Raw genomic sequence first — 57671 nt, 5'->3', positions numbered from 1 at the left:
CCGAACTGCACAGCGATGCCGCCAACGCGCGCAAGGTCGGCCGGCGGTTCGCTCAGATCGCTCCGATCGTGGCGACCTTCCGCCAACTGACCACTGCGCGTGAGGATCTCGACACCGCACGCGAATTGGCCGCCGATGACGCATCGTTCGCCGACGAGATCACCGAGTTGGAAGCGCGCGTCGACGAGCTGGAGACCAAGCTCAGCGACATGCTGGCGCCGCGTGACCCGCACGACGCCGACGACGTGGTGCTCGAGGTCAAGTCCGGTGAGGGCGGGGAAGAGTCGGCGCTGTTCGCGGCCGACCTGGCCCGGATGTACGTCCGGTACGCCGAACGCCACGGCTGGACCGTGACGGTGTTGGACGAAACTCATTCGGACTTGGGCGGTTACAAGGATGCGACGCTGACGATCGCCAGCAAGGGCGACTCGCTGGATGGCGTGTGGTCGAAGCTGAAGTTCGAGGGCGGCGTGCACCGCGTGCAACGCGTGCCGGTCACGGAATCTCAGGGCCGCGTGCACACTTCGGCGGCTGGCGTACTGGTCTACCCCGAGCCCGAAGAAGTGGGCGAGGTGCAGATCGACGATTCGGATCTGCGGATCGACGTCTACCGGTCGTCCGGTAAGGGCGGTCAGGGCGTCAACACCACCGACTCGGCGGTGCGAATCACCCACCTGCCCACCGGAATTGTCGTCACCTGCCAGAACGAACGATCGCAGCTGCAGAACAAGGCCCGCGCGATGCTGGTGCTCGCGGCCCGGCTGCAGTCGCTGGCCGAGGAGCAGGCGCAGGCCGACGCGTCGGCCGACCGGGCCAGCCAGATCCGTACGGTGGACCGCAGCGAACGCATTCGGACATACAACTTTCCGGAGAACCGGATCGCCGACCACCGCATCAATTTCAAGGCGCACAACCTCGATCAGGTCCTCGACGGCGACCTGGATGCGCTCTTCGACGCCCTGGGCGCCGCCGACAAGCAAGCCCGGCTGCAGCAGGCATGATGCTGACCCGGCTGCGTTGCGCGATCGATTCGGCGACAACGCTGCTCGCGGAGGCCGGCATCGATTCGGCCCGTTACGACGCGGAGGAGTTGGCCGCGCATCTGGCCGGCACCGATCGGGGCCGGCTGGCGATGCTCGCGACGCCCGACGACGCGTTCTTCGACCACTACCGCGATTCGATCGCCGCTCGCTCGCGACGAATCCCGTTGCAGCACCTGACCGGGACGGCCGCGTTCGGCCCGTTGACGCTGACGGTCGGGCCCGGGGTGTTCGTCCCGCGGCCGGAGACCGAGTCGATGCTGGAATGGGCCGGTGCGCAACGACTTCCGGAGCCCACCGTGATCGTCGACCTGTGCACGGGCTCGGGCGCGCTGGCGCTCGGTCTGGCGCGGCGCTGGCCGACGGCCCGCGTGATCGGCGTCGACGACTCCGATACGGCCCTGGGCTACGCGCGCGCCAACGCCGCCGGCACGACCGTGCAGTTGCTGCACCACGACGTCACCGCGCCCGGGCTCCTGAGCGAACTCGACGGCCGGGTCGACCTGCTGGTGTCCAACCCGCCCTATGTGCCGGATGGTGCGGATCTGGAACCTGAAGTCCTCGACCACGATCCGTCGCACGCCGTGTTCGGCGGCCCCGACGGCATGGCCGTCATCGGACCCATCATCGAGGTGGCCGAACGACTGCTGCGCCCCGGCGGCCTGTTCGCCGTCGAGCACGACGACACCACGTCCGAGCGGACCGTCGAACTGATCAGTGCATCAACAGCTTTCGATGACATTGTGCCCCGGCGCGACCTCAGTGGACGCCCCCGATTCGTGACGGCCCGGCGGGCAGGCGGCCCGTCATGACCGAGACGATCGACTGCACCGATCCCGAACAGCGTTCGCGGGCAATCACATCGGCGGCCGCGGCTGTGAAAAACGGTGGCCTGGTGGTGCTTCCGACCGACACGGTCTACGGCGTGGGCGCCGATGCGTTCAACAGCGCCGCGGTGGCCGCACTGCTGGCCGCCAAGGGCCGCGGCCGCGACATGCCGGTCCCCGTGCTGGTCGGTTCATGGCACACCATCGACGGCCTGGCCATGACGGTGTCCACCTCGATGCGCGCTCTCGTGCGTGCGTTCTGGCCCGGCGCGCTGAGCCTGGTCGTCCGCCAGGCTCCGTCGGTGCAGTGGGATCTCGGCGACGCGCGCGGCACGGTGATGCTGAGGATGCCGTTGCATCCGGTCGCGATCGAACTGCTGCGCGAGGTCGGGCCGATGGCGGTCTCCAGCGCCAACATCTCCGGGCGTCCGCCAGCGGTCAACGCCGGTGACGCCCGCCAGCAGTTGGGTGACCTCGTCGACGTCTACCTCGACGGCGGACAGGCCGCTCAGCAGGCGGCGTCGACCATCCTCGACCTGACCGGTCCCGAGCCCCGCATCCTGCGATCCGGTCCGGTCAGCGCCGAGCGGATCGCCGAGGTGCTCGGCATCGCCGCCGAAAGTCTCACCGCCTGACCGACTCAGTGCGATCTCAGGGCGATTCAGTAAGGTTTTTCGGATGTTCAGCGGCGCCGACAACCTCGCCGGCGGTCTGCTGGCCCTGGCCGATCGCGGCGCCGGCGTTCCCTTGCGAGAACTCGCACTCGTCGGTCTGACGGCCGCGATCATCACCTACTTCGCCACCGGGCCGGTGCGGGTGCTCGCCACCCGGCTGGGCGCCGTCGCCTACCCGCGCGAGCGCGATGTACACGTCACGCCCACACCGCGGATGGGCGGCCTGGCGATGTACATCGGCGTCGTCGCCGCGGTCTTCCTGGCCTCGCAGCTGCCGGCGCTCACTCGCGGCTTCGTCTACTCGACCGGCATGCCCGCGGTGGTACTGGCGGGCGGTCTGATCATGGGCATCGGCCTGATCGACGACCGCTGGGGCCTCGACGCGCTGACGAAATTCGCCGGTCAGATCACCGCGGCCAGCGTGCTCGTCACGATGGGCGTCGCGTGGAGTGTCCTCTATATCCCGCTGGGTGGGGTCGGGACGATCGTGTTGGACCAGGTGTCGTCGATCCTGTTGACGCTCGCTCTGACCGTCTCGATCGTCAACGCGATGAACTTCGTCGACGGACTCGACGGGCTGGCCGCGGGGCTGGGCATCATCACCGCGCTGGCGATCTGCATGTTTTCGGTCGGGCTGCTCCGCGACCACGGCGGCGACGTGCTGTTCTACCCGCCCGCGGTGATCTCTGTGGTGCTGGCCGGAGCGTGTCTGGGTTTCCTGCCGCACAACTTCCATCCGGCCAAGATCTTCATGGGTGACTCCGGTTCGATGCTGATCGGTCTCATGCTCGCGGCGGCGTCGACCACGGCCGCGGGACCCATCTCGCAGACCGCCTACGGCGCCCGCGATGTGTTTGCTCTGCTCTCGCCGTTCCTGTTGGTGGTGGCCGTGATGTTTGTGCCGATGCTCGATCTACTGCTGGCGATCGTGCGCCGGACGCGGGCCGGGCAAAGTGCGTTCAGCCCCGACAAGATGCATTTGCATCACCGGCTGCTGCAGATCGGACATTCGCATCGACGGGTGGTGCTGATCATCTATTTGTGGGTCGGCATTGTCGCTTTCGGTACGGCGAGCACGATCTTTTTCAACCCGCGCCATACCGCCGCCGTCATGTTGGGCGCGATGGCAATTGCGGTTTTTGCGACGCTGATTCCGCTCTTCCGACGCGGTGACAACGTCTACGACGAAGAGTAGTAGAGTCCTTCCCGATGTGGTACGGTGCTGGTAGAACCCGAATTAACCTCGCGGGTTGCCGGCCACCGGTAGACGGAGTTCGCTCCGCTCCTGCCGACTAACGACCGACAAAGGGGAGCGGTCCCTTGGGTACTGCGAGTGCGATGAAAGCGCTCCGATACGCTCAACGGGCCACGCAACGAGCAACAAGGCAACTCCCCCCGAACGAGGACTGAGGTGCTGCAGTGACTACACCAGCGCAGGACGCGCCGTTGGTGTTCCCCTCCGTTGCGTTTCGGCCTTTTCGCCTCTTCGCCATCTCGCTGGTACTGACCGCTGCTGCAGTCGCGATCGCGGCGTCGCTCGGCTCCGTGAAAGTCGGTGTCTTCTTCGGTGTGGGCTTGATGTTGGGTTTGCTCAACGCGCTCGGCGTGCAGCGCTCGGTGACAGCGATCACCGCGGACGCGCACCCGCTGAAGAAGAAGATGGCGCTCAATTCGGCGACGCGCTTGTTCGTGATCACGGCGATCGGACTGGCGATCGCTTTTGTTTTCCGGCCCGCTGGGTTGGGTGTGGTGTTCGGGCTCGCGCTCTTCCAGGTGCTGCTCGTGCTGTCGACGGCTATGCCGGTTTGGAAAAAGCTGCGGGAGGGCACTGCCGACGTGATTGAAGGGACGGGAAACAGCGATGACTGAGGCGTTTCTGGCCGAGGGCGCGATCGAGGTCGGCCATCACGAAACCGCCAACTGGTTTGGGTTGACGGTCAACGTCGACACCATCACGTCGTCCGCGATCGCCGCCGTCATCGTCATCGGGCTGGCGTTCTTCCTCAAGGCCAAAGTCACCTCGACCGGCGTTCCGGGCGGCGTGCAGTTGTTCTTCGAGGCGATCACCGTCCAGATGCGCAACCAGATCGAGAGCGCGATCGGCATGCGCATCGCGCCCTTCGTATTGCCGCTCGCCGTCACGCTTTTCATCTACATCCTGATCTCGAACTGGCTGTCGGTGTTGCCGCTGCAGTACACCGATCACGAGGGCAAGGCCACCGAGCTGCTGTCGTCGGCGGCGGCCGACATCAACTACGTGCTGGCGCTGGCCCTCTTCGTGTTCGTCTGCTACCACGTGGCGGGCATCTGGCGCCGGGGTGTCATCGGGCACCCGGTCGCGGTCCTGAAGGGCCACGTCGCGATCCTCGCGCCGATCAACGTGGTCGAGGAACTCGCCAAGCCGATCTCGTTGTCGCTCCGACTCTTTGGCAACATCTTCGCCGGCGGCATCCTGGTCGGGCTGATCGCGTTGTTTCCGCCCTACATCATGTGGGCGCCCAACGCGGTCTGGAAGACCTTCGACATGTTCGTCGGCGCGATCCAGGCGTTCATCTTCGCGCTGCTGACGATCCTGTACTTCAGTCAAGCGATGGAGCTCGAAGACGAACACCACTAGAACCACTCACGCAGTACAGCTACAGACCTGGTAGATAGCTACCAAATATCAAGGAGGATAAGCAATGAACCCACAAATCGCTATGGGCGCCCTCATCGGCGGCGGACTCATCATGGCCGGTGGCGCGATCGGCGCCGGTATCGGTGACGGTGTTGCCGGTAACGCGCTGATCTCCGGCATCGCCCGCCAGCCCGAGGCACAGGGCCGACTGTTCACGCCGTTCTTCATCACGGTGGGTCTGGTCGAGGCCGCCTACTTCATCAACCTGGCCTTCATGGCGCTGTTCGTCTTCGCCACCCCGGTCAAGTAATCCGTCGAGATGGGTGACATGAGTGTTGTAGCTCTGTCTGCGAGCAGCCAGGCAGAGGGCAACTTCCTCGTGCCTAACGGCACCTTCTTCGTCGAGTTGGCGATCTTCTTGATCGTGCTCGGTGTGATCGGCGCCTTCGTGGTTCCGCCGATCTCGAAGGTGCTCAAAGAGCGCGACAACATGGTCACCAAGACGGCTGCTGACAACAAGAAATCGGCCGAGCAATTCGCTGCTGCCCAAGAGGATTACGAGAAGGCGTTGTCCGCCGCTCGGGTCACGGCATCAGCGGCTCGCGACGAGGCTCGGGCAGAGGGCCGCAAGGTCGTCGAGGAGAAGCGTGGGCAGGCCGAGGAGCAGGTTTCCTCGACGCTGCAGGACGCATCCGAGCAACTCAAGCGGGAAGGTGATGCCGTGGCTGCGGATCTTCGCGGGCGGGTGGAGAACATCTCCACCACACTGGCGAGCCGCATCCTCGGCGTCGAAATCACCACCTCGGTCTCAGCGGCCTCCGCAACCGGTTCGGAGCGATAAGCGCGACATGTCAACATTCATCGGGCAACTCATCGGGTTCGCCGTCATCGTCTTGATCATCGTGCGGTACGTCGTGCCGCCGGTGCGCAAGCTGATGGCGGACCAGCAGAGCGCCGTTCGTCAGCAGCTAGCCGACTCCTCGGCGGCCGCCGACCGGCTGGCGGAGGCCAACCGGGCGCACGCCAAGGCGAAGGAAGACGCTCACGCGGAGGCGCAGCGGCTGACCGAGGAAGCGCAGGACGATGCGAAGCGCATCGGCGAGCAACTGCGCGCCCAGGCCGACAACGACGCGGAGCGGATCAAACAGCAGGGCACCAAACAGGTCGAGCTGTTGCGTTCACAGTTGGTCCGTCAGCTGCGCCAGGACATCGGTGCCGAATCCGTCCGCCGCGCAGGCGAACTCGTCCGCGGTTACGTCGCCGATCCGGGCCAGCAGTCCGCGACCGTCGACCGCTTCCTGGACGAGCTCAGCGACATGGCGACCTCCACCGCCGACATCCAGTACCCGGTCGCGAACAAGATGCGGTCGGCCAGCCGACAGGCGCTGTCGGGTCTGCTGAAGAAATTCGACGGCATCGCCGACGGCCTGGACGACAAGGGATTGTCGACGCTTGCCGACGATCTGACGTCCGTTGCGGCGCTGCTGATTCGGGAGAGCGTGGTCACCCGTTACCTGACCCAGCCCGCCGAGGACGCGTCACCGCGCGTGCGGCTCGTCGAGCGGCTGGTGTCGGGCAAGGTCGGCCAGCCCGCCCTCGATGTGCTGAAAGAGGCGGTGGCCGAACGCTGGTCGGCCGAGGGCGACCTCGTCGACGCCGTCGAATTGGCGGCACGGCAGGCCTCGTTGATCCGTGCCGAAAAGGCCGGGCAGGTCGACGAAGTCGAGGATCAGCTGTTCCGGTTCTCGCGCATTCTGGACGCCCAGCCGCGTCTCGGCATTTTGCTGGGCAACTACGAGGTGGCGGCCGACGCGCGAGTCAAGTTGCTGCGCAACGTACTCGGTGGAAAAGGAACCGGAGCCAACGAGATCACGACCGACTTGCTCAGCAAGACAGTCCAATTGCTCCGCGGGCAGCCTGCCGAGGTGGCCGTGCAAAGCCTGGCCGAAGTGGCGGTGGCCCGCCGCGGCGAAGTCGTCGCACAGGTCAGCGCAGCGGCCGAACTCAGCGAGGCCCAGCACAAGCGCCTCACCGAGGTGCTGAGCCGGATCTACGGCCACCCGGTCACGGCGCAGATTTCCATCGACCCCGAGGTGCTTGGCGGGCTCGCGATCTCGGTCGGCGACGAGATCATCGACGGAACGCTCTCGTCCCGCATTGAGGCCGCCCAGTCCCAGTTGCCCGACTGACCCCATACCGACGAAACACCATCGACAAGCAGGAAGAACGAAAAGCCATGGCAGAGTTGACTATCTCGGCTGACGACATTCAGGGTGCGATCGAGGAGTACGTGAGCTCCTTCACCTCCGACACCACCAAAGAAGAGGTGGGCACCGTTGTGGATGCCGGTGACGGCATCGCACACGTCGAAGGTCTGCCGTCGGTGATGACCCAGGAACTCCTCGAGTTCCACGGGGGTGTCCTCGGCGTCGCGCTCAACCTCGACGAGCACAGCGTCGGCGCGGTCATCCTGGGTGACTTCGAGAAGCTCGAAGAGGGCCAGCAGGTCAAGCGCACCGGTGAGGTGCTCTCCGTGCCGGTCGGCGACGAGTTCCTCGGCCGCGTGGTCAACCCGCTGGGTGAGCCGATCGACGGCCAGGGCGACATCAAGCCGGAGACCCGCCGTGCCCTGGAGATCCAGGCCCCGTCGGTGGTGCAGCGCCAGAGCGTCTCGGAGCCGCTGCAGACCGGCATCAAGGCCATCGACGCCATGACGCCGATCGGCCGCGGCCAGCGCCAGCTGATCATCGGTGACCGCAAGACCGGCAAGACCGCGGTCTGCGTCGACACCATCCTGAACCAGCGGGAGAACTGGGAAACCGGCGACGAGAAGAAGCAGGTTCGCTGCGTCTATGTCGCGATCGGCCAGAAGGGCACCACGATCGCGTCGGTGCGTCGTGCGCTCGAAGAGGGCGGCGCGATGGACTACACGACCATCGTCGCGGCGCCGGCCTCCGACTCGGCTGGCTTCAAATGGCTTGCGCCGTACACCGGTTCGGCGATCGCGCAGCACTGGATGTACAGCGGCAAGCACGTGCTGATCATCTTCGACGACCTGAGCAAGCAGGCCGAGGCCTACCGCGCCATCTCGCTGCTGCTCCGTCGTCCGCCGGGTCGCGAGGCCTACCCGGGTGACGTCTTCTACCTGCACTCGCGGCTGCTCGAGCGTTGCGCCAAGCTGTCCGACGAGCTCGGCGGCGGCTCGCTGACCGGTCTGCCGGTGATCGAGACCAAGGCCAACGACATCTCGGCCTACATCCCGACCAACGTCATCTCGATCACCGACGGCCAGGTGTTCCTGGAGTCCGATCTGTTCAACCAGGGCGTGCGCCCGGCCATCAACGTTGGTGTGTCGGTGTCGCGTGTAGGTGGTGCCGCGCAGATCAAGGCGATGAAGGAAGTCGCCGGGTCGCTGCGTTTGGACCTGTCGCAGTTCCGCGAGCTGGAGTCGTTCGCGGCGTTCGCCTCGGACTTGGACGCGACATCGAAGGCACAGCTGGATCGTGGTGAGCGACTGGTGGAGCTGCTCAAGCAGCCGCAGTACCAGCCGTCGCCGGTCGAGGAGCAGGTCGTGTCGATCTTCCTCGGCACCGGTGGTCACCTCGACTCGGTTCCCGCCGAAGACGTACACCGCTTCGAGACCGAGCTTCTCGACCACCTCCGTGGCGGCAAGGACGGCGTCCTGTCCGACATCAAGGAGTCGCAGAAGCTCAGCGAAGAGACCGAGAAGAAGCTCGAAAGCGCGATCAACGACTTCAAGAAGGGCTTCTCCGCGACCGGCGGTGGCTCGGTCGTGCCGGACGAGCACGTCGAGGCGCTGGACGAAGACCAGGTGGAAAAGGAAGCGGTGCAGGTTCACAAGCCCGCACCGCCGGAGCAGAAGAAGTAATCGGAGATGGCTGCCACACTTCGCGAACTGCGGGGTCGCATTCGTTCCGCCGGGGCGATCAAGAAGATCACCAAGGCGCAGGAGATGATTGCGACGTCGCGCATCGGTAAGGCGCAGGCGCGGTTGAAAGAGGCCCGGCCCTACACCGAGGAGATCACTCGCGTCCTCACCACGCTTGCCTCGGAGGCGGCTCTGGACCACCCTTTGTTGGTCGAGAAGTCCTCGCCGAAACGGGTTGCCGTGCTGGTTGTTTCGTCGGACCGCGGTCTCTGCGGTGCGTACAACTCCGGCGCCTTCCGCAAGGCCGAGGAGCTGTTTTCGCGGCTGCGGGAAGACGGCAAGACGCCGGTGCTCTACACCGTCGGCCGTAAAGCCCAGGGCTACTTCAAGTTTCGTAACTGGGACATCAGCGAGTCGTGGACCGGCTTCTCGGAGCGGCCCAGCTACGAAAACGCGGCGGAGGTCGCCGACACGCTGGTGAGCGCCTTCATGGCCGGCGCCGGCGACAAGGACGAGGCGGCCGACGAGACCGCAGTCGACGAACTCCACATCGTCTACACCGAGTTCAAATCGATGATGTCGCAACAGGTCGGCGCGCACCGGATGGCCCCGATGGTCGTGGAATACGTCGAGGACAGCAACGAGCCGCACACCCTGTACTCGTTCGAGCCGGACGCGACGACGTTGTTCGACGCGCTGCTGCCGCGTTACGTGGCGACCCGCGTCTACACCGCCTTGCTCGAGTCGGCCGCATCGGAGTTGGCTTCTCGTCAGCGCGCGATGAAGTCGGCAAGCGACAACGCCGACGACCTGATCAAGTCGCTCACTCTCGAGGCGAACCGCGAACGTCAGGCTCAGATCACCCAGGAAATCAGCGAAATCGTCGGTGGCGCCAACGCGCTCGCCGACGCCAACTAGGCCCCATCAGGAAGCGAAGAAGGATATGGCTGCTAGCACTGACACCAACGGCCGCGTGGTTCGGATCACCGGACCCGTCGTCGACGTCGAATTCCCGCGCGGCTCGGTGCCGGAGTTGTTCAACGCCCTGCACGCGGACATCTCGTACAAGGATCTCGCGAAGACCCTGACTCTCGAGGTCGCTCAGCACCTCGGTGACAACCTGGTCCGGACGATCTCGATGCAGCCGACTGACGGACTGGTCCGTGGCGTCGAGGTGAGCGACACCGGCAAGGCGATCTCAGTTCCGGTGGGCGACGGCGTCAAGGGTCACGTGTTCAACGCCCTCGGCGACTGCCTCGACGAGCCGGGCTACGGAAAAGACTTCGACCACTGGGCGATTCACCGCAAGCCCCCGCCATTCGACGAGCTCGAGCCGCGCACCGAGATGCTCGAGACCGGCCTCAAGGTCGTCGACCTGCTGACGCCCTATGTGCGTGGTGGAAAGATCGCCCTGTTCGGCGGTGCCGGCGTGGGCAAGACGGTTCTGATCCAGGAGATGATCAACCGTATCGCCCGCAACTTCGGTGGTACTTCGGTTTTCGCCGGCGTCGGGGAGCGCACCCGTGAGGGCAACGACCTCTGGGTCGAGCTCGCGGACGCCGACGTGCTCAAGGACACCGCGCTGGTGTTCGGTCAGATGGACGAGCCGCCCGGCACTCGTATGCGAGTTGCCTTGTCGGCGTTGACGATGGCGGAGTTCTTCCGCGACGAGCAGGGCCAGGACGTGCTGCTGTTCATCGACAACATCTTCCGGTTCACCCAGGCCGGGTCCGAGGTTTCGACGCTGCTCGGTCGTATGCCGTCGGCCGTGGGTTACCAGCCCACGCTGGCCGACGAGATGGGTGAACTGCAGGAGCGGATCACCTCGACGCGAGGCAAGTCGATCACGTCGATGCAGGCCGTGTACGTGCCCGCCGACGACTACACCGACCCGGCGCCGGCGACGACGTTCGCCCACCTGGACGCCACCACCGAGCTGTCGCGAAACGTGTTCTCCAAGGGCATCTTCCCGGCGGTGGACCCGCTGGCATCCAGCTCGACCATCCTGGACCCCGCGATCGTCGGTGACGAGCACTACCGGGTTGCCCAGGAAGTCATCCGGATCCTGCAGCGCTACAAGGACCTTCAGGACATCATCGCGATTCTCGGTATCGACGAGCTCTCCGAGGAAGACAAGCAGCAGGTCAACCGGGCGCGCCGGATCGAGCGCTTCCTGTCGCAGAACATGATGGCGGCCGAGCAGTTCACCGGTCAGCCTGGTTCGACTGTTCCGCTGAAGGAGACCATCGAGGCGTTCGACCGCCTGGCCAAGGGCGACTTCGACCACATCCCCGAGCAGGCCTTCTTCCTGATCGGTGGCCTGGAGGACTTGGCCAAGAAGGCCGAAAGCTTCGGCGCCAAGCTGTGATGCGTTGCCGGCGAGCGAGTGTGAGCGTGGAAGGGCAGGTGTGACATGGCCGTGCTGAACGTGGAGATCGTTGCCGTCGACCGCAAGATCTGGTCGGGCGAGGCATCGTTCCTCTTCACGCGCACCACGGTGGGGGAGATCGGGATCCTGCCCAGTCACATCCCGCTGGTTGCGCAACTTGTCGACGACGCGATGGTTCGCGTCGAGCGTGAGGGCGAGGACGACCTTCGGGTCGCCATCGAAGGCGGCTTCCTGTCGGTGACCGAGGAGAGCGTCAGCATCCTCGCCGAGTCGGCACAGTTCGCGTCGGAGATCGACGAGGCTGCGGCGAAAGAGGATTCGCAGTCGGACGACGCTCGCACCGCTGCAAGGGGACGCGGCAGACTGCGTGCCGTCGGCGCGCTCGACTGACGGACCGCCGCGATGAGCACGCTCATGATTGTCATGGTCGTGCTCGTCGCTGTGTTGGGTCTTGCCGTTGTCGCACTGAGCTATCGGCTGTGGAAGCTGCGCCAGGGCGGTACGGCGGCGATCATGCGGGACATCCCTGCCGTCGGCGGACATGGCTGGCGGCACGGCGTAATCCGTTATCGCGGAAGCGATGCCGCGTTCTACCGGTTGTCCAGCGTGCGGCTGTGGCCGGACCGGCAACTCAACCGGCGCGGGGTCGAGGTGGTGTCGCGGCGTCCGCCGCGGGGCGACGAATTCGACATCATGACCGAAGAGATCATGGTGCTGGAACTGCGCGATACCGCGCAGGTTCGCAATGCCGGCTACGAAATAGCCTTGGACCGCGGCGCTTTGACGGCGTTTCAATCGTGGCTGGAGTCGCGGCCGTCGCCGCGTGCGCGCCGCCGTAGCGTCTGACGGCTAGTCGGCCCGCCCGCCGCCCGGCTGCCAGAGCACGTCCCCGTCGGGGTTGACCACCCGGCACAGGATGAACAGCAGGTCCGACAGTCGATTCAGGTACTTGGCGGGTAGCACGCTGACGTCGGTCGGGTGCTCCTCAATGGCGTCCCAGGCCGATCGTTCCGCGCGTCGCGCCACTGTGCGGGCAACATGCAGCAGAGCTGACAGGGGCGAACCACCGGGCAGCACAAAGGATTTCAGAGGCGTCAGGTTTGCGTTGAATTCATCGCACCAGGTTTCGAGGCGGTCGATGTAGTCCTGCGTGATGCGTAGCGGGGGATGTTCCGGGTTCTCGACCACCGGGGTCGAGAGGTCCGCTCCCGCGTCGAACAGGTCGTTTTGAATCTGGCGCAGCACGTCGGCGATCCGCTTTTCGGGAGAGCCCAGCGCGATCGCCGTGCCGATCGCGGCGTTGGCCTCGTCGCAGTCTGCGTACGCGACCAGTCGGGTGTCGTTCTTGGACACCCGCGAGAAGTCGCTCAAACCCGTCGTTCCGTCGTCGCCGGTTCGGGTATAGATGCGGGTCAGGTGCACAGCCATGCCAACGAACGTACCTAGCCGACTGACAGGGCGAAACCGCTTCACTAAACTATCCCGCGTGGCGGAGCGTTTCGTGGTGACCGGTGGCAGCCGGTTGTCGGGCGAAGTCGCCGTGGGCGGCGCCAAGAACAGCGTGCTCAAGCTGATGGCAGCCGCGCTGCTGGCCGAAGGCACCAGCACCATCACCAACTGCCCCGACATTCTCGACGTGCCGTTGATGGCCGAGGTTCTGCGGGGACTCGGCGCCAACGTCGAACTCGACGGCGCCACCGTCCGCATCACCTCGCCGGACGAACCCAAATACGACGCCGACTTCGCGGCGGTGCGCCAGTTCCGGGCCTCGGTGTGCGTTCTCGGCCCCCTGGTGGGGCGGTGCAAACGCGCCAAGGTCGCGCTTCCGGGCGGTGACGCCATCGGGTCGCGCCCGCTGGACATGCATCAGGCAGGGCTGCGCCTGCTCGGCGCGGTCTGCAACATCGAGCACGGCTGCGTCGTCGCGCATGCAGATTCGTTGCACGGTGCGGAGATTCAGCTCGAGTTCCCCTCGGTCGGAGCGACCGAGAACATCTTGATGGCCGCGGTCCTGGCCGAAGGCGTCACGACGATTCACAACGCCGCGCGCGAGCCCGACGTGGTGGACCTCTGCACGATGCTGAATCAGATGGGGGCACACGTCGAGGGCGCGGGCTCGCCGACGATGACGATCACCGGTGTCCCGCGGCTCTACCCGACCGAGCATCGCGTGATCGGCGACCGAATCGTGGCCGCAACGTGGGGCATCGCCGCGGCGATGACGCGCGGCGATGTCACCGTGACCGGCATCGACCCCGCGCACCTACAAGTGGTGCTGCACAAGCTGCACGATGCCGGCGCCACTGTCACCCAGACTCCGGACAGCTTCCGGATCACCCAGTACGAGCGGCCCAAAGCGGTCAACGTCGCGACGCTGCCGTTCCCCGGCTTCCCCACGGATCTACAGCCGATGGCGATCGCGATGGCTTCTATCGCTGACGGCACGTCGATGATCACCGAGAACGTGTTCGAGGCGCGGTTCCGATTCGTCGAGGAGATGATCCGCTTGGGCGCCGATGCACGCACCGACGGGCATCACGCCGTCGTGCGTGGTCTGCCGCAGCTGTCGAGCGCCCCGGTCTGGTCTTCGGACATCCGGGCGGGCGCCGGATTGGTGTTGGCCGGGCTGGTCGCGGACGGAGACACCGAGGTCCACGATGTTTTTCACATCGACCGCGGTTACCCACTCTTCGTAGAGAACCTGGCGAGTCTCGGCGCTGAAATCGAGAGGGTAGAGTAGGCCCGCAAGTACGGCGCACGCCTGCTGTAAAGCGGCAGATGGTGCAGTTTGACGGCGCTTTTGCGATGGAGTACAGTAGCAGGGTTGCCCGAAAACGGGTGTTGTTTGAGAACTCAATAGTGTGTTTGGTGGTTTTGTTTTTGTTGTTGTTTTTTGCCGTGCCCTCGTGTTTTTCCCGTTTGTGGGGGTGTGGTTTTTTGATGCCAGTTTTGGTGTCTTTTTGTTTGGATCAGGTTTTTCTGATTGAAAATGTGCCCTGCCTGTGGGTGGGGGGTTTTTGTTTGGAGAGTTTGATCCTGGCTCAGGACGAACGCTGGCGGCGTGCTTAACACATGCAAGTCGAACGGAAAGGCCCTTTCGGGGGTACTCGAGTGGCGAACGGGTGAGTAACACGTGGGTGATCTGCCCTGCACTTCGGGATAAGCTTGGGAAACTGGGTCTAATACCGGATAGGACTACGCACTGCATGGTGTGTGGTGGAAAGCTTTTGCGGTGTGGGATGGGCCCGCGGCCTATCAGCTTGTTGGTGGGGTGATGGCCTACCAAGGCGACGACGGGTAGCCGGCCTGAGAGGGTGTCCGGCCACACTGGGACTGAGATACGGCCCAGACTCCTACGGGAGGCAGCAGTGGGGAATATTGCACAATGGGCGCAAGCCTGATGCAGCGACGCCGCGTGGGGGATGACGGCCTTCGGGTTGTAAACCTCTTTCACCATCGGCGAAGCCGGGAGCTTTTGTTTCCGGTGACGGTAGGTGGAGAAGAAGCACCGGCCAACTACGTGCCAGCAGCCGCGGTAATACGTAGGGTGCGAGCGTTGTCCGGAATTACTGGGCGTAAAGAGCTCGTAGGTGGTTTGTCGCGTTGTCCGTGAAATTCCCTGGCTTAACTGGGGGCGTGCGGGCGATACGGGCAGACTGGAGTACTGCAGGGGAGACTGGAATTCCTGGTGTAGCGGTGGAATGCGCAGATATCAGGAGGAACACCGGTGGCGAAGGCGGGTCTCTGGGCAGTAACTGACGCTGAGGAGCGAAAGCGTGGGGAGCGAACAGGATTAGATACCCTGGTAGTCCACGCCGTAAACGGTGGGTACTAGGTGTGGGTTTCCTTCCTTGGGATCCGTGCCGTAGCTAACGCATTAAGTACCCCGCCTGGGGAGTACGGCCGCAAGGCTAAAACTCAAAGGAATTGACGGGGGCCCGCACAAGCGGCGGAGCATGTGGATTAATTCGATGCAACGCGAAGAACCTTACCTGGGTTTGACATGCACAGGACGCCGGTAGAGATATCGGTTCCCTTGTGGCCTGTGTGCAGGTGGTGCATGGCTGTCGTCAGCTCGTGTCGTGAGATGTTGGGTTAAGTCCCGCAACGAGCGCAACCCTTGTCTCATGTTGCCAGCGCGTTATGGCGGGGACTCGTGAGAGACTGCCGGGGTCAACTCGGAGGAAGGTGGGGATGACGTCAAGTCATCATGCCCCTTATGTCCAGGGCTTCACACATGCTACAATGGCCGGTACAAAGGGCTGCGATGCCGTGAGGCTTAGCGAATCCTTGAAAGCCGGTCTCAGTTCGGATCGGGGTCTGCAACTCGACCCCGTGAAGTCGGAGTCGCTAGTAATCGCAGATCAGCAACGCTGCGGTGAATACGTTCCCGGGCCTTGTACACACCGCCCGTCACGTCATGAAAGTCGGTAACACCCGAAGCCAGTGGCCTAACCCTTGTGGGGGGAGCTGTCGAAGGTGGGATCGGCGATTGGGACGAAGTCGTAACAAGGTAGCCGTACCGGAAGGTGCGGCTGGATCACCTCCTTTCTAAGGAGCACCACGAGATCTGGGCCGGCCCGCATCGTGCGGATCAGCCGGGTTCCAGACGATTCGATGGATGGCCTGTCACCTGTAGTGGGTGCAGGTCTGGTGCACAACAACAAAGTTTTCACTTCGGTGAAGGTCTCCCGGTGTCGGGAGGGCGGATCGCCAAGCACACTGTTGGGTCCTGAGGCAACACCTGCTGTTGTCCTTCGGTCGTTGGATCGAGGGGTGGGGTTGTCGCTCCATCTTGGTGGTGGGGTGTGGTGTTTGTTTATTGGATAGTGGTTGCGAGCATCTTTAGCAAAAAGCTGTTTTGTTTAGCGTTTTGTTGAGTGTGTTTTTTTGTGTTTGTAAGTGTTTAAGGGCACATGGTGGATGCCTTGGCATCAGGAGCCGATGAAGGACGTGGGAGGCTGCGATATGCCTCGGGGAGCTGCCAACCGAGCGTGGATCCGAGGATGTCCGAATGGGGAAACCCGGCACGAGTGATGTCGTGTCACCCGTATCTGAATACATAGGGTGCGGGAGGGAACGCGGGGAAGTGAAACATCTCAGTACCCGTAGGAAAAGAAAACAATAGTGATTCCGTGAGTAGTGGCGAGCGAAAGCGGAGGATGGCTAAACCGTGCGCATGTGATACCCGGCGGGGGTTGTGTGTGTGGTGTTGTGGGGTTTGTGTTCTCTGGTCCGCCGATCAGGGCTGCAGTAGTGGCGTGTTAGTCGAAGTGGCCTGGGATGGTCTGCCGTAGACGGTGAGAGCCCGGTAGGTGAAAACATGTCATCTGTAGTCACGAATACCCGAGTAGCAGCGGGCCCGTGGAATCTGCTGTGAATCTGCCGAGACCACTCGGTAAGCCTGAATACTTCCTGATGACCGATAGCGGATTAGTACCGTGAGGGAATGGTGAAAAGTACCCCGGGAGGGGAGTGAAAGAGTACCTGAAACCGTGTGCCTACAAGCCGTCAGAGCCTTCCCTTTTGGGTGGGGTGATGGCGTGCCTTTTGAAGAATGAGCCTGCGAGTCAGGGACATGTCGCGAGGTTAACCCGTGTGGGGTAGCCGCAGCGAAAGCGAGTCTGAATAGGGCGTATCCATCGTGAGGTGGTGTAGTGGTGTGTTCTGGACCCGAAGCGGAGTGATCTACCCATGGCCAGGGTGAAGCGCGGGTAAGACCGCGTGGAGGCCCGAACCCACTTAGGTTGAAGACTGAGGGGATGAGTTGTGGGTAGGGGTGAAAGGCCAATCAAACTCCGTGATAGCTGGTTCTCCCCGAAATGCATTTAGGTGCAGCGTTGCGTGTTTCTTACCGGAGGTAGAGCTACTGGATGGCCGATGGGCCCTACTAGGTTACTGACGTCAGCCAAACTCCGAATGCCGGTAAGGCAAAGCGTGGCAGTGAGACGGCGGGGGATAAGCTCCGTGCGTCGAGAGGGAAACAGCCCAGATCGCCGGCTAAGGCCCCTAAGCGTGTGCTAAGTGGAAAAGGATGTGCAGTCGCATAGACAACCAGGAGGTTGGCTTAGAAGCAGCCACCCTTGAAAGAGTGCGTAATAGCTCACTGGTCAAGTGATTGTGCGCCGATAATGTAGCGGGGCTCAAGCACACCGCCGAAGCCGCGGCAACAACTTTTGTTGTTGGGTAGGGGAGCGTCCTGCATCCAGTGAAGCCACCTAGTGATGGTGTGGTGGAGGGTGTGGGAGTGAGAATGCAGGCATGAGTAGCGATAAGGCAAGTGAGAACCTTGCCCGCCGAAAGACCAAGGGTTCCTGGGCCAGGCCAGTCCGCCCAGGGTGAGTCGGGACCTAAGGCGAGGCCGACAGGCGTAGTCGATGGACAACGGGTTGATATTCCCGTACCCGTGTGTGCGCGCCCATGACGAATCCATTCTGCTAACCGTCCAAAAGGCGGCATATCTGCGACCTTCGGGTCAATGAGTGTCGCCGGCTGCACGGGACCCGGATGGGTAGTAGTCAAGCGATGGGGTGACGCAGGAAGGTAGCCGTACCAGTCAGTGGTAATACTGGGGCAAGCCCGTAGGCAGTCAGATAGGTAAATCCGTCTGGCATATATGCCGAGAGGTGATGCATAACCGGATGAGGTGAATTCGGTGATCCTATGCTGCCGAGAAAAGCCTCTAGCGAGCTCACACACGGCCCGTACCCCAAACCAACACAGGTGGTCAGGTAGAGAATACCAAGGCGTACGAGAGAACTATGGTTAAGGAACTCGGCAAAATACCCCCGTAACTTCGGGAGAAGGGGGGCCCACACACCGTCATGGCCCACGCGGCCGGCAGCGGGAGTGGGTCGCAGAAACCAGTGAGAAGCGACTGTTTACTAAAAACACAGGTCCGTGCGAAGTCGCAAGACGATGTATACGGACTGACGCCTGCCCGGTGCTGGAAGGTTAAGAGGACCCGTTAACCGTTAAAAGTGAAGCGGAGAATTTAAGCCCCAGTAAACGGCGGTGGTAACTATAACCATCCTAAGGTAGCGAAATTCCTTGTCGGGTAAGTTCCGACCTGCACGAATGGCGTAACGACTTCTCAACTGTCTCAACCATAGACTCGGCGAAATTGCACTACGAGTAAAGATGCTCGTTACGCGCGGCAGGACGAAAAGACCCCGGGACCTTCACTATAGCTTGGTATTGATGTTCGGTACGGTTTGTGTAGGATAGGTGGGAGACTGTGAAACAATTACGCCAGTAATTGCGGAGTCGTTGTTGAAATACCACTCTGATCGTATTGGACCTCTAACCTCGAACCGTCTATCCGGTTCAGGAACAGTGCCTGGTGGGTAGTTTAACTGGGGCGGTTGCCTCCCAAAATGTAACGGAGGCGCCCAAAGGTTCCCTCAACCTGGACGGCAATCAGGTGTTGAGTGCAAGTGCACAAGGGAGCTTGACTGCAAGACTGACACGTCAAGCAGGGACGAAAGTCGGGACTAGTGATCCGGCACCCCCGAGTGGAAGGGGTGTCGCTCAACGGATAAAAGGTACCCCGGGGATAACAGGCTGATCTTCCCCAAGAGTCCATATCGACGGGATGGTTTGGCACCTCGATGTCGGCTCGTCGCATCCTGGGGCTGGAGCAGGTCCCAAGGGTTGGGCTGTTCGCCCATTAAAGCGGCACGCGAGCTGGGTTTAGAACGTCGTGAGACAGTTCGGTCTCTATCCGCCGCGCGCGTCAGAAGCTTGAGGAAACCTGTCCCTAGTACGAGAGGACCGGGACGGACGAACCTCTGGTCCACCAGTTGTCCCACCAGGGGCACCGCTGGATAGCCACGTTCGGACAGGATAACCGCTGAAAGCATCTAAGCGGGAAACCCCCTCCAAGACCAGGCTTCTCACCCATTCAAGTGGGATAAGGCCCCCCGCAGACCACGGGATCAATAGACCAGACCTACACAACCAGCAATGGTTTCAGGGAACTGGCACTAACCGGCCGAAAACTTACACACACGCAACCACAACCCAATGCCACGCAAACCACTGCACCCCACCACCAAAAACACAACCACACATTTCACACCCCAGAAACGGGTGAATAAAGTTACGGCGGTAATAGCGACAGGGAAACGCCCGGACCCATCCCGAACCCGGAAGCTAAGCCTGCCAGCGCCGATGATACTACCCACCCGGGTGGAAAAGTAGGACACCGCCGAACACAACATAGAGAAATGCCCCCCGATTTACATCGGGGGGCATTTCCATTTCTACACAAACATCAACCATTCTTCGACAACTGGAAATTGTGGTGGTTCCCGGACTCATCCCGCATTTCTCCTGCGAGGGAGTCGTTGTCAATTGTTGTCGTGATTGATCCGAAAGTCTCGGTCCAGCTATTTCCGTCACGATGTAGATCGAAATCGCGCTTGGCGCCTGTCACCACGTGTTTGCAATCGGCTCCGCAGCTACTCACCACCCATGTCGAGGTCGCACCGGCTTTCAGCACAGCGGATTCAGTTGCGGTGTTCGTGTATGTCCCATCGGTCAGCTCCGCCGACGCGGGTGCGGCAAAGCCCACAGCCGTACCGGTTGCCAACAGGGCCAGTACCAGGCGATTCCTCATCATCACAGTTGCCTCCAGTTCAGTCACGCGCGGTCGGCAGTCCGCCGCCTGGGGGGCACGCTAATGAGCGAAGACGAGCGTCGATATAGGGAATTCCCTGGTATTCGCGCACGGCACGTCGAGGATCGAAAGAGCATCACTGGGAGCGCTCGGTGCCGGGTCAGGTGAACCGATCATCGTTGCATTCAGATCTCGGAGGTCGCGGTAGCGCAACGCCGAGGTCGCAAACAGTTATCCGATCGTGATACAAATGAGACAAAAGTACCCTACCGTTATCAAAGTGACATCCGTGCTCCATGTGCATGGAGTGCTGACGGAGGGGAGCTCTGCATGACCGCGAACTACAAGGCCGGCCTTTTGGGCAGGTCAAGCAAGGTGCGCAAGAATCCGGGAACCGAGCGGACCGCGTGGGACACGGTGGAGATCGTGGCGACGTCGGTGGTGCGCCCCGTTATCGTCACCGCGGCCGTCTTCGGCGCCGTCCTGGGATCGATCCCGGCGGCACACGCGGACTCGGCCGGCGATGCGATGGCGCCGGTACTCAATGGCGTGGGCATCGGCAACAACGGCCCGGTCAGCGGGGCGATTGCTCAGATGGGTCAGTCCATTTGCCCCATGTTGGTCAAACCGGGTGGCAGCCTGGCGAGTGGGGCGGCTCAGGTGACGGGTCACGGCGGTCTGGAAGCGCCCATGGCCGGCTTCTTGGCGCAGATGGCGATCCAGTCGCAATGTCCCGGGTGGATAAACTCGGTCGCCAACGGCAACATGCCGTTCCCGCTTCCCGGGGCCGGCGGCCCTGGCTTGCCGATCGGCCTTCCGGGAGCGCCGGCGCCTGGTTTGCCGCTCGGAATGCCCGGCGCCCCAGTCCCGCGACCATTCCCCGGGTTCTAGGCTCAGTCGAACAAAGGCAGCGTCGAGGCGCTGCGGCGCATCTCCAGTGCTAGCAGCGATCGTTTCCGATCTAGGCCGCCGCCGTACCCGGTGAGGCCGCCGTTGGCACCGATCACGCGGTGGCACGGAACGATGATCGCAATCGGGTTGTGGCCGTTGGCAAGTCCGACCGCGCGAGCCGAGCCCGGGGCGCCGATCTGCTCGGCGATGTCACCGTACGACCGGGTTTCGCCGAACGGGATGGTCAACAGCGCATGCCACACGCGACGCTGGAAGTCCGTGCCCCGCAGGTCGAGGTCGACGTCGAAGTCGGTCAGGCTGCCGGCGAAATACGCGTCGAGTTGGTCGACGACGTCGCCGAACGCGGCGGCGTCCGCCGACCAATCGGAGCGGTCCGGCTCGTAGGTCTGATCGACCATGCGCAGGTTGCTGAGCACCCCGTCGCGACCGGCCAACGTCAGTAGTCCGATCGGGCTCTCGATCGTGCGGTAGCGGATCACGCGGTCTCCTTGGCGGGCCATTCGTTCACAGAGTGCTCGAGCGTTGTCCACAGATGCTGTGTCGCGTAGGAGCGCCAGGGACGCCACTGCTCGCTTCGGGTGGTGAGCGCGCGGTGATCCGTGGGCAGGCCCAATTGCTCTGCTGCCACGCGTAATCCGAGGTCGCTGGCGGGGAAGGCGTCGGGATCGCCGAGTGCGCGCATCGCGATGACCTCCGCGGTCCACGGCCCGATTCCGGGGAGCGCCAAGAGATGGCTGCGGGCGGCCTCCCAGTCACAACCGGGGTCGAGCACAACGCTGCGCTCGGCCAGTGCGGCGATCAGGGTGGTGACCGTCCGCCGCCGGGTGGTCGGCACGGCAAGGTGAACTGGATCGATGTCGCTGAGTTGCTCGACGGATGGAAAGGTATGCGTCAGGGCGCCATTGGCGTCCTGCATCGGGTCCCCGTAGGCCGTCACCAGTCTGCTTGCGTGGGTTCGCGCCGCCTTCATGGACACCTGCTGGCCCAGTACCGTGCGCACGGCGAGTTCGGCCTCGTCGACGGTGCGCGGAATGCGTTGTCCCGGAGCCTTTGCCACCACCGGTGCCAACGTCGCATCGGAGCTCAGGACGTCGATGACCGCGTCCGGATCGGCGTCGAGGTCCAGCAGTCGCCGGCAGCGCGATATCGCCGATGTCAGGTCGCGAAAGTCGTCGAGTACCAGGACGCATCGGACGTGATCGGGAGCCGGTGCGAGACTTGCGATTCCGTTGCCGAACGGCAGTCGCAGGGTGCGCCGGTACGCGCCGTCGCGAACCTCCTCGCAACCGGGAACGACGCTGGCCGCCAGGTGGCCGAACACGCCCTCGTAGGCGAACGGAGTCCGGACCGGCAAGCGCAGCGAGACGGTTCCGGGGGAGCGGATGCCGGCGGCGTCGCGGCGACTGGCCGCTCGGCGGCGCAACTCGGTGGGCGTCGTGTCACACACCAGACGCACCGTGTCGTTGAACTGGCGGATACTGGAAAACCCTGCGGCGAAGGCGATGTCGCCGAACGGAAGGTCGGTCGTCTCGATCAGGATCCGCGCGGTCTGGGTACGTTGCGCACGGGCGAGAGCGAGCGGACCGGCGCCGGTCTCCTGTTGCAGGAGTCGCTGAAGCTGGCGAGTGGTGTAGCCGAGGCGGCTGGACAGCCCCGCGACGCCCTCGCGGTCGACCGTGCCGTCAGCGATCAGACGCACGGCCCTGGCGACCAGGTCGTCGCGAATGTTCCACTCCGGCGATCCCGGCGACGCGTCCGGGCGACACCGCTTGCACGCCCGGTAGCCGGCCCGTTGCGCCGCCGCGGCGGTCGGGTAGAACCGCATGTTGCGCGCGAACGGTGGCCGCACTGGACAACTGGGACGGCAATAGATCCCGGTGGTCCGGACGGCGGTGACGAACCATCCGTCGAACCGCGCGTCCTTGGATTGGACGGCCCGGTAACAGCGGTCGAAGTCTTCGTGCACGACTCGACTTTTACACCCGACGACCGACATTTCTAGCGGAAAAGCGACATCGTCGTCCCACGCAGAAGGCCCCCGTCGTTGTAGGATCTCAAACTTCTTGTCATATTCTCAGGTGGCGTGTCATATCGATGTCATATGTGACATGAAAGTGAGACGGTCTGAGTCCACCCGTCGGAGGTAATCCAAGCCGTCGAGGCCTCACAGCTGAGCTCGGCGCTGGGTCGGTCAGCCACTGCTCGAGCCCCCAAGCTTGGGTTTAACTGTGCTGTAGGGCCAGTCGGCGGCCAGCAGCACTTGTTATCGAGTCGGCTTGTGCCGGTCTAGGCCCGGGGCACGGGGAGTCCATCGGAGCCCTATTTGGGGCGCCTCCTGGACCACTCAAGTTTTACCGCTGCCGGAGAATTTACCTGTGGTGGTAATTCTCTTGTACTGCAGCGCTATTCGATGTGTGCCGGCTGTTGACTCAGGTCTCCGGCCGAGCGCATGATCAGCAAATCGGCTGGGCTTGTTGCAGTCGTCTCCGCTGTTCATCGAGGACAGGGAAGGGGTTGATACCGAACGGCGAACGAATCACCTGTCGCGTTCGATTCGCCCGAGAATACCCAACAAAGACTGAAAGCCGGGCTGCCACCCGGCTTCCAGAATAAAGAGTTCGCTGACTCCTAATCACCCCTTGGAGGGGATGTGTCTATTCCAACGCGCGCACAAGCCAATGTCAACAGTTTGTTCGATGTCCCGAGAATTAGTCGCACCTCGAACGGTTCACTCGCCCAACAATTCTGCGATGCATCAGTCCTGCACTCGGCCAACTGCCTACTTCGCTCGCTTTTTGGGGGATGGTCCTGATGGCCGCCCTGGTCGCGAACGCGTTGTTCGATAAAGCGACGGCGTTCGTTCGAGGTCCAGATGGGGTTCTTGAGGTCGACCCCAGTTGCCTGACCGAGACACTTCTGTCTGCAGCGAGTCCGTGGCGGACCTTCCGTTCGTATAAGGGCAAGATGCACTACTCAGGAAGCTACTACTCGATCACCGACGGCGGAGCCATCATCTACGAGTCACGTCTGGAGTTGGCTCGCGCAATGCTGGCGGACTTTTCACCCGAAGTCCGCCGGATCTGTGCTCAGCCGTGCTCGCTGCGAACGCGCGTTGACGGCCGATTAACCCGCCACACACCGGATTTCATATTTTTCGGTACGAAAGGGCTCACGCTCTGCGTGGTCAAACCAGCATCTCTGCTCGACGAGCCAAAAATCGCAGCGACGATCGCGTGGGTCCGCGGCATCGCCGAAGACACAGGCTGGGGGTTCGAGGTATTCAGCGAGCCAGACCCGGTTGTCTTGGGAAATGTTCGGTTCTTCGCCGGCTACCGACGTCCCGGCGGAATACGTCCCTTGCTCCTAACCGAGTTGCGGTCCCGCAAACTCGCGGGCCGCACGTTCGGCGGGGCGGTCAGAGCTGTCGACGCCCCGCCTCCGTGTGCCAGGGCCGCGCTGCTACACCTGTTGTGGCGCCAGGAGTTACGAATCGACCTGCGTCGACCACTGCGATACTCGACTGTCCTACTTGCAGGAGCGCGGTCGTGAGCGCCGAGCGCATACCGGTGAAGGCGGGCACGCGTTTCATCCATGACGGTGAAATCCTCACGATCACCTCAACGGCGGGCACCGTCTACGGGATGGAGGTCGTCGCAACCGGCGGCGACCGGGTGCACCGCATGACCCTCGATGAGGTGCTCGACCACACCCGCTCACGGTTCATCCCTGTCGATGGTGTCACCGGCTTGACGGAGGAGGACGAGATGGCGGCTCTGATCCTTGCTCAGTTGTCTGAAGCCGAGCTGTCGACTATGCGGCTACGTGTCGAGCACGTCCGTGAAGTACTTTGTGGATATCGTTCGGGCAGTGAGGAATTGAAGCGTTCAGACGAACCGCGTCGCGACTTCGAACCGACTTTGCCGCTGGAGGCGCGGTACAAGGCGAAGGCGGCTGAACTGGGCGTCACCGACCGGACGATCAAGCGGTGGACCTCCGATTATCTGCGGTTCGGCGAAGCCGGTGTGGCATCAAGCCGCTCGGTTAGTCAACCCCGGCTCGATGAGCGCTGGGTCGCTGAAGCGTTGGAGGTGATGATTTCCTACACCGACCTGTCTCGGCCGACTCGCTCCGCGGTCATCAATAAGGCTCGGCGCGCGTGCGAGGCCCGTTACGGAGTCGGCGGTGTGAGGCTGCCGTCGCGGGCGACCGCCTATCGAGCGTTGTCCTTGATGGAGCATCGGCATCCGCTATTTCGGTTGAGTACCAAACGTAATCGCGACATCGCTGGGCGGCTTCCTCAGCCTTACGGAAAGCTTCGGCCTACGCGTCCAGGAGAGATTGTCTATCTCGATACGACCCGCTTGGACGTGTTCGCGCTCGACCCGGCGACGTTGTGTTGGGTCAACTGCGAACTCACCGTGGCGCTCGATGCCTATACACGATGCGTGCTGGCGCTTCGGTTGACTCCGTCGACCAAATCGATCGACGTCGCTTCGGTGCTGTATCAGTGCTTTCGCCCGCGCCCGGCTCATCCGGACTGGCCACCCCATGCGGTGTGGCCAGATCACGGCATTCCACGTCAGGTCGTCCTCGACATCGATGCGATCGAGGGGCCAATGGCGCCGGCGAGCGGCCCGGCGGTGGTACCGGAAACCATCGTTGTCGATCACGGCAAGGTCTACGTGGGGGAGGACACCACCAGTGTGTGTGCCCGGCTTGGTATTTCGATCCAACCGGCCCGCATCCGTGAGCCGCGCGACAAGGCGCCGGTGGAACGATTCTTCAGGACAATCCGCGAGAGTCTGCTGCAGTACCTGGACGGCTACAAGGGGCCTGATGTGCATTCGCGCGGTCTCGACGTGGAGGCGTCGGCGTTCTATTACATCGATGAACTCGAAGACATCATCCGGGAATGGGTCGCCACGATCTACCACCATCGGCGTCATCGGGGCGTGCTCGAGCCGGAGTTGGCATCGGCACCGATGTCTCCAGCGATGATGTACGAACACGGGTTGAATCGCGCCGGCTATATCGAGGCGCCCAGCGATCCGCAACTGGCTTACCAGTTTTTGAAGGTGGTCGCCCGCACGATCCAGCACTACGGAGTGGAACTGGACAACCGCATATACAGCGGCGCCGTGCTGATGAAATGGGCTGGGCGCGTGAGTCCCTACACCGGGCGCTTCAAAGGCAAATGGCCGATCTACGTCGATCCTGACGACGTCCGCAACGTGTATTTTCACGATCACGACGATCACAGCTGGCATGCCTTGAAGTGGGAGCATGCCGAGGGGTTGGATGCGCCACTCAGTGATGAAGCGCTAAAACACATGCGGACCAAAGCTGCTAAGAAGTATCGCTTCGTCGACGATGTCTTGGCCCTCGACGAGCTACTGACACGCTGGCATGTGGATTCAAATTCCAGCGCTGTGGACCGAAGGGTCGCGTTGAACCTGGCCCGCGAAGAAGTGCCCCTCAGTCAGAATGCCCAGCCGACGGATGCTCAGCAGGTATCCGAAATGCGCTCCATCGCAGAACGATTCGAGACGTCAACCGACTCACTCGGCGATATCGAATCTTGCGAAACCGAACCCAGCGACGACGACAGCGACGCCGAACTCGACGCCGATTACGAGCCGTCCTCGGACGACGAATACTACAAAGACGCCTTGGAGGACCTGTGACGACAACATCACGGCCACCACATCCACCACATCAGACGTATGCTCGGCCGGATTCGGCCCCGCTGAAGCTCAGTTTGACCCGGAAGGAAGACTGGGAGGCGTTTGTCTACGCCACCGACCGTAACGAACCGGAACGTTTGTCGTGCAGGGAAATTGGTGCCTTGTCAACGAAAGCACTCGCGCAGTACAACAAGAGGCGGCGCGTGTGGCACGCCAACCTCGGTCCGTTCGATACCCCGCAATGCACGCTGTTACACGAACAGCTCTGGGACATTCTGGACAGCAATCTGCAAGACGGCCAAAAAGTACGGATTGCGATCGCCGTCGATGCATTTCCGGGCCTCGGTAAAACGACTGCGATGCTAGAGCTGGCCAAAGCATTTCACCTTCGAGAGATCGATGCCGAAGGCCCGCGGACCGACGACGGTGACGAGCGATGGCCGGTGTGCTGGTTGCCACTCACGGGCAGACCCACTCTACTGGGGCTGAACCGTTCAATGCTGTTCTTCTATGCACATCCAGGGTCACGTCGCGGCCAGAGCGACGATTTTCTGGAGCGCGCCCTCGACGTCATGAAAAGGTGCGAGACAAGACTTCTGGTCATCGACGATTTGCATTTCCTGCGATTCCCATCCACGAACAGCATCGAACTCAGCAATCACTTCAAGCGCATCGCCAACACCTTCAACCTCACGATAATCTTCGTCGGTGTGGGGCTCGCCGAGAGTGGACTGCTCACCGAAGGACGTCCACCAGACACGGGGCTCGAAGTCATTGACCACAAGCGGTCCTCGGGCGACCGGAAACTCAGATCTGCAGTGCCTAGCCAAACCGCCCGTCGCACAACCCCGTTCACCATGAATCCCTTTCTTGTGAACTCGCAGGAGGGGCGCCGAAACTGGCGCAATTTGTTGCTGGCCATCGAAAAGAAGCTGGTCCTTGCCAACACTGGCCGCGGCATGCTGGCCGACGCCTTGCCCGACTACCTCTACGAACGATCGACTGGCCACATCGGATCTTTGATGTCGCTCATCAACGTCGGGTGTTCACGCGCGATCCGCACCGGGCGAGAAGAGTTGACCAGGGAACTGCTGGAGTCGGTCAAGATTGACGGCGCTGCCGAAGCGGCCCGCAAGCAAGTCGCCGCAGCGATCCGCAACGGCGACCTGCGTGCCCGGATGACGTGATACGCAGTCTGCCGATTCGGCTCGAGCCGCGGCCGGGGGAGAGCGCCACCTCCTGGCTGTGCGCCTTGGCGTACCGCAATTGTGTGACCTGGCAACAGATCCTGGCCGCGGTCGGGCTGTACCGGCGACGGAACGACACCCGCAGGTTGCGATGGGCGGCGCGACTGCATCCACACGAAATCCAGAACCTTGCTACCGCAACGGGACTGACCGCCGAGGCGTTAACGGCGATGACGCTGGCCCGTTTTGACGGAATCGGCCTGACCACCGGCCGCCGCCCACCCCGCAAAGATCTCGGTGCGCTGCGCGCATGTCACAACCCGTGGCGCTACTGCCCGCACTGTCTGTCTGACTCTGGTGGACGCTGGCAGGTTCAGTGGGCGTTGGGGTTCTCATTCGCGTGCATTGAGCACAAGAGCCTGCTCGCGGACTTCTGCCCGGACTGCGGCCGCGTTCCCCAACGCCGCGCACCATTGGCCCATGCGATACCCAACCTCAGCGCCTGCGGACAGGCCAGTGCAAACCATACTCGCGGCCGCCGTTGTGGGGCAGACCTGACTGATGTGCCTCGTATCGCCCAGCCTGCCGGCAGCGACGTGATCCGCGCCCAACGCGTGGTCAATTCTGTCATCGCAGACTCCGCAACGCATTTCCGTCTCTACCGACAACGACCAGCGTCCGCGGCGGCGGTGCTGGCCGATCTTCGCGCGATCGGTAATCAGGCGCTCGCGTTGGGGGTGTATCGAAGCCCGCCGGCGCACTTTCGGGCCGCAAATCCCCGCGGGGAAACCCACTACCAGTCCCAAGCCACGGCGGCCGCGCTCACTGCCGCCGTACACATTCTCGACCTGCCAGATATCGACACCGCCGGAGCACGTCTGACCGCCCTGGCCGAGCAGGCACGCCCATCGACACGGCGCACCCAAACGAAATGGACAACGATGCGACTCGAGGCGACAACCTCGACGCTGACCGCATTGCGCATATCGGCGGCACGACATTCCCTCAGTCCCAGTGATCAACTTCGTTTCCGCGCGTTCACCTCTCGCCCACACCGACCCGCCCGCCCAGAGGCGGTGCTGGCGAAGGTGACCCGCGCCCTGCCAAGTCAACTATGGGGTGACTGGGTCAGAGACCTGTGCCCGCAGGAGGACACCAGCGATATCGTTCGCGGCGCGCTGTCCTGCGCGGTGACATTAGTGGGCACGCAGGCACCACTCAGATCGATCACAGCCCTACTGGGCATCGACGACAGCGCGTCATCGGTGTGGAAAACGTTGCGGCATTTGGAATCCGACAGCGACTGGACCCGGATCGCGCTCGGCGTGACCAGACTGGCCGATCACATCGCGACACACCCCGTTGTCATCGATTATCACCGGCGCCGCCGCTTGACCTACGACTTCGTGCTGACACCGACGCAATGCGAGCGCCTGCACGAGATCACCGCACACGCACGGCCAGTGGACGTCGCCGTCGTCAAATGTGTGCTGTTCGAGCGCCTGAGCGGCCAACCGATCCGCTACGCTCCGTGGTACCGCGACCACCATGACTTCCACGGTGCATGCCGCCACATTGGCGACGGCCCTTCAGCCGAGGTTCGACTACTACTGGACGAGATCGCCCTCGCCTATCTTGCGGGATGCGGGATTGCCGAACCGATTACCGCGTGCCCGGAGTTGGCACCGCCCGACTAGCGACACCCGCGGCCGGCACGCCGCGCTGCGGCGCCACACGCGAGTACTCGTGCCTACTTGGAGTCAGTCGGCAACAGGTCGCCGATCTCGACACCGAGCGCGTCGGCTAGATCGTAGAGGCGATCGAAGAGCAAGCTGCGCTGACCGTTTTCCAGCCACAGCAGGCTGTTGCGACTCATGCCCGCTGCCGCCGCCAACTGTTCCTGGGTCAACCCACGCTCATAGCGCAACAGCCGTACCCGCAGCCCCACCGCCACGCGCCGCCGCTCCCACAACCGGGCACGCTTAGCGGTGATCTTTCCGGGGCGTGGAGGCACCCTTTAAGTAGTCAACAAGTCGAGCCAAAAGTCTGCTCAACGAATTGAGCGAAATGTACTACTGAAGGCACTTTTAGTGCTACTCGTTGTACATAAAGTGCAATTCGTTGCACATTGGCGTTAGAGGGTGTCGGTGACGACTATTTCTGGAGTCAGAAGAACATTCCCGCTGCGCGTCACCCCCGTCGCCGGCGAAGCCCTCGACTCGTGGCTGGAGTTCATCGCCTACCGACATCACACCCCGCCCGCGACCATTCTGAGGTACTGCGGAATCCAGCCCCAGGTGTTCTTGCACTCCTGGCTGGTGCGCCCCGACACAGCCCAAGTTGAACGCCTGGCCGCGGTCACCGGCACACAGCCCGACCAGTTGATCGCCGGCACGCTGCACAGCTACGTCGGGATCGAAACTGACGGGCGTGCACGCACCGCACGCCCGCGGCCCAGCGCGTGGGGTTGGCGGGCATCCTCACGGCTGTGCCCGCACTGCCTTGCCGACAGCGGCGGGCGCTGGCAGATCGCATGGCGGCTGAACTGGTCTTTCGCGTGCCTCGCGCACCATCGCCTGCTGGTGGAGTCCTGCCCACACTGCGGTGGGCGTCTGCGCTGGGGGACATTGCTCGCCCGCGAGGTCCCCACCCCAGGCCGCTGTGCACGCGCCTACCTAGACCGCGTGCGACAAACGGCCGCCTCGTGCTCGGCTGACCTGACGCAGGCGAGCGGATTAAGCCTCGCCGCCGCGCATCCAGCGATCAACGCCCAACGAGTCATCGACACCCTGCTGTCACGAGGCCCGGTGGGCCTCCCGCTATATCGGGATAGCCAGACCACGAGGGGCCAGATCCTTCGCGACATCAAAATCATTGCCCGCTGGGCGATCTACAACGCCACCACCGCGGAGCTGGGACGCTGCGGGATAGACGACCTGGTCCGGGAGTTGGGCCGAGCAAACGTCCACCGCTGGTCGAACGTCGCTGTGAACTCGAGCTCAGTCTCGGTGAACCCCATGGCTGCAGAAGCCGCGATCGGCCTCATCATTGCCACCAACATCGTCAGTGCACCCAACCGTGGCGCGGCGGCGCGCGAATTAGCCCGACTGATGCGGTCCGCGCGTACAGCAGACCGGCACTGCGCGATACCAGGCCGCGCAGCACTGACTGCACCACTGCGTCATGTTCACGCCACCGCCCACGACAGCGTCACCGTCGACCTCGCCGAGGCGACGACTGCCGGCCCATCATGACCAGGCCAGCAGACGGCCGCAGCGCTGCCGAGAACCCGACGCCAGGCATCAACCGTCTCACCGCGGGCATGCGCGGGCGCTGGCTCGTCACCACACAAGGCAGTCGCCACGAGTGGGACCTCGATGCGATGACCTACATGCGCATCCCCGGCCCCGGGACCCAGTCCGGACAATTCCCGCACGACCACCAACGAATGACGATCACCCAGGTCGTGCGCTGGCCTCGAGTCGGGACGACCTCACTCGTGTTCTATGACGATCCCAGCGACCCGCAGCGAATCAGACTGTGGCGCAGATCCTCTCGGATCACTTCGATCACTGAACTCGGCGAGAAGGACTCGAACGTGAAGCCGGATCGATGATGCGCGTTCGGGCAGATGAGCCCTGGGAGGGCACACGGGCACGCGCGGTTGGCTTACAGCCCGCAAACCAACTCTTCAATCAAGCCACTCCCAGGGTCCGTACCAATGTACAACGAATTGCACATGACCGTGTGCGATAAACCCACCGTTGAGCCGCCGGGCCCCGAAGTGGTCTGGATGCCCCGTCGGGGGCGAACCGCCACAAGTCCCAATCCAGACGCCGACCAGGAGATACAGATGGGCATGTTCGACTACATCGCCTACGAAGCACCGTGCCCGATCTGTGGGCACGCCCTGACCGGCTGGCAGTCCCAGAGCGGCGGGTGTGAGTTGCGCAGGCTCACACCCGCTCAATTGTGGGAGCAGCGCAACGATCCCTATTACGGGGAAGAGCAGAATGCCGCAGGAATCACCGTGTACGACAACTGCGGTCGTTGCGGAACCTGGGTCGAATTTCACCTCAAGGACGGCAGCGTCGACTGGACCGACGCCGAACTCCAACAGTTCACCGACACCGGGACACTGCCGCCCAAAAAGCGCGGACCGCTGCTGCCCAACCGACGATCAGCGACCGAACCTCTCAGCGCTGACGAGGCGAAGCTGCTCGACGAGGCAGGGCTGCCGAAACCGTACGAGGACAACGCACATGCCGTCGACGGCGTTCTATCAGTCACCGCCCGAATGCTGTCCACCGCGTACACCGAGGACGAGGTCGCCTCGGCGCTGGGCATCCCGGCCTCGGAAGTCCGCGACCGCCGGGCGGCACGAACCCTGTGGGCGGTCGACGACGTCGGCGAATGGCATTACCCCGCAGTTCAATTCGATGGGACGCCGCCTCGACCCATTCCGGGTCTCGATGTCGTACTGCCCGCCCTGCCCGCTGACCTGCACCCAGCCGCGGTAGCAGGGTTCCTCGAGACACCCCAGTCCGACCTGGCTAAAGACGGCCGCCCGCTCACTGTCCGAGAGTGGTTGACGGGTGGAGGCGACATTGACGAGATCCTAAGCCTGATCGACACCGCAACATGGCTCGGAGCGTGACCAACAGTCAACGCCCCCAACAGCTGTCGACGCCGCCGGGTGCCCATCCCTTTGTCACCGCCGGAGGGACGGCTCACGAAAACTGTTGCGACGCTTCACCGAGCGCGCCGTCGAGATCGAGGAAGCAGGGACGCGCGAGACCCAATCGTCATCGAAGCCATCAACGACTGCCGCGCAGCACGCACCGGGCTCGACTAACAACCTGGATTATCGGCGCCGACGTACCCGGCGGATCGTCGACGACGCTGCGGCACGTGCGAGCAACATCTGCGATTCGGGGTCAGAATCGAACTCGCCTTGGGCGGTGGCATCAACATCGACGGGCCTCAAAAGAAGGCTTCCATCGGAATTTTCGTGCACCAGAAACCGCTGGTTGGGGTGTCCGCGCAACACGATGCGGCCTTGTGAGTCGGTTTTAACGAGCATCGGATCGACCACAACCGCAATCTACTTGAGCTGCCGGCCGATCGAACCCAGTCCGCTCGACGGAGCGTGGATGCGCGCGATCCTGTGGCGGTCGGCCGCTCGCGGGGCTGACATTCCGCAGCGCTATCGGCGCACGTCGGGCATATTTAGGTCCTCGGCCGAGGTCGCCAGCGGTGGTGCACTCCTTGCGCGGCGGTAGGACAGTGCAGCTTTCGGTGAACTAGGACCGGTCGAATAGTGATGCAGTGCACGCGGTTAGGCAATACGGCGACCTTCGCCGGAAACCCGACTTATTGAATACTGACCTACTCGTGCCGCAGATCAGGATCCGATTGCTGCCCCGTCGCTTAGTAGCACCGTTCACGACACGACACGACACGACACGATGTGCAGAGTATTCGCCTTTAGTAGTCGCGGTCTTGGCCAGCTAGAACCATCGCAGAAACTAAAATGAGTCAAATGGCTCGGTCTGCGTACGAATGGCTCCCCGACCGTCACCTCGGTGTCGCGGCAACCCTTTCCCACGCGGACGAGCTGATCGAGCAGATAAGCAATCTGCTCTACCCCTACCAAACACAGGAGGGCGGCATCGTCCGCCCACGCGAAGTCCGACACGGATCGGTAAGCAGAACAGTGGTGGAAGGGGTAGCCCCCATACCGCGCAAACTCCCTCTGTTGGTCGCAGATGCACTCGTAGCCATGCGTGCCTCCATCGAGCACGTACTTTTCGCGGAGGTTGAGTATCTCGACGGAACACTAAATGAGAAAGCTGCCAAGCTAGTTGAGATGCCCGCTGCGGAGTCGTGGGAAGCCTTCGAGGAATGGAAAAAGAAGCGGCGCAAGAACGGATCGCCATCACTTCAGGCTGGAAGTGAACTTGTACGACGGATCGCAGCACTGCAACCGTTTCATCGCCACCTAAATCCAGAGCTACATCCATTGGCACGGTTGGTGAGCCACACGAACCACGCCAAGCACCGAACACCAGCCGTCGTAGCTGTCGGCCTAGCGGGAATGTACGAGGACGCCAACGTGCCGCGGTCAATCGAGGAGCTGCCCCGTGGTCAGAAAGGCCCTCTATGCGCCGGCGACATTATTGCCGAGACGCCCTTAGGCATTCAGATCCCCGCCACGTTGTTCCCGACCGTCGGGATAAACCGACCCGGGACCGACGAATGGCCTGTGCTACTGAAGGAACTGGACGAGATTGTGACATGGGTTCGTGACCAGGCAGTGCCTCGCCTGATCACGGGTGGCGAGCCCCCGAAACCCGCGCTCCCTGTGCGCTACAACATCTCGGTCGCACACGCTGACGACCGACGGGCGATCGAACTCGGTACGTCGACCACGGCAGCGAAAAATCACGCTCTTCGCCTCTCGGCCGCCGACGGCCGCCGAGAGCTAGTCGAGCACCTCCACACGACTCACAGTTCTCTAACCCCTGAGGTACTCACGACATGGCTGACTGGACTGCCCGATGACGACGTCAACGAAAAGATGGAACGCTTAGCAGCCACAGCGCCCCAACGCGGCGGCAACGCACATCAAACACTCGCCGTCCTCGAGGATCTCCGCGACGAAGCCATTGCCTTCGCCAGCAACGATCCGGCACATCAATAAGCAGTGAGCTGCAATTCAACTCGCCCTCCACACTGCACTGAAGTGGTTGGCCCGGCCGGGACCTAAGTGGAGCAAGGCGTCGCTTCGAGATCGGCGAGAAGGGCCAGCAGGGACGACAGCTTCTACGATCTCGCCGTTAGACGTGCCCAAGTGCCGCGCTGTGGAGCCTCATCGCGCGAAGCCAAAACTCCGCGCACTTGGAGAGGCCTTAGATTATTGATTTATATTGCGCCAGTCTGCCATTCACGTTTGGCACCCAGCAGGCGTTCGGGCTGCGCTTCAACCATCGTCACTTCGCTCGAGGTCTTCTGAGTTAGTTCGCGAAGTCAACAGAGTGACAGTGAGCAGAGTGTGGAGAACGAGGGCGGCCGCTTGCGAGCTGTTAAAGAGTTCAATGCCGTGCGATAGCCGGTTGCGAAGGTTGATCCCAAGCGGATGGGTCAGCGTCGCTTTGAGGAATCGGTATCGGCTGCGGCTCAATGTAAACCGGTCAGGTAGCAGGTCGATCATTGCGCCTAGTCCTGGGTATTGCCCAGGCTTATGGATACTCTGCAGCGTGTAGATGCCCTGGTTTGCATCCAGAATTACTTGGCGCACCGCTGCCTCGATCCACGGCGTCGCGGCATACACCACGCCTTCGTAGTCGCCGCACCAAAACCGTTGCAGCCCAAGGGTAGTTGCGCGCATGACATATTGGTTCGTCGTTGGCCACTGGCTTAGGAAGGCCACAAGGGCCTCTTGATCAGGTATTCCGAATCGTTCGGGAATTGAGTGAAGGGCGGCCGTGAGTGGCCCGAGATTGCCGCCGATGACCTGTGCCTCCCATTTCGTCAGGTCACCATCGAAGCGATCGTCTGGGTCGACAGCTTCGTAGATCGGCAAGCCATCAGGCCCCAGGATCTTGTCGGGGAAGTACGCCACCAGCGGCGCTGCTGCTCGGAGCTGCTCGATTGTCGCGCGGTTCTGGTCGTAATCACCACTGAGCGGACCGCATTGGGCGAATGATATGAGGGCTTCCTGCCAGGTAGCTCCCTCCGCCATTTTGTCCCGGACCTGCTCGAAGTGTTCTTGGTAGATCGCGGCGCTGGTGTGCACGTGCATCAGGCCTAGGTCTTCGTGCCGGGTCGATTGCAGCGCCGCAGCGGCTCGTTCTTTGAGCTCGCCGATAGTTGATGTCTCGGCGCACTTCAAGGCGTCTTGCCGAAGGACCATCTTGATGATGCCGGTTTCGCTATCGGCTGCGGTGAGGAAGTTGTTTACGCGCCTCTCCCAAACCCGTCGCCGGCACTCGTTATCGGTGCAGCGCTGAAATATCAGCGTTAGCGCGCGTTCGCGGTCGCGAACGTTATCAAGCTCCACGGCTGTACGTTCTAGTAGCTCGTCGACCCGGGCCGGGCAGTCAGGCTCGTTAACGGCGTAGTCAAGGGGTCGGAGTACATAGCCAGGCTTCTTGCTCGGCTCGTCATCAAGGGCACGCTGTGCACCGTCGAGCAAGTACCCAAGGGCAAGTTGTGTTGTGGCCGAGTCGCCGACAATACGAGCGATCCGAGCCGCGATACGAAGGTACTCGTCAGAGTCGTGCTGGCGCCGCCAATGTTGCGCCGAAGCGATGTAGTTGTCGACCGCGATCGCCGCGTGAGCGAGGCCGGCCGATCCTCCGCACTGAAACAACGCGTGGGCAATCCGGGCGCGCGCCGGGGCTGCCGCGACAATGTCCAGCAGATCGCGCCAAACCTGACGGACCTCGCTGTCAACTGACTTGATCGGGGGTGGGTCGGGCTCGTCACTCGATTGCACCCGCGGCGCGAGTCGAGCGTTCTTGCCATCGAATTCGACCGCGTAGTCAAAGACCCAGCACACGGCCTTGAGTTCGATTGTCGCGGCAGTCGGTAAGTCGCCGAATAATGGAACACCGAGTTTGTCCCGTATCGCATGAGCCATCGAGTAAACGCTTTCCGCTGTCGCGGCGCGATCGATCGCGGCCGCGTACCACACCACGTCGCGAGTGACAGATTCCTCTGGCGTAGACAAACTTCCCCCTCGTTGAGCCACTCACGGGAGTTGTACCACCACCATCCGACACGAGCGGACAACCATGTGGTTGACGGCATCGAGCTTCGAAGACATGACTGGCAACTTCGGGTATCCAGTGCGATCTGCGATAGCCGCCCAACATAATTGGCCGTTATCGGCGCCGCCGCTACCCCCAACGCTGCTAAATTCCCTGAGCATTCAGTGCGACTACGCATGTGTGAAGGCGCATCGGTGAGAGGTAAACGCGCGCGAGGACCCGCGGAGCATTTCCACGGAATCCGCCGGTGCCGGGTCCACCTTAGCGGCGAGCATCGCCTGTAGTTTGAATGCGCGAGCGGCGGGACTGGGCTCATGCCTGAAATGTCGGATATCCGTACCCAATCCAGTAGGCCAGTCGTCGCCCAACATCGCTGTCGCTGCGTGGCCCTGGAGCAATGCTCTGGTGAAATAATCCCGCACCGTGATGTTTTGGCGGTAGACAGACGGCGAAGCGATGATCACACTGGGCCACAGCGCGCCGCGCGAGAAGTTGTCGATACTCGTCAGCGGAACGGTTCTGGCGCCGAGTATCTTCAGCGGCCTGTCGTCACTCGGCTGGGCCAAATGCACCACGACCTCCCACCCCCCGGACGACCAGTCGTAGGTGAGGCCTCCTGCGGCACGCACCACTTCTAACTCGTTTTCTCCCAGGATCAAGAGACGACGCCGAGTGGTACGACCGTTGACCGTCAGCTCCGACTTAGCCGCCTCGGCGACAGCTCCAAGACGAGTCTGCGCGCTCGCTGGCGTCATCTGAGCGTGCGAACAGATCGATACGGCAAGGCCTGCAGCGTTTCGCTCATGAGTCTCCCCGATACGGCGGGGATTGCGCGGTAGGCAGTCCGCGGCCCATCCTCGGGCCCGATTGTCCATCCGTTGTGGCGCGGAGGCTTAATGCAGCAGTTCCTGGCAATCGACGGGTCTGAGCCTTGTCTCACTGGTGAAAGCCTCCGTGTTGGCGGTCGTATCGGCCTCGTATAGCGCCGAACATTGATCGACCCAGGTCTAGGTATTACGCCCAAGCGTGTGAAAGCATGTCGATAATGAATACTTCTGTTTGTGAGAATACACATATCCGTTTACCGTCGCGGCAGTTAGCGATTGCGAGCCACCTGTCGGCTTCAGAGATCGGGCCACTTACTGCCGGCGAGCTCATCGGGCTTTCGGCATGAAACCTCTGCCACAGATCACGCCGTGGAATGAGTGGTTCTGGAAGTCCGGCACCGACGGCGCGTTGCGCATCCAGCGTTGCATCGAGTGCGAGACATACGTCCATCCTCCGGTGCCGATCTGCCCCTCGTGCCGCGCGACATCGGCGGAGCCCACGGTCGTTTCAGGCCAAGGGACGGTGGTGGGTTATACCGTCAACGAACACCAGTGGCTGCCCGGATTCGCGCCGCCGTACGCCATCGCAGTCGTTGCATTAGACGAGTCCGCTGACGTGCGCCTCACCACCAACATTGTTGGCTGCCAACCCGAAGACGTGCATATCGGTCAACGAGTCGCGGTGCGATTCGAAAGCATCGAGGATGTTTACATCCCGTTGTTCGAACCTACGGGTGCAACGGACGCCAATGACCTGATCGGCCCACCCTCCCCGCCATCGCCTCGACGGCCAATAAGAGATGAGAGATTCGAGCATCGATCGGTGATATCTGGGGTGGGTCGTTCCGCAGTCGGTCGCCGTCTGATGGTCGATCCGCTGTCGCTGACGATTGACGCGTGCTTAGCGGCCGTATCCGATGCTGGATTGAAACTTGATGACATAGACGGTCTTTCAACCTATCCCGGGCCGATCGGCATGGGCATGAGCGAAGGCGGGACAAGCGCGGTCGAGGAGGCGCTACGTCTCCATCCGACCTGGGTGAACGGCGGTGCGGAGCTACCCGGTCAAGGTGGTGCGATCATCGCGGCCATGTTAGCGGTGGCTTCCGGTCTGTGCCGACACGTCCTCTGCTTTCGGACCGTGTGGGAGTCAACATTCGCGGCGCTGAGACTCCACGGAGGTAGCGGCAGGGTGACGGGACCACAACAATGGTCCCTGCCTTTCGGCGCGGCGTCCGCGGCCAACTGGATCGGGGTGAACGCCAACCAATATCTGCACCGCTACGGCGCCGACAGAGAATTGTTCGGCATGATCGCGGTGAACGCGAGGCGCAACGCGGCGCTGAATCCCCAGGCTATCTACCGCGACTCGATGACGATGGACGACTATTTTGCGGCCAGGGTTATCACAACGCCATTCGGACTGTACGACTGCGACGTGCCATGTGACGGCTCGATCGCGCTCGTGGTGTCCGATGCGTCGGCCGCCGGCGACCTGCCTGGACCGGCGGTGCGCTGTGAAGCGGTCGGAACACAGATCACCGAACGGATTTCCTGGGACCAGGGAACGCTCACCCACGAGCCCCAGGTCATCGGCCAGGCTGCGCACTTGTGGAGCCGAACTGATTTGCAGCCCGGAGACATTGACCTCGCGCTGCTCTATGACGGCTTCACGTTTAACTGCGTCTCATGGATCGAGGCGCTGGGATTCTGCGGGTTCGGCGAAGCGCAGGACTGGCTCGACGGCGGTCGCCGCATCGCTTTGGACGGTGAACTGCCACTGAATACGCACGGGGGCCAGCTATCTGAGGGTCGTCTGCACGGGTTCGGCTTCGTGTATGAGGCGGTCCAGCAGCTACGCCACCAGGCTGGCGATCGTCAGGTCAAGGACGCGCAAACCGCCATTGTCAGCACAGGTGGGGGAGTGCCGTCGGGCGCAATGCTGTTCCAACGCGCGACCTGAAAAATCTTTGATGTTCAAATTATTCAAACGCAATGACTCCACGAATATTCTTGCCGGCGCGCAGATCCCTCATCGCCTCGTTGATGTCATCGAGTTTGTACTTCTGTGTGACGAGTTCATCGAGCTTGATCATGCCCGCCTCGTACATAGACAACAGCTTCGGCATCGCCTCGCGTGGATTCATCTCGCCGTAGAGCACACCCTTGAAGGTCTTGCATGAGCTGACCATGTCGCCCAAGACCATCGGCACCATGAGGTCGGTGACCTTGGCCATTCCGGTGAGGACACACGTTCCGCCTTTGCGCAACAACATCATCCCCATCATCACCATGTCCACTGGTACCACGCCCGGGGTCAGAATCACCCGGTCGGCCATCACTCCCCAGGTGATCTCCTTGACCAGCTCCAATGCGGCACCCGTATCAACAGCGGTGTGTGTTGCGCCGAACGTCGGTGCGATCTCGCGCTTGAACTCGTTGGGATCGACGGCGACGATCTGCTTGGCGCCGGCGACCTTCGCGCCCTGCACAGCATTCATGCCAATCCCGCCGACTCCGACCACCACAACGGTGTCGCCGACCTGGGTGCCTGCCGCGACCGAACCAGATCCGAAACCTGTTGTCACACCGCATGACACCAATGAGGCAGCCTCCAGCGAAATCCAGTCGTTGATCTTGACCAGCGAACGCTCGGATGCCACGACATACTCGGAGAAGGTGCCGACCTGCATCATCGCCATTAGATCTTCGTCTCCGAGGTGGCGCCGACGGGTGCCGTCGGTCGTCATCGCCTTGTTGTAGATGTCGGCACCCACGTCGCAGAGATAGGTAAATCCGGAGGTACACCAGCGGCAGTTACCGCACGCGGGTAGAAACGAGATCGCCACGTGGTCACCGGGTTTCAGCGTCTTGACCTCGGGCCCGATTGCTTCGACGACGCCGGAACCTTCGTGGCCGCCGAGCATTGGAAACCATTCGGGTACTGGAAGTCCCGCCCCCCGCATCATGTCTTCCATCTCCGGGGTCGGCACACTGTCGCCGGTGTAGAAGTGCTCGTCCGAGTGGCAGATACCCGCGTAAGCCATCTTCACCAGAACTTCGCCGGCTCTAGGCGGGTCAAGCTCGACCTCGGCGACTTCCCAGTCGACCCCGACACCGCGCAACACAGCTGCTTTCGACTTCATCACGCCTCTTTCGTTGGGGGAGGTCCGGTCAGGTGGCCGGCCAGCCGACAGTCTTTGTCTCAGTGAAGATTTCGAGTCCCTCGATGCCGCACTGTCGACCGATGCCGGACTGCTTGTAACCCCCGAACGGCGCATCGGCGCCATACCAGAGCCCGCCATTGATCCCGAGTGTCCCGGTTCTGATCCGGCTCGCGACGGACTTGGCACGATCGAGATCGTTGGCGAAGACCACACCCGACAGGCCGTAGATCGAGTCATTAGCGATCCGTACGGCATCGTCGTCACCGTCGAATCCGATCACCGACAACACCGGACCGAAGATCTCCTCTTGTGCGATGGTCATCTTGTTGTCAACGTTCGCAAACACGGTCGGCTCCACGAAGTAACCTTTCGGCAAATGCTTGGGCACCCCGCCTCCAGTCACGAGCCGGGCGCCTTCCTGCCGGCCCTTCTCGATGTAGCCCAGAACCCGCTCGTGTTGCTTCTTAGAAACCACGGGCCCCTGCAGCACCGACGGATCGGTGGGGTCACCGTATTTGTTCTTCTCCATTGCCGTCTTGACGATCTCGACCGCTTCGTCGTAGCGCGCGTTCGGTACCAGCAGGCGGGTAGGCATCGCGCAGCCTTGCCCAGCGTGCATGCAGATGAAGGCGCTTCCGCCGACCGCACCGCCGATGTCGCCGTCCTCGTCAAGAACCAGATAGACAGACTTGCCGCCGAGTTCGAGGAAGGTGGGTTTCACGGTTTCGGCCGCGGCAGCCATGATCCGCCTGCCGGTGGCCGTCGAGCCGGTGAATGCCACCATGTCGACCAGGGGCGAGGTCGAAATGACCTCTCCGACAAGGTGATCAGACGATGGGACGATGTTGATCACGCCCGGTGGAATATCGGTGTGCTCGGCGATGATACGGCCAATGCGGGTCGCGTTCCACGGCGTGTCCGGCGCAGGCTTGAGCACACAGGTGTTGCCCATCGCGAGAATGGGTCCGATCTTGTTGAGGATGATCTCGAACGGGAAGTTCCACGGCGTGATGACACCCACGACGCCGATCGGTTCTTTCCAGACCTCGCGCGTCGCGGGGGTGCGCATGCCGAATGCGTCCTTGTCGGGAAGTGAACGTTTCCAAGCGAATTGGCTGACCATGTCGGCGGGCCAGGTGAGGGCCTCCTTGAGCGGCACGTCGAGTTGCGGTCCGTAGGTGGAGAGCAGGGGACAGCCGACTTCGGAGATGAGTTCGCTCCGGATGTCTTCGCATTCGGCCTCGAGCGCCGCCTGGAGTTGACGCAACCCCGCCGCGCGCGCCTCGCCATCACGTGACCAGTCGGTGTTGTCGAATGCATGCCGCGCCGCGGCGATTGCACGCTCCATGTCGGCGCGGGTCGCATCGCAGGTAGTCCCGATGACCTCTTCGGTGGCCGGATTGATGTTGTCGAACAGGCGACCGGTCTCGGCCTCGACGAGCTTGCCGTCGATCAACATTCGCGATTCGTGGTTCACCATTGTCGAAGTTCCTTCACTGCGTCGGAGGCGCGTGGGGCCAGGGTTAGATAGGGAATGAAACTGCTACTGCCACAACGGATGACGGAGTCCACGACGTCGGTGAGATGCTGGGCGTCCACAAGGCCACCGACCATGTACTTGTTGTCCATCCAGTACTTGATGGCCGTTTCCAGGGTGTCGGGATCCCAGCTTTTGTTGAATTCGGTCTGTGCGTCGCCCTTGCCGCCGAGGCTGTCGCCCACTGCGAGACGGGTGAAGCCGATCTCCGGGTGCTCGATGCGCCAGGCTTCGACGAGCTTGTCAAGCGCGGCTTTGGTCACTGAATAGGATCCGAGCATGGGCCACGGCGTTGTATAGGACGCACTAAGCGAGGACAGGTACACCGCAGTGCCCGCGGCCGCCGCGAGATGTGGTGCGGCCGCCGCGGTCACCAGTGATGCGCCGGTGACGTTGGTAGCGAACAATTGCGCCCACTGTTCTGCCGTCACGTCGCGCAGCGGCGAGAGCACGCCCATGCCGGTCGTGTACACCAGGGCGTCAAGGCCGCCGAGCGCTCCGATCACCTCGGATATCGCCTTCTCGCAGGTGTCGGCAAGGGTGACGTCGCACGCGACCGCGACTGCGCCGTTGCCGGCTTCCTTGGCTGCCTCGACCAACCTGTCGTAGCGGCGTGCCAGCAGCGCGACATGCGCACCGCGCTGGGCCAGACCGGTGCCGATGCATCGGCCGAGACCGGCAGAGGCGCCGACGATCGCGATCCGCAGTGGCGGTGTGTCGTTGTCAGACATTGAGTTTGGCGCTGACGGAGCCGAGAGTCGCACCTGCGGTGCGCTCGAATCGGCCGTGGTCGAAACTACGGATCTCGACGTCGTGGTCGCCCACTGCGGCACGCAGGGCGCCGACGGTGCACTGGTCGCGGGTGCGGTGTTCGAAGGGGTCGAACGAGTACCAGCGGCAGGCGTTCTCGTAGGTGATCTTGTTGACCTCGTCGTCGGGCAGTCCATCCATCACGAATGCGAGTTCCTCGGCTGCCGCGGGCCACGACGAGTCAGAGTGCGGATAGTCGCATTCCCAGGCGATGTTGTCGATGCCGATGTCGTGGCGCAGCTTGATCCCGATCGGGTCGGCGATGAAACAGGTCAGGAATCGCTCCCGGAAGATCTCGCTGGGTAGCCGGTTGCCGAAGTCTTGCCCGGTCCACAGGTGATGCATCTCGTAGGTGCGGTCGAGACGATCGATGAAGTATGGAATCCAGCCCGTGCCTCCTTCGGAGAGCGCGAACCGAACGTTCGGGAATTCTTTGATCACCCGCGACCACAGCAGGTCGGCGGCGGCCGAGCAGACGTTCATCGGCTGCAGCGTGATCATCACGTCGATGGGCGCGTTGTCGGCGGTCATGGTGATCTTGCCCGACGATCCGAGGTGAACGGAGAGCACGGTGTCGGTGTCCGACAGCGCTCGCCACATCGGGTCCCAGTAGTCGTCGTGGAAGCTCGGGAATCCAAGGGTGGCGGGGTTTTCGGTGAATGTCACCGAATGGCAGCCTTTTTCGGCGTTGCGGCGGATCTCTTTGGCGCACAGCTCCGGATTCCACAGCACAGGTAGTCCCATCGGCAGGAAGCGCCCGGGGTAGGAGCCGCACCACTCGTCGATGTGCCAGTCGTTGTAGGCCTGGGTGACGGCGAGCGCGAGGTCTTTGTCGGCGTGTGTCGCAAACAATCTGCCGGCGAAGCCTGGGAAGGACGGGAAGCACATCGATCCGAGTACGCCTCCGGCGTCCATGTCCTTGATGCGCTCGTGGATGTCGTAGCAACCGGGCCGCATCTCATCGAAAGCGGTCGGTTCGATGCCGTACTCCTCGCGGGGGCGTCCCGCCACGGCGTTGAGGCCGATGTTGGGAACGATTGCGCCGTTGAACGTCCACACCTCCGAGCCGTTGGGCTGACGGATGACTCGCGGTGCCTCGTCGGCGTATTTCTTGGCGACCCTGCCCTCGAACAGGTTTGGAGGCTCTACGAGGTGGTCGTCGACGCTCACCAGGATCATGTCTTCGGGCTGCATGGGTCTCCTTGCGCAGAAGTTGAGAGCGAGGTTATCAGTGATGTAGAGGGGCTATATGCAGTTAGTGTAAATAGACGTTTTCACTACGGCGTGAGTAAGCCATGAGCATTGACCAGAAAATCACCGCCGCAAAGCGTTTCGGGGTTCCACTGCAAAGGCGAGCAGCAGGCGGTCGAGGATCTTGGCGGCCCGCCGGCGCGCTTTATTCGGGTTCGCGGCATGCGCGACGAGGAGTGAGGCCTCCTCGAGCGCGGCAACGATCATGTGCGTCAGCTCGGCAACGGGCTGGTCGTCGATGGCGCCCTCGGCGATCGCCTCGCGTATCACGTTGTTGATCAGAGCGATGCTGTTGCCCTCTTGTATTTCGCGCAGGGTTTGCCAGCCGAGCACCACTGGTCCGTCGACGAGCATCACTCGTTGCACGGCGGGCTCCTGTGCGGCCGCCAGGAATCCGTGCAGACCGCTCGTCAGCCGCTCCCACGCATCCGCTCCCCGCGGAGGAGCGGCGATCGACCGCAGCGTCAGGTCGTTCTCGACGTCTTCGAACACGGCGCGGAACAGCTCGGCTTTGTCCTTGAAGTGGTGGTAGAAGGCACCGCGGGTGCCGACACCTGACTTCGTGACGAGATCGCCGATGCTGGTGTTGAAAAACCCTTGTGATACGAAAAGTTCCCGACCAGCGTCGACCAGGGCGCGACGCGTTTGGTCGCCGCGGGCGCGCCGGTCGATGTCTGCTCCGCCGCGCTTCGCCATACCCACGATCGTAGCAACCTTCAGACTGTATGTTGAGTGGTGGGCCGGTGCGCCTTAGCGCACGATGCCCCGAACCGTCATGAGCCCGAGATCGGCATGGGACTTGAACCCGGGCGCGGCGTCGCAGATCGCCGGGATGGAGTTCACCGGTTCCATCGCGGTCCACGCGTAGCCGATGTAACCGGGTTTGGCGTGCTGTCGCGCCTCCGGGCTTCCGCGCAGGATCAACTCGGTGCCCGGGTCGCCTTCAATGATGACGCGATAGTGGTAGTAGGGCTCCCAATCGGGCTTGGGGTCGATGGCGTCGTGCTCGATGAATGAGTACAGCTCGTGCAAGGTGATGAACGGCCTACCGTCGACCCACGCCGTCCACAGATGATGCTGCGATGCGACGGTGCCCTTCTTGATCACACCCTTGAGCCCTGGCATGTCCATATCGGCCGTGCCCTCGTAGGGAATGTCGCGCGTGGCGGTGCCGAGTTCGACATCTGTCGTGAATTTCTCGACGGTCTTACCCAGCCCTTCGACGACCATCGAGAGCGATTGGGCGAACAACGACCAGGCGTCCTGGAAGAGATTGCCCTCGGCGAACTCGGCCGGCGTTTTTCCGAACCCCATTTCGTCGAGGTACTTCAGGGTGTCTTTGTTGAAGTTGACGGATTCATAGATGTGGATGTGGTCCGTCTTGCCGACGATGCGGGCCAGCGTCAGCACAAGCAGATCCGCGGCATAGCCAGGGTGGATTCCACCGCCGTGGAACGACGTACCGCCTGCTTGGCAGGCCGCCTCGATCTTGTCGATGTCCGCGCTGTTGGTGTCTGTTCGATGCCACCAGGCGCCGCCGGAGGCGACGACGCTCTTTCCTCCACGAAGCAGGCGGCAGATCTCATCCACGTCGGACCATAGGGGTGCGTAGAACACGCAGTCAGCGTCGAGCGCTTCCAGCGTGGCCTTGTCGTTGGTCGCGAGCACGCCGATGGGCGCTTCGCCCACCAACTCGCCGGCGTCCTTGCCGACCTTCTCCGGTCGATTGCACAGAACCCCGACTACCTCGTACAGGGGATTGTGCGCAAAGTGGCGCAGCGCCAGCGTGCCGACATTGCCCATCCCCCACTGGATCACGCGATACTTGCGCTGATCGGGCTGGATAGGTGGTGCCAGTTCCGACGTCAGCGTCACGGCGATCTCCTTTGGGCGGCCCCATCGGAACGGTACACCGGCAAAAGTCGGATATGCAGTTTTCGGAAACCAATATTTCCGCTCAAGACGTTGTGCTTTGCCGCTCAGTCGTCGCAACAACCTTCGTCATGTATGTTGCCGCTATGGCAGACGACGAGGTTCGTGCATACGGTTCGGTGGCGCCGCTGAAAGTCGGCCTGCTTAATGACTATCCGACTTCCGGAGACACCGACAATGACAGCGTCGACGCGCTGCGACTGGTGATGGACGAAGCATTGGCCACCGGGCTGATCGACCGCCCGATCGAACTGGTCACCCGCAACGTCGTCGGGTTGCCCAACGGCACTTACCTTGCTGTCGAGCGGGCCTATGACGAGTTGGTGGCCGAGGGGTGTCTTGCGATCTATGGGCCGTGGGTGTCGGACAACGTCGTTCCGTTGAGTTCGCACGTCGATGCCATCGCGCGGGTTCCGATCGTCACCCTCTCGGGGTCGGAGGGTGCGCTCGGTGAGTGGTGCTTCGCACTCAACAACGGCTCGATGGCCGAGGAGCCGGTGATGTTGGCCGCGGTCATGATCGGCGACGGACGCTCGCGGATCGCTATCGCCTACGAGTCGTCGCTGATCGGCAAGGAATATCTCGCGTTCGCTCAGCGCGCCTATGACGCCGCAGGCTTGAAGGTCGTTGCCACCGTAGCAATTCCCCAGGTTGAGGCCGACAAGTCGGAGGCGGTTGAGGCATTGCGCGTCGCGCAGCCCGACGCCCTGGTGCACGTCGGTTTTGGGCACGGGCTGTGGGGCTTCACCGACGCGCTGCTGGCCGCGGGCTGGGATCCGCCCCGGTACACGACGACGGCTTTCGAGATGGCTCACATCAACGCCGAGTGGATGCGCCACCTGTCCGGCTGGATCGGCTTGGACAGCTACGACGAACGCAATACCGTCGGCCAGGCGTTCCTCGACCGGTTCGAGGCTCGATACGGTCGCCGGCCGGGCCACTCGATGCCGGGGCTTTCCCACGACGCGGCCACCGTAATCGTCCGTGGCCTCGCCGCAGCGCGCCCGCTGACGGGGGGAGGGGTCAAGGGCGGGATGGAACAGGTGAAGCTTGTCCCGTCGGCGAGTGGCGCCCCGGGGACGTTTCTCCGTTTCGGCCGCTACATCCGCCAGGGGTGGCTGAGTTCGGACTACTTAGTGGCCCGTCGGGTTCTACCCGATGGAAGCGCGCACGTCTTTCACGCGGCGCCGAGCGATCACATCGCGCGCGCCGTCACAGGTGTTTCACGCTAACTGGATCGCGCCGAAAACCGGCGCGGTCACGATGCCGGGCGGCTGAGCGAGCACATAGGGAATTGCCCGCACCGCCCCCATCGCGATCATCAGATGGCCCGGAATCGCATGCTGGCCCGCCGAGGTCGCAGCGTCCGAGCCCACGTCGAGCTGCAGTTCGAAACTCGGCTCACCCTTGACGACCGCGCGGATGAGTGGCGCCTTCTCGCCGTGCGCCAGCGGCGCCATGCCCCACTGGGGAAGGTCGCGCGTCAGCACCCATTCTTCGTGGATGGCCAGTAAAGGTCGGCCGGACCAATGTCCGACCCACGAGAACCGCTGTCCAACAACGGTTCCCGCCTCGATTGTGCCAGCGAGGACTTCGATGTCGCGGGAGAGCGTGGTGGCGTCGACCGTCACGTCGATGTGGGACAAGGTGATTCCAAGGACGTCGGCGGTGGCATTGAGTGCCTGGCGGTAGGCGAGGTCCAACTTTTTGATGATCGGCGAGTCGACGCTGACGTCTTCTGGTGGCCTGCCCATGCCCATGAGGTCGACGAGCATCGGACGGCTGTCGACTGCCGACACGTCCGTGGCCTCGTAGAGGTCGATGCGGTCGATGGTCTTGCTCAGTCCGGTCAGCGTCGCGATGAGGCGTTCGAACATGAAGCCGGGGTTCTCGCCGGCAGCATGGAATCGTGATCCGCCCTGCCGGCAGGCGTCGACGAACGCTGCCTCGGTGTCGGCGCCGTAGGTAGGCAGGTGGTTGTACGACGTCGTGGTGATGACGGTGCTGCCCGCGGCGAGCAGGCGGCAGATGTCCTCGGCGTTCGTCTCGATAGCGTGGGCTTTGCTGGCCGCATGCACCACGACGTCGGCGTGCAGCGCGATGATCTCGTCTTTGTCCGCCGTGGCGACTACCCCGGTCGTGGGGGGAAGACCGCATAGCGCGCCAGCGTCGAGGCCGGCCTTTGCCGCGTCGTACACCAGTACGCCGACCAGTTGGTAATGCGGATTCTCAATAAGCTCCCGCAGTGCGCCGCGGCCGACGGCGCCGGTTGCCCACTGCACGACTCGTGTAGCCAATCGAATACTCCAGGTTGCACTTTCGCGATTTTGTGAGGTCGCTGGTTGGTTCAACCTACATCATGTACGTTTGCAACCGACAGTATGTAGGTTGCGATGCCGTACGAGAGGTGACCACGTGGCTGAGCCGACGGTTACTGATGACATCGAACAGCGCATCCGCGAGGCGCAGGAGAAGTTCAACGCGGGCATGGGCGCGGACGGGGATGCGACCCCGTACCCGCTGCTGCGCGAGCTGCGTCTCAAGGCGGCCGTGCACCCGGGGTGGCCGGAGATGGGTGTCCCCGTGGATGGGCCGGAGGGCAAGAAGACGTTCACGGCGTATTCGTTCGACGCGGTAAAAGGCGTCTTCACCGACAACATGACGTTCAGCACCCGCATTTATGAGGACATGGTGCGCCCGCTACAGGGCCCGACGATCCTCGAGATGCAGGAACCCGAGCACGCCGTCTACCGCCGGTTGCACGAATTCGCTTTCGCCAGATCGTCGATGAAGCGTTGGGACACCGAGCTTGTCGGGCCCCTCGTGGACCGCACGATCGAGAAGTTCCGCGACGACAAGCGCGCCGACTTGGTCGACGCGGTGTTTATGCCCATTCCGGTGCGGATCATCGCAGCGCTTCTCGGATTGCCCGAGTCGGATATCGGCGAATTTCACCGACTGGCGATCGACCTGTTGGGTTTTCGCGCCGATATGGATACCGCGATGAAAGCCTCTGCGCAGATGAAGGAGTACTTCATCGGGATACTGGCCGACCGGCGCAAGTCACCGAAAGACGACATGGTGACCATCCTGTCGCAGGCCGAAATCGAAGGCGTCAGGATGTCGGACGAGCAGATCTACGGGTTTATGCGCAATCTTCTGCCCGCAGGCGCGGAGACCACGTCGCGATCGACCGCCAGCCTCGCTTTGGGTCTGTTGACCCACACCGACCAATTCGACGCGGTACGCGATGACCGTAGCCTGTTGCCGCAGGCGATTGAAGAAGGCATCAGGTGGGAGACCCCGCTGCTGAACTTCATTCGCGAGGTGAGCACCGACACCACATTCTTCGGCCAGGACATCCCCATGGGCTCGACGATGATGGTGAACCTCGGTAGCGCCAACCATGACGAGACACGTTGGGACGACGCCGAGTCCTTCAATATCTTTCGGGACCGCAAGCCGCACATCGGATTTGGCCACGGGGCGCACGTATGCCTCGGTATGCATCTGGCCCGTCTGGAGAGCACCAAAATCTTCAATGCGCTGATCGACGAACTACCGGGACTCCGGCTCGATCCCAATGCGCCGGCACCTTACGTGACCGGAACGATGTTTCGCTCGCCACCGCGCCTCGACGTGGTGTGGGATTGAGGAGATCGCCTGACATGACTCGAGTGATCCAGTGGGCTACCGGCGTGACCGGGATGATGTCGCTGCGGCACGTCTTGGACCGGCCCGATCTGGAACTGGCCGGCGTGCGGGTCTACGACGCGGCAAAAGCCGGTATCGACGCCGGCGCTCTGTGCGGGGCGTCCGAAGCAGGCGTCCTGACATCCGACGATCGCGACGCCGTGATTGGCACCGATGCTGACGTGGTGCTCTACATGGGAAAGGTCGAGACCGATACGCCCGGTTGCTTCGCCGATGTCTGTGACCTGCTGGCATCGGGCAAGAATGTGGTGGCCACCGGCAGCCGCTTCATCCATCCCGGCTCGCTGCACGAATCGCTGGCCGAAGGCATCGAAAAGGCTTGCCGTGTAGGCGGTTCTTCCTTCCTGGGCCTGGGCTTATATCCGGGATTCGTCGGCGAATCGCTGGCGCCGATCCTTTCCCGGCTGACCGAGCACACCACGCGAATCGACGTGCGGGAGGTGCTGAACTATTCGACCTACGCCAGCCACGACCTGGTTTTTAATGCCATGGGCTTTGGTCACGCGCCGGATGACACCACACCGCTGCTGACCAACACCGACTACGCCGCAAGCGCCTGGATCGGCAGCGCGACGGTGCTCGCTCAGGCTCTCGGGCTCGAGATTCGGTCCGTTGAGGGATTTCGGGAAGTCGTGACCACACCGAGAGCGCTCACGGTGGCCGCTGGTGAGATTCCCGCCGGTACGGTCGGCGCCATGCGCTTCGGCGTCGAAGTCGACTGCGGTCGAACAACACTCGCCGTCGAACACCTCACCCGGATGGCCGATGATCTGGCCCCGGAATGGCCGACGGATATCGGTTACGCGGTGACCTTCCAAGGAAAGCCGAACATGTGTCTGCATCTGGTGATCGGATCGCACGGGGAGGATCACGCCGAGCAGGGCTGCCTGGCGACCGCGATGCACGCCATCAACGCCATTCCGGCCGTCGTCGCTGCGGAACCCGGCCTGTATGACTTGTCGACCATCAGTCCGTTCGTCGCGCACTGGACTGAGCGCGGCGCCGTGTCCACGGCATAGCTGCCTCGAGATCGCCTGCGCCAACGATGATCTCATTCACCGACCGCGTCGTATTGGTCACAGGAGGCGGCCGCGGACTGGGCGAGGCGTACTGCCTTGAAGTGGCCCGCCGCGGCGCGGCGGTCGTAGTTCACGACAATGGCGCCAACACCGACGGCAGCGGCGAGGACGCGAAGCCGGCTCACCAGGTCGCCCAGGCAATTCGTGATGCGGGCGGACGGGCTGTGGCGTCGGTGTCCGACGCCAGCACCGAATCGGGCGGGCAGGCCGCCGTGGATCTTGCTGTGGAGGAGTTCGGCGGGCTGGATGCGATCGTCGCCAACGCCGGCATCATTCACGAAGACCCGATCTCGGCATGGCCCACAGAACGCTTCGAGGCGCTACTTCGCCACCACCTCTTGGCCGCCTTCCACGTCGTTCGCCCGGGTTTCGCTGTCATGCGCTCCGCTGGGTATGGCCGGCTAGTGCTGGTGTCCTCCGCTGCGGGGGTCTTCGGGCAACCCGGCCTAACCGGCTACGCCACGGCGAAGACGGGGATGCTCGGCTTGATGAATGTCGCAGCGCTGGAGGGAGCCGCGCACGGCATCACGGCCAATGCGGTGATGCCGATGGGTGACACCCGGATGGCTGCCGCCCTGATGGGGGAGGCCGGCCAGAGCGCCGACGCACGCGCTTTCCTGGCGACGCTACGACTCGATCAGGTCGCGCCGGTTGTCGCCTACCTCGCCAGCGAGCAGTGCACGCTGACCCATCGGGTGCTCAGCGCATTCCGTGGCAGGGTGGCTGCGTTGCAGATCGGGACGACCCGCGGATGGTGCGCCACCGACGGCGCACTCGCGGCTGAGGACGTCGCCGCCAACCTTGATCAAATCCTGGATCCGTCGGGAATCTTGGTGCCAGGCAGCATCTTCGATGAGATGGAGCACGCGATGACAGCGACATCGCCTGTGGCGGAGAAAGAATCATGACGGATCAGGTGAAGATATCGCCGGCGATTGACGACAGCGATCTGGCGTCGCTGTCGTATCGGTATGCCGCGGCGCTCGATCAGCGAGACCTGCCTGCGCTGCTGGAGGTATTTCATCCCGATGCGACATTGCGCGCTAGACCTCCGGGACGCGGTCCCATGGTCTTGACCGGCCACCGAGAATTGGCGAAGCTCATCGCAGCGGTCAGCTACTGGCAGCGAACCTCTCACCTTGTCGGGCAAGGGCTCTTCCACGTCGAATCGACCCGCGCGTTCGGTGAAGTGCATTGCGTCGCACACCACTTCAACACCTGCGCACCGGACCTGCTCGACGACGATGTCATGTACATCAGGTATTTCGACACCTACGTGCGAGCCGATCACGGCCACTGGGTCATCATGAAACGGATGGTCAGCACCGACGCGCAGAAGCATGTCAAAACGCCCGCGGGCTAGGTCGCTCGGTCAGTCCGAGACCGGCCTGTCACCGAATCCTGTGTAGCTGCGGATGAGGGGGAGGTCAGCCATCGTCGCGAAACCCGCTGGGGCCGAGCATATTGCCGGTATCGCGTTGACGACCTGCAGTGCAACGGCGATGAGTCCGGCCCGCACGTGCTCCTCAACTGAGGCCGGACGTGAGTAACTGGCCAGGCAGAAAAAGTGCACCCGCATGGACGGGTCCCCCTCGAGAGTGAGGGTCCAGCCGTCATCTGGCGTGGGCCAGTGCTCTGGATACTCGCCCCCGACCGTCCATAGCGTCTCGAACTCGATGAGCGGTTCGCCCTTGCGCAACCCGACGAAGTTCCACCGCTGCCCGGCAGTGGTGCCCGCGCGCACCTGGTGGTCGAAAATCTCGAAATCCTTGGTTGCCGGCACGGCCTCGACGCTGACCGTGACGTCGTCGATGGCCGCGTTCAAGGTGTCGGCGATGAACCACGTCTGCTGCGTGAAGAGCGCGGTGTTGAACGTCAGAAAGTCGTTGGCCGTCGGGGTGATGTCCTCAGGAGGTCGCCCAAACCACATTCCGTCGAAGGTGATGTCGGTGCTCTCCCACAGCGACCAGTCGGCGCGCTCCTGGAGGGTGAATCGATCGATGGATCGGCTCATGCCCGACAACGCAAGCGGCAGCACACCTGACAGGTTGCCGGGGTTGAGGCCGCTAGCGTGAATTGTGCTGTTGCCCTTCTGGCAGGCGGCCAGCAGCCGCCGGCGGTCGGCGTCGTTGATGCGCCGGGGGTGGAACAGAAACGAGACGGTCGCAACGTTCTTCCCGCTCTCCAGCAGTGCGCAGATATCGTCGAGACTGGTGAACGACGGCGCGTAGAGCACGAGATCGGCGTCCATGGCGAGGATTTCGTCGACGTCGGTGGTCGCGGTCACCCCGATCGGGTCGCGGTCGACCAAGGTGCCGATATCGACACCGTTTTTTACGTCGGAGTACACCCGCGCCCCGACCAGCTCAAGGTCGGGGCGGTGGTCAAGGATCGTGTGGACCATCTCGGTGCCCACCGCGCCGGTGGCCCACTGGATGACTCGAAGTCGTCGGGAGCTCACAGCCAATTCGTGGAGTCCTTTCAACGCCTTGTGGAGATCCTCACTCTAGCCGTGGTGATAACGTGTGTTCTCGTATTTCATAAGTTCATGTTCTCAATCTCGTCAGGTCCTGTGGAAGGAACCGTTCGGTGAAAGATGCGCTTGGGTACGAAGGTAAATCCGTTGTGGTCACCGGCGCGGCGTCCGGGATGGGTCAAGCAGCCGCGCAGATCCTCGTCGATCTCGGCGCGCGGGTGACCGCACTCGACATCAAGCCAACCAGCGTGCAGGTGGACCGGGCACTCGAGATCGACCTGCGCGACCGCGCGAACATCGAGAAAGTCGCCGGCGCCATCGACGGGCCGGTGGACGGACTGTTCAGCTGCGCGGGATTGCCCGGGCCGCCATTCAGCGAGTTGGACACCATGCTGGTGAACTTCGTTGGCGCCCGTCACCTCGCCGAACAGCTGGCCCCCAAGATGCCAAAAGGTTCGGCGATCAGTGTTATCTCTTCCTCGGCGGCCATCGGCTGGCAGGACCACGCCAACGTCATCACCGAGCTGCTGGAGACCGATGGGTTCGACGGTGCGGTCGCGTGGCTGAAGGCAAACGAGAAAATCTGGTCGTGGAGTGGCTACGCCTACTCCAAGTACGTCATCGACGCGTGGGTCGGCTGGTGGTACCCGGTGCTGGCGCGCGATGGCATTCGCGTCAACTGCATCAACCCCGGGCCGACGGAGACGGCGATGATGCCCGCGTTCCAGGACTTTGCCGGCAAGGAACTCATCGACCAGTCGGTGGGACCTGTCGGGCGCTATTCCGCTCCGGAGGAGCAGGCCTGGCCGCTGGTGTGCCTGGGTAGCCCTCGGTTGAGTTACGTCGGTGGATCTATCTTGTGGACTGATGGTGGCTGGAATGGCGCCATGACCATGGGGCGCCACCAGGCGGTGTGGGCTGACAACCCAGAAGAGGCGATTCCGGCGAAGAAGGGCTGAAGGCGAGTCAGATGAAGTCTGACCCGCCGTCCACGTTGACGGTCGCCCCTGTCACGTAGCCGTTGCGACGCGAGGCCAGGTACGTGGTGACTGACGCGATCTCTTCGGGTAGGCCGGCACGGCCGATGTCACAGGGATGGCCGTAGGTTTTCTCGACCCACGTCATCACGTCGTTAGTGTCCGAGGAGTCAAGCCCGTCGGCGGCGAGCGCCTCGCGAAGTATCTCCGTGAAGCTCGCTGTCACGATGGTGCCCGGGCATACACAGTTCACCAGAATGCCCTCGGCACCAAGGGTTTTAGACAAGTTCTTGGTGAAACTGGACAGCGCCGATTTGGTAGCCGTGTAGGCCACAAGGCGAGCACTCTGGCGCTGGATCGAGTGCGCCGACAGGGTCACGATGCGAGCCCAGTCCGCAGATCGCAACATCGGGAGAGCAGCCCGTACTGACCGCACGGCAGAAAGCGTGCCCAGATCGAACGCGGCGTGCCAGTCGTCGTCGTCGAGATCGTCGAATGCGCCCGCCTTCGGGCCGACGGTGTGTACCAACGCATTCAAGCTGCCCCAGGCGTCGCCGACAGAGGCAAAGGCAGCGGCGATGGAATCGGCATCAGACATGTCGACGCTGAACGTCAGCACCTGGGGGGCGCCGGCGTCGCGGATATGTTCTGCGGCTGAATCCAACGCGGATTGGCCGCGCGCCATGATGGCCACCGACGCGCCCTCGGACCCGAGGCTCTCGGCGATCGCCAGTCCCATGCCCTTACTACCTCCGGTCACGACTGCCGTGGCGCCCTTGAAACCGAGCTCCATTGAGTTGTCCTTTCGTTGCGGAATGACGAATATCTACTGGCCCTTGATGATTCGAGGCGCCAGGTGAACGATCTCGCTGACCACCGTGGGATTCGCGCGGGACATCGCGATGAGCGAGAGCATCGCGTTCGCGACGTCGGAGACACCGGACATGTTTTTCGGGATCTGCCCCTCTTGCGCCCACGACCGGTACAGCTCGGCCAGGAGGTCACGATCCGCGCCGCGCAGAATTTCGGTGTCTTTGGTGGGTCCGACGCTGACGCGGATCACGGCGAGATCGGGATGCTCGGCTCGCCAGGATCTCAGGATCTCGTCGAGCGCGGCTTTGCTTGCGTGATAAGCGGCCACGCCTGCCCGGGGCCGGCCGACATCGTGACTCGAGGCGACCACGATGGTGGGGTTGTCGCTCAGGTGGGGCAGGACCGTACGCAACACATGGGAGGCGCCGACGGCGTTCACTGCGTAAGCGTGCAGCCAGGTCTCCACATCGGTTTCGTCGATGAGCGCGAATGGCACGACGGCACTCGTGAATATGACCGCGTCGAGCTTGCCGAGATTGGCGGCGATGTCGCCGACGACGGATTCGATGGCACGCGGATCGGACACATCGAGTTCGTAGGACGAGCCGCAAAGCCGATCGGCGAGTTCGGTGAGCAGGTGCACCCGCCTCGCGGCCAGCGCCACCTCGGCGCCTCGGGAGTGGGCGGCAAGGGCCAGGGCTTGTCCGATGCCCGACGATGCCCCGATTATCAGCATCCGGGTGCCGGCGATGTTGGAGTGTCGATCGTTCATGGTCGGCTTCCTTTGGGTGAGGGCACGATTGACGGCTGCACCGCGTCGATGATCGACCGGATCGTGCGGCTGCAGCGGCCGCAGTCCGATCCCGCCCTGCAGGCAGTGGCGACCTGTTTACAGGTCGTCGCGCCGGCCACGACGGCATCGACAACCGCTTGATTTGTGATGCCGCAGCACAGACAGACGTACATCAGTACCAACCCGCCCCGGTGTTCTCGTCCACTCGCATGGCGGTGACGAACCGGCCAACGAAGACTGGAGGGTAGGCGCCGATTCCGGCGGCGATCAGCCAGGCAGCGGCGGTCTTCGACCTGCTCACCCACGTCAGTGCGGTGTCGGCGCTGGCGAGTTGTTGGAGGAACATCACTTCCCCCGGAGTGTCAAAGGCGCGGTATACCAGTGTCTTCCGGATATCGCCGGCGGCAAACTCGTCAACGGATTCGCGGACGTGCGCGACGAAGTCTGCGACGTCGTCGACCGGAGTAACAGCTGCCACGACGATCTCGCTACCTGGGGCCGGCGGTTCGCCGATGTCGAATCGCTCGACGGTTTCGCCGGCGAAGACCGCGGGGATATCCGCAATGCCCACCGCGTCGAACCACGCGAAGAAATAGGGGGAGCGCAACAGGCTGAGCAGTGGTTGCTCGGCGCGGATTCCGATGACCACCAGGACACTGCCACGCTCGATGATCGATTCGTAGACGAACGCGTAGCGTGCACCGAGATCGACGAGGGCGTCCTCGTGGCGCTGCAGAACAGGGCCGATACGGTCGGATTCGGCGACCTGGAACCCGACCGCAAACACGAAGCTGCGAACTGTTCTCCGCCTCCTCGTATCGGTGCGCCGCCCTCTCTAGCGAGCCGGCCGATGCTAATGACATTCTCGCATGTGAGAATAATCATTCTCGGCGAGGGTTGGTAAGTCCACAACTGCCCGATTAGGAGGCGACGTGATTGATTTCAACGGCAAGGTGGTGCTTGTGACGGGCGGGGGCGCGGGCATCGGCCGGGCCACGGTGGCGGCGTTCGCCGACCTTGGTGCCTCCGTGGTGGCACTCGAGGTCGATCCGGCACGAGCGGAAGACCTCCGGGGCCGGCACGGCGAACAGGTGCTCGTCGTCACTGGTGACGCGACCGCTGGCGCCGATGCGGCGGCTCTGGCCGGCACAATCGGCGAGCGGTTCGGGCGCCTCGATGTGCTGGTAAACAACGTAGGTCACTTCATGACGCGTCCCACACCGTTCGAGCGTCTCAGTGACGAGCAGATCGACGACATCTATCGCGTCAACCTCAGGCACATCTTCACGATGACCCGTGCCATGTTGCCGCTGCTGCGCGCCTGCGACGGGGGCGCAAGCATCACGAATGTCTCGTCGATCGAAGGCTTCCGGGGCATACCTCAATTCGCGGTGTACGGCGCATTCAAGGCTGCGGTGACTGGCTTTACGATGAGCCTTGCGCTCGAGTTGGGGCCTGAGGGTATCCGCGTCAACGCGGTTGCACCCGAGACCACCGACACTGCTCAGGTCCCGCTCGACTGCATGATTCACCCATCGCAGCGACACCACATTCCGCGCTGGATTCCACTGGGACGCTTCGGAACCCCGCAAGACATCGCGGGCTGTGTGTTGTTCCTGGCCAGCCCGCTTGCTGCGTGGGTTTCCGGGACCGTGGTCCACGCCGACGGGGGAGCGTTGGCC

General features: G+C 62.8%; 52 protein-coding genes and 3 rRNA genes (2 of these 55 only partly in view). 35 read left to right on the top strand and 20 right to left on the bottom strand.

What is annotated here, in order from left to right; all coding sequences use genetic code 11:
• The 14 genes from prfA to PT015_RS10250 form a co-directional block, all read left to right on the top strand.
• Window positions 1–1001, top strand: partial view of a peptide chain release factor 1 gene (prfA, locus tag PT015_RS10315; protein WP_285190517.1) — the 3' portion only. 73 nt of this gene lie to the left of the window's left edge; the window shows 1001 of its 1074 coding nt (coding positions 74–1074); its start codon lies off the left edge, out of view; it ends in the stop codon at window positions 999–1001.
• Window positions 1001–1852 (top strand): peptide chain release factor N(5)-glutamine methyltransferase, encoded by an 852-nt coding sequence (gene prmC / locus PT015_RS10310; protein WP_285190516.1) that lies wholly within the window; start codon window positions 1001–1003, stop codon window positions 1850–1852. The genes prfA and prmC overlap by 1 nt, the downstream gene beginning before the upstream one ends.
• Window positions 1849–2502 carry an L-threonylcarbamoyladenylate synthase gene (locus PT015_RS10305; RefSeq protein WP_285190515.1) on the top strand — a complete coding sequence of 218 codons (654 nt, stop codon included), beginning with the start codon at window positions 1849–1851 and terminating at the stop codon, window positions 2500–2502. The genes prmC and PT015_RS10305 overlap by 4 nt, the downstream gene beginning before the upstream one ends.
• Window positions 2503–2545: 43 nt before the next feature.
• Window positions 2546–3736 (top strand): glycosyltransferase family 4 protein, encoded by a 1191-nt coding sequence (locus PT015_RS10300; RefSeq protein ID WP_285190514.1) that lies wholly within the window; start codon window positions 2546–2548, stop codon window positions 3734–3736.
• Between the two features lie 224 nt (window positions 3737–3960).
• Entirely contained in the window at window positions 3961–4410 is a 450-nt protein-coding gene (locus PT015_RS10295; protein WP_285190513.1) for an ATP synthase subunit I, read from the top strand.
• A complete protein-coding gene (atpB, locus tag PT015_RS10290; protein ID WP_285190512.1) occupies window positions 4403–5158 on the top strand; it encodes a F0F1 ATP synthase subunit A in 756 nt (251 codons plus the stop codon). The genes PT015_RS10295 and atpB overlap by 8 nt, the downstream gene beginning before the upstream one ends.
• A 64-nt stretch (window positions 5159–5222) precedes the next feature.
• Window positions 5223–5468 (top strand): F0F1 ATP synthase subunit C, encoded by a 246-nt coding sequence (locus PT015_RS10285; RefSeq protein WP_285190511.1) that lies wholly within the window; start codon window positions 5223–5225, stop codon window positions 5466–5468.
• A 9-nt stretch (window positions 5469–5477) separates the two neighbouring features.
• A complete protein-coding gene (locus PT015_RS10280; RefSeq protein WP_285190510.1) occupies window positions 5478–5999 on the top strand; it encodes a F0F1 ATP synthase subunit B in 522 nt (173 codons plus the stop codon).
• A gap of 7 nt (window positions 6000–6006) precedes the next feature.
• Window positions 6007–7347 carry a F0F1 ATP synthase subunit B/delta gene (locus tag PT015_RS10275; RefSeq protein WP_285190509.1) on the top strand — a complete coding sequence of 447 codons (1341 nt, stop codon included), beginning with the start codon at window positions 6007–6009 and terminating at the stop codon, window positions 7345–7347.
• A gap of 47 nt (window positions 7348–7394) precedes the next feature.
• Entirely contained in the window at window positions 7395–9047 is a 1653-nt protein-coding gene (gene atpA, locus PT015_RS10270) for a F0F1 ATP synthase subunit alpha (protein WP_285190508.1), read from the top strand.
• Window positions 9048–9053: 6 nt separating this feature from the next.
• Window positions 9054–9965, top strand: a complete 912-nt coding sequence (locus PT015_RS10265; protein WP_285190507.1) for a F0F1 ATP synthase subunit gamma — start codon at window positions 9054–9056, stop codon at window positions 9963–9965.
• A gap of 25 nt (window positions 9966–9990) precedes the next feature.
• Entirely contained in the window at window positions 9991–11415 is a 1425-nt protein-coding gene (gene atpD, locus PT015_RS10260) for a F0F1 ATP synthase subunit beta (RefSeq protein ID WP_285190506.1), read from the top strand.
• 45 nt (window positions 11416–11460) lie between these two features.
• Window positions 11461–11826, top strand: a complete 366-nt coding sequence (locus tag PT015_RS10255; protein ID WP_285190504.1) for a F0F1 ATP synthase subunit epsilon — start codon at window positions 11461–11463, stop codon at window positions 11824–11826.
• Window positions 11827–11838: 12 nt separating this feature from the next.
• Complete coding sequence (locus tag PT015_RS10250) at window positions 11839–12282, top strand: DUF2550 domain-containing protein (RefSeq protein WP_285190503.1); 444 nt, start codon at window positions 11839–11841, stop codon at window positions 12280–12282.
• Between the two features lie 3 nt (window positions 12283–12285).
• Here the strand turns inward: PT015_RS10250 and PT015_RS10245 are convergent, their stop codons facing one another.
• Complete coding sequence (locus PT015_RS10245) at window positions 12286–12864, bottom strand: cob(I)yrinic acid a,c-diamide adenosyltransferase (protein WP_285190502.1); 579 nt, start codon at window positions 12862–12864, stop codon at window positions 12286–12288.
• A gap of 58 nt (window positions 12865–12922) precedes the next feature.
• Between PT015_RS10245 and murA the strand changes: the two genes are divergently transcribed.
• The 4 genes from murA to rrf all read left to right on the top strand — a co-directional run bounded on the left by murA (window position 12923) and on the right by rrf (window position 19651).
• Window positions 12923–14176 (top strand): UDP-N-acetylglucosamine 1-carboxyvinyltransferase, encoded by a 1254-nt coding sequence (gene murA / locus PT015_RS10240; protein WP_285190501.1) that lies wholly within the window; start codon window positions 12923–12925, stop codon window positions 14174–14176.
• Window positions 14177–14454: 278 nt separating this feature from the next.
• Window positions 14455–15987 (top strand): 16S ribosomal RNA (locus tag PT015_RS10235).
• A 345-nt stretch (window positions 15988–16332) separates the two neighbouring features.
• A 23S ribosomal RNA gene (locus PT015_RS10230) occupies window positions 16333–19445 on the top strand.
• A 93-nt stretch (window positions 19446–19538) separates the two neighbouring features.
• Window positions 19539–19651: ribosomal RNA gene (gene rrf / locus PT015_RS10225) — 5S ribosomal RNA — on the top strand.
• Together the 16S, 23S and 5S rRNA genes form the textbook arrangement of a ribosomal RNA operon.
• Window positions 19652–19711: 60 nt before the next feature.
• Here rrf and PT015_RS10220 read toward each other — a convergent pair.
• Complete coding sequence (locus tag PT015_RS10220; protein WP_285190499.1) at window positions 19712–20083, bottom strand: hypothetical protein; 372 nt, start codon at window positions 20081–20083, stop codon at window positions 19712–19714.
• A gap of 303 nt (window positions 20084–20386) precedes the next feature.
• Here PT015_RS10220 and PT015_RS10215 point away from each other — a divergent pair, with 303 nt between their 5' ends.
• Complete coding sequence (locus PT015_RS10215) at window positions 20387–20947, top strand: hypothetical protein (RefSeq protein ID WP_285190498.1); 561 nt, start codon at window positions 20387–20389, stop codon at window positions 20945–20947.
• A gap of 2 nt (window positions 20948–20949) precedes the next feature.
• On the opposite strand, the gene PT015_RS10210 is transcribed toward PT015_RS10215, so the two are convergent.
• Window positions 20950–21447, bottom strand: coding sequence for a methylated-DNA--[protein]-cysteine S-methyltransferase (locus PT015_RS10210; protein WP_285191040.1), 498 nt, complete (start codon window positions 21445–21447; stop codon window positions 20950–20952).
• Window positions 21444–22934 carry a DNA-3-methyladenine glycosylase 2 family protein gene (locus PT015_RS10205; RefSeq protein WP_285190497.1) on the bottom strand — a complete coding sequence of 497 codons (1491 nt, stop codon included), beginning with the start codon at window positions 22932–22934 and terminating at the stop codon, window positions 21444–21446. The genes PT015_RS10210 and PT015_RS10205 overlap by 4 nt, the downstream gene beginning before the upstream one ends.
• 845 nt (window positions 22935–23779) lie before the next feature.
• Between PT015_RS10205 and PT015_RS10200 the strand changes: the two genes are divergently transcribed.
• From PT015_RS10200 to PT015_RS10185, 4 genes are all read left to right on the top strand, one after another.
• On the top strand, window positions 23780–24517 hold the full coding sequence (locus PT015_RS10200; protein WP_285190496.1) for a TnsA-like heteromeric transposase endonuclease subunit: 738 nt from the start codon (window positions 23780–23782) through the stop codon (window positions 24515–24517).
• The gene (locus PT015_RS10195) at window positions 24514–26652 is read left to right on the top strand and encodes a Mu transposase C-terminal domain-containing protein (RefSeq protein ID WP_285190495.1); all 2139 of its coding nucleotides are present in this window, start codon (window positions 24514–24516) and stop codon (window positions 26650–26652) included. The genes PT015_RS10200 and PT015_RS10195 overlap by 4 nt, the downstream gene beginning before the upstream one ends.
• 62 nt (window positions 26653–26714) lie before the next feature.
• Window positions 26715–27839 carry an AAA family ATPase gene (locus PT015_RS10190; protein WP_390888013.1) on the top strand — a complete coding sequence of 375 codons (1125 nt, stop codon included), beginning with the start codon at window positions 26715–26717 and terminating at the stop codon, window positions 27837–27839.
• Window positions 27836–29536 (top strand): TniQ family protein, encoded by a 1701-nt coding sequence (locus PT015_RS10185; RefSeq protein ID WP_285190493.1) that lies wholly within the window; start codon window positions 27836–27838, stop codon window positions 29534–29536. The genes PT015_RS10190 and PT015_RS10185 overlap by 4 nt, the downstream gene beginning before the upstream one ends.
• Window positions 29537–29589: 53 nt before the next feature.
• Here PT015_RS10185 and PT015_RS10180 read toward each other — a convergent pair whose 3' ends face one another.
• Window positions 29590–29853, bottom strand: coding sequence for a helix-turn-helix domain-containing protein (locus PT015_RS10180; RefSeq protein WP_285190492.1), 264 nt, complete (start codon window positions 29851–29853; stop codon window positions 29590–29592).
• Window positions 29854–29986: 133 nt separating this feature from the next.
• On the opposite strand from PT015_RS10180, the gene PT015_RS10175 reads away from it, so the two are divergent.
• The 3 genes from PT015_RS10175 to PT015_RS10165 all read left to right on the top strand — a co-directional run bounded on the left by PT015_RS10175 (window position 29987) and on the right by PT015_RS10165 (window position 32496).
• Window positions 29987–31093, top strand: coding sequence for a TniQ family protein (locus tag PT015_RS10175; protein ID WP_285190491.1), 1107 nt, complete (start codon window positions 29987–29989; stop codon window positions 31091–31093).
• Window positions 31090–31455, top strand: a complete 366-nt coding sequence (locus PT015_RS10170; RefSeq protein ID WP_285190490.1) for a hypothetical protein — start codon at window positions 31090–31092, stop codon at window positions 31453–31455. The genes PT015_RS10175 and PT015_RS10170 overlap by 4 nt, the downstream gene beginning before the upstream one ends.
• A gap of 237 nt (window positions 31456–31692) precedes the next feature.
• A complete protein-coding gene (locus tag PT015_RS10165) occupies window positions 31693–32496 on the top strand; it encodes a hypothetical protein (protein WP_285190488.1) in 804 nt (267 codons plus the stop codon).
• 207 nt (window positions 32497–32703) lie between these two features.
• On the opposite strand, the gene PT015_RS10160 is transcribed toward PT015_RS10165, so the two are convergent.
• A complete protein-coding gene (locus tag PT015_RS10160) occupies window positions 32704–32934 on the bottom strand; it encodes a hypothetical protein (protein ID WP_285190487.1) in 231 nt (76 codons plus the stop codon).
• A 447-nt stretch (window positions 32935–33381) separates the two neighbouring features.
• Here PT015_RS10160 and PT015_RS10155 point away from each other — a divergent pair, with 447 nt between their 5' ends.
• Window positions 33382–34542 carry a hypothetical protein gene (locus tag PT015_RS10155; protein WP_285190486.1) on the top strand — a complete coding sequence of 387 codons (1161 nt, stop codon included), beginning with the start codon at window positions 33382–33384 and terminating at the stop codon, window positions 34540–34542.
• Window positions 34543–34821: 279 nt separating this feature from the next.
• Here PT015_RS10155 and PT015_RS10150 read toward each other — a convergent pair whose 3' ends face one another.
• Together PT015_RS10150 and PT015_RS10145 are read right to left on the bottom strand one after the other, a co-directional pair.
• The gene (locus PT015_RS10150; RefSeq protein ID WP_285190485.1) at window positions 34822–36540 is read right to left on the bottom strand and encodes a DUF4209 domain-containing protein; all 1719 of its coding nucleotides are present in this window, start codon (window positions 36538–36540) and stop codon (window positions 34822–34824) included.
• Between the two features lie 243 nt (window positions 36541–36783).
• Window positions 36784–37368, bottom strand: a complete 585-nt coding sequence (locus tag PT015_RS10145; RefSeq protein ID WP_285190484.1) for a hypothetical protein — start codon at window positions 37366–37368, stop codon at window positions 36784–36786.
• Between the two features lie 415 nt (window positions 37369–37783).
• Between PT015_RS10145 and PT015_RS10140 the strand changes: the two genes are divergently transcribed.
• A complete protein-coding gene (locus tag PT015_RS10140; RefSeq protein WP_285190483.1) occupies window positions 37784–39403 on the top strand; it encodes a thiolase C-terminal domain-containing protein in 1620 nt (539 codons plus the stop codon).
• Between the two features lie 19 nt (window positions 39404–39422).
• Here the strand turns inward: PT015_RS10140 and PT015_RS10135 are convergent, their stop codons facing one another.
• From PT015_RS10135 to PT015_RS10110, 6 genes are all read right to left on the bottom strand, one after another.
• The gene (locus PT015_RS10135; RefSeq protein ID WP_285190482.1) at window positions 39423–40586 is read right to left on the bottom strand and encodes an NDMA-dependent alcohol dehydrogenase; all 1164 of its coding nucleotides are present in this window, start codon (window positions 40584–40586) and stop codon (window positions 39423–39425) included.
• A gap of 28 nt (window positions 40587–40614) precedes the next feature.
• Window positions 40615–42066 carry an aldehyde dehydrogenase family protein gene (locus PT015_RS10130; protein ID WP_285190481.1) on the bottom strand — a complete coding sequence of 484 codons (1452 nt, stop codon included), beginning with the start codon at window positions 42064–42066 and terminating at the stop codon, window positions 40615–40617.
• A 14-nt stretch (window positions 42067–42080) separates the two neighbouring features.
• Window positions 42081–42875: an SDR family oxidoreductase gene (locus PT015_RS10125; protein ID WP_285190480.1), complete on the bottom strand. Its 795-nt coding sequence runs from the start codon at window positions 42873–42875 to the stop codon at window positions 42081–42083.
• A complete protein-coding gene (locus tag PT015_RS10120) occupies window positions 42868–44148 on the bottom strand; it encodes an amidohydrolase family protein (RefSeq protein WP_285190479.1) in 1281 nt (426 codons plus the stop codon). The genes PT015_RS10125 and PT015_RS10120 overlap by 8 nt, the downstream gene beginning before the upstream one ends.
• Before the next feature lie 120 nt (window positions 44149–44268).
• Window positions 44269–44901: a TetR/AcrR family transcriptional regulator gene (locus PT015_RS10115; RefSeq protein ID WP_285190478.1), complete on the bottom strand. Its 633-nt coding sequence runs from the start codon at window positions 44899–44901 to the stop codon at window positions 44269–44271.
• A gap of 54 nt (window positions 44902–44955) precedes the next feature.
• The gene (locus tag PT015_RS10110) at window positions 44956–46008 is read right to left on the bottom strand and encodes an NAD(P)H-dependent amine dehydrogenase family protein (protein ID WP_285191039.1); all 1053 of its coding nucleotides are present in this window, start codon (window positions 46006–46008) and stop codon (window positions 44956–44958) included.
• A gap of 215 nt (window positions 46009–46223) precedes the next feature.
• Here PT015_RS10110 and PT015_RS10105 point away from each other — a divergent pair, with 215 nt between their 5' ends.
• A complete protein-coding gene (locus PT015_RS10105) occupies window positions 46224–47369 on the top strand; it encodes an ABC transporter substrate-binding protein (RefSeq protein ID WP_285190477.1) in 1146 nt (381 codons plus the stop codon).
• Here PT015_RS10105 and PT015_RS10100 read toward each other — a convergent pair.
• A complete protein-coding gene (locus tag PT015_RS10100) occupies window positions 47361–48419 on the bottom strand; it encodes an NAD(P)H-dependent amine dehydrogenase family protein (protein WP_313825889.1) in 1059 nt (352 codons plus the stop codon). The two genes, PT015_RS10105 and PT015_RS10100, sit on opposite strands and share 9 nt — an antisense overlap.
• 133 nt (window positions 48420–48552) lie before the next feature.
• Between PT015_RS10100 and PT015_RS10095 the strand changes: the two genes are divergently transcribed.
• The 4 genes from PT015_RS10095 to PT015_RS10080 are packed head-to-tail and all read left to right on the top strand — an operon-like array spanning window position 48553 to window position 52293.
• Complete coding sequence (locus tag PT015_RS10095; protein WP_285190475.1) at window positions 48553–49791, top strand: cytochrome P450; 1239 nt, start codon at window positions 48553–48555, stop codon at window positions 49789–49791.
• Window positions 49792–49805: 14 nt separating this feature from the next.
• Window positions 49806–50870 (top strand): NAD(P)H-dependent amine dehydrogenase family protein, encoded by a 1065-nt coding sequence (locus PT015_RS10090; protein ID WP_313825842.1) that lies wholly within the window; start codon window positions 49806–49808, stop codon window positions 50868–50870.
• Between the two features lie 26 nt (window positions 50871–50896).
• Window positions 50897–51838: an SDR family NAD(P)-dependent oxidoreductase gene (locus tag PT015_RS10085; protein ID WP_285190473.1), complete on the top strand. Its 942-nt coding sequence runs from the start codon at window positions 50897–50899 to the stop codon at window positions 51836–51838.
• Entirely contained in the window at window positions 51835–52293 is a 459-nt protein-coding gene (locus tag PT015_RS10080) for a nuclear transport factor 2 family protein (protein ID WP_285190472.1), read from the top strand. The genes PT015_RS10085 and PT015_RS10080 overlap by 4 nt, the downstream gene beginning before the upstream one ends.
• Window positions 52294–52302: 9 nt before the next feature.
• On the opposite strand, the gene PT015_RS10075 is transcribed toward PT015_RS10080, so the two are convergent.
• Window positions 52303–53334 carry an NAD(P)H-dependent amine dehydrogenase family protein gene (locus tag PT015_RS10075; RefSeq protein WP_285191038.1) on the bottom strand — a complete coding sequence of 344 codons (1032 nt, stop codon included), beginning with the start codon at window positions 53332–53334 and terminating at the stop codon, window positions 52303–52305.
• A 185-nt stretch (window positions 53335–53519) separates the two neighbouring features.
• Here PT015_RS10075 and PT015_RS10070 point away from each other — a divergent pair, with 185 nt between their 5' ends.
• A complete protein-coding gene (locus PT015_RS10070) occupies window positions 53520–54365 on the top strand; it encodes an SDR family oxidoreductase (RefSeq protein WP_285190471.1) in 846 nt (281 codons plus the stop codon).
• Window positions 54366–54372: 7 nt separating this feature from the next.
• On the opposite strand, the gene PT015_RS10065 is transcribed toward PT015_RS10070, so the two are convergent.
• From PT015_RS10065 to PT015_RS10050, 4 genes are read right to left on the bottom strand one after another with little or no spacing between them, the layout of a single operon-like run.
• On the bottom strand, window positions 54373–55176 hold the full coding sequence (locus PT015_RS10065) for an SDR family NAD(P)-dependent oxidoreductase (protein WP_285190470.1): 804 nt from the start codon (window positions 55174–55176) through the stop codon (window positions 54373–54375).
• Window positions 55177–55209: 33 nt separating this feature from the next.
• Window positions 55210–55968: an SDR family oxidoreductase gene (locus tag PT015_RS10060; RefSeq protein ID WP_285190469.1), complete on the bottom strand. Its 759-nt coding sequence runs from the start codon at window positions 55966–55968 to the stop codon at window positions 55210–55212.
• Window positions 55965–56162: a (2Fe-2S)-binding protein gene (locus PT015_RS10055; protein WP_285191037.1), complete on the bottom strand. Its 198-nt coding sequence runs from the start codon at window positions 56160–56162 to the stop codon at window positions 55965–55967. The genes PT015_RS10060 and PT015_RS10055 overlap by 4 nt, the downstream gene beginning before the upstream one ends.
• Window positions 56162–56776 carry a fatty-acid--CoA ligase gene (locus PT015_RS10050; protein WP_285190468.1) on the bottom strand — a complete coding sequence of 205 codons (615 nt, stop codon included), beginning with the start codon at window positions 56774–56776 and terminating at the stop codon, window positions 56162–56164. The genes PT015_RS10055 and PT015_RS10050 overlap by 1 nt, the downstream gene beginning before the upstream one ends.
• A 145-nt stretch (window positions 56777–56921) precedes the next feature.
• On the opposite strand from PT015_RS10050, the gene PT015_RS10045 reads away from it, so the two are divergent.
• Window positions 56922–57671: the 5' portion of an SDR family NAD(P)-dependent oxidoreductase gene (locus tag PT015_RS10045; RefSeq protein WP_285190467.1), read on the top strand. It continues 93 nt past the right edge of the window; only the first 750 of its 843 coding nucleotides appear in the window; its start codon is at window positions 56922–56924; the stop codon falls past the right edge of the window.

The organism is Candidatus Mycobacterium wuenschmannii, from assembly GCF_030252325.1.
In the GTDB taxonomy this organism is placed as follows: Bacteria; Actinomycetota; Actinomycetes; order Mycobacteriales; family Mycobacteriaceae; genus Mycobacterium; species Mycobacterium wuenschmannii.
This window is presented reverse-complemented; position numbering and strand designations above follow the sequence as displayed.

What these genes read in the sequence shown, in the direction of transcription:
- PT015_RS10280 (WP_285190510.1), top strand. Translation starts at nt 5,478, where the DNA reads ATGGGTGACATGAGTGTTGTAGCTCTGTCTGCGAGCAGCCAGGCAGAG.
- PT015_RS10075 (WP_285191038.1), bottom strand. Translation starts at nt 53,334, where the DNA reads ATGGTCCACACGATCCTTGACCACCGCCCCGACCTTGAGCTGGTCGGG.
- PT015_RS10215 (WP_285190498.1), top strand. Translation starts at nt 20,387, where the DNA reads ATGACCGCGAACTACAAGGCCGGCCTTTTGGGCAGGTCAAGCAAGGTG.
- PT015_RS10110 (WP_285191039.1), bottom strand. Translation starts at nt 46,008, where the DNA reads ATGGGCAATGTCGGCACGCTGGCGCTGCGCCACTTTGCGCACAATCCC.
- PT015_RS10065 (WP_285190470.1), bottom strand. Translation starts at nt 55,176, where the DNA reads ATGGAGCTCGGTTTCAAGGGCGCCACGGCAGTCGTGACCGGAGGTAGT.
- PT015_RS10120 (WP_285190479.1), bottom strand. Translation starts at nt 44,148, where the DNA reads ATGCAGCCCGAAGACATGATCCTGGTGAGCGTCGACGACCACCTCGTA.
- PT015_RS10155 (WP_285190486.1), top strand. Translation starts at nt 33,382, where the DNA reads ATGGCTCGGTCTGCGTACGAATGGCTCCCCGACCGTCACCTCGGTGTC.
- PT015_RS10130 (WP_285190481.1), bottom strand. Translation starts at nt 42,066, where the DNA reads ATGTTGATCGACGGCAAGCTCGTCGAGGCCGAGACCGGTCGCCTGTTC.
- PT015_RS10090 (WP_313825842.1), top strand. Translation starts at nt 49,806, where the DNA reads ATGACTCGAGTGATCCAGTGGGCTACCGGCGTGACCGGGATGATGTCG.
- atpD (WP_285190506.1), top strand. Translation starts at nt 9,991, where the DNA reads ATGGCTGCTAGCACTGACACCAACGGCCGCGTGGTTCGGATCACCGGA.
- PT015_RS10140 (WP_285190483.1), top strand. Translation starts at nt 37,784, where the DNA reads ATGAAACCTCTGCCACAGATCACGCCGTGGAATGAGTGGTTCTGGAAG.
- PT015_RS10105 (WP_285190477.1), top strand. Translation starts at nt 46,224, where the DNA reads ATGGCAGACGACGAGGTTCGTGCATACGGTTCGGTGGCGCCGCTGAAA.
- PT015_RS10265 (WP_285190507.1), top strand. Translation starts at nt 9,054, where the DNA reads ATGGCTGCCACACTTCGCGAACTGCGGGGTCGCATTCGTTCCGCCGGG.
- atpA (WP_285190508.1), top strand. Translation starts at nt 7,395, where the DNA reads ATGGCAGAGTTGACTATCTCGGCTGACGACATTCAGGGTGCGATCGAG.
- PT015_RS10200 (WP_285190496.1), top strand. Translation starts at nt 23,780, where the DNA reads ATGGCCGCCCTGGTCGCGAACGCGTTGTTCGATAAAGCGACGGCGTTC.
- PT015_RS10275 (WP_285190509.1), top strand. Translation starts at nt 6,007, where the DNA reads ATGTCAACATTCATCGGGCAACTCATCGGGTTCGCCGTCATCGTCTTG.
- PT015_RS10255 (WP_285190504.1), top strand. Translation starts at nt 11,461, where the DNA reads ATGGCCGTGCTGAACGTGGAGATCGTTGCCGTCGACCGCAAGATCTGG.
- PT015_RS10250 (WP_285190503.1), top strand. Translation starts at nt 11,839, where the DNA reads ATGAGCACGCTCATGATTGTCATGGTCGTGCTCGTCGCTGTGTTGGGT.
- PT015_RS10135 (WP_285190482.1), bottom strand. Translation starts at nt 40,586, where the DNA reads ATGAAGTCGAAAGCAGCTGTGTTGCGCGGTGTCGGGGTCGACTGGGAA.
- PT015_RS10055 (WP_285191037.1), bottom strand. Translation starts at nt 56,162, where the DNA reads ATGTACGTCTGTCTGTGCTGCGGCATCACAAATCAAGCGGTTGTCGAT.
- PT015_RS10115 (WP_285190478.1), bottom strand. Translation starts at nt 44,901, where the DNA reads ATGGCGAAGCGCGGCGGAGCAGACATCGACCGGCGCGCCCGCGGCGAC.
- PT015_RS10125 (WP_285190480.1), bottom strand. Translation starts at nt 42,875, where the DNA reads ATGTCTGACAACGACACACCGCCACTGCGGATCGCGATCGTCGGCGCC.
- PT015_RS10285 (WP_285190511.1), top strand. Translation starts at nt 5,223, where the DNA reads ATGAACCCACAAATCGCTATGGGCGCCCTCATCGGCGGCGGACTCATC.
- PT015_RS10305 (WP_285190515.1), top strand. Translation starts at nt 1,849, where the DNA reads ATGACCGAGACGATCGACTGCACCGATCCCGAACAGCGTTCGCGGGCA.
- PT015_RS10080 (WP_285190472.1), top strand. Translation starts at nt 51,835, where the DNA reads ATGACGGATCAGGTGAAGATATCGCCGGCGATTGACGACAGCGATCTG.
- atpB (WP_285190512.1), top strand. Translation starts at nt 4,403, where the DNA reads ATGACTGAGGCGTTTCTGGCCGAGGGCGCGATCGAGGTCGGCCATCAC.
- PT015_RS10085 (WP_285190473.1), top strand. Translation starts at nt 50,897, where the DNA reads ATGATCTCATTCACCGACCGCGTCGTATTGGTCACAGGAGGCGGCCGC.
- prmC (WP_285190516.1), top strand. Translation starts at nt 1,001, where the DNA reads ATGCTGACCCGGCTGCGTTGCGCGATCGATTCGGCGACAACGCTGCTC.
- PT015_RS10145 (WP_285190484.1), bottom strand. Translation starts at nt 37,368, where the DNA reads ATGACGCCAGCGAGCGCGCAGACTCGTCTTGGAGCTGTCGCCGAGGCG.
- PT015_RS10170 (WP_285190490.1), top strand. Translation starts at nt 31,090, where the DNA reads ATGACCAGGCCAGCAGACGGCCGCAGCGCTGCCGAGAACCCGACGCCA.
- PT015_RS10245 (WP_285190502.1), bottom strand. Translation starts at nt 12,864, where the DNA reads ATGGCTGTGCACCTGACCCGCATCTATACCCGAACCGGCGACGACGGA.
- PT015_RS10300 (WP_285190514.1), top strand. Translation starts at nt 2,546, where the DNA reads ATGTTCAGCGGCGCCGACAACCTCGCCGGCGGTCTGCTGGCCCTGGCC.
- PT015_RS10165 (WP_285190488.1), top strand. Translation starts at nt 31,693, where the DNA reads ATGGGCATGTTCGACTACATCGCCTACGAAGCACCGTGCCCGATCTGT.
- PT015_RS10060 (WP_285190469.1), bottom strand. Translation starts at nt 55,968, where the DNA reads ATGAACGATCGACACTCCAACATCGCCGGCACCCGGATGCTGATAATC.